Consider the following 54938-nt stretch of genomic DNA (forward strand, 5'->3'; position numbering starts at 1 on the left):
CTGACGGCGGAGCCGGCCCGCGGCTGACGCGGCCCTCCTCGCCGCGGGCCCGGCCGCACCCCCCGCCCCGGCCCCCGCCAGCCCCGCGCCCCCCCCCCCCACCGCGCCAACCCCCGCCCCCCCCCCCCCCGGCCGGCGGCATTCTCAGGGGATCGGATCCGTGGGCGCGAGCCGGCGGCCGAAGGCCCGCTCGAACCGCGACCATCCCTGGGCCCCGATGAACACCGTGGCCCAGGAACCGTCCACGAAGCCGATCTGATACGTCCCCGACTTCACATCGCGCCGGTTGCGTACCCAGGCGGTCTCCCGCAGGTCCGCGCTCCAGCCGACGGCGACATGGCGGCCCAGCCGCCGCCTGCCGAAGGTCGCCTGCTGCACGTGGACGATGAGCAACTGGCGCTCCGTCACCAGCATCACATGGGCCACACCGGTCTTCGTACGGGGAAAGAACTGACGCGCCATCTGGCCGGCGGCACTCTGCCACCCGCCGAAGAACGGCCGGTTCTTGAAGCTGTCCCGCAGCTCCCAACGGTCGTACAGGTCCTCGATGGGCCTCCAGTCGAACGTCACGATCCGGAACACCACCGCGAGGCAGGCCACCAGGCCGAACCCCGCCATCCGTTCCCCGGGGAAGACGACCGGCCGGTGTTTCCGGCGCGGCTGGGGCATGTCCTCGGCGGCGGCCATCAGATGGCTGTCCAGCACTCTTTCGCCGGGCGGCAGCACCTCGGCGGCCCGGTCCTTGAGCTGCTGGTCAAACTCTTCACGGCTGATCATGAATGTCGACCGGCCTGATTCACTCACCCGAACGCTTCCCTCATCGACTTCTTCGCGTGGTCCGGCGACCCCTCCATGCGCTCATCAAAACTCTTGGAGTCCGGCCGCGCCGCGTACTCGGCCGCCTCCTCGGCCACCTTCGGGCCGTTCTCGGTGAGCCCGCCCGTTATCGCGCCGCCGGGATCCACTCCGATCAGGCCCTTGGAAATGCCCTTGACCTGTTTCCAGGCCATGTACTTCGCCACATCGGTGATATCGGGCGCCTGCCCTCGGATGAGGTTGCCGGCGATTCTGCCTCTCGCTCCCTTGAGGTCCTTCTTGATGTCCTTTGCCTTCGTGGTGCGCAAGTACCGGCGGAGCTTGGCCAGTTTCCGCATCGCCTGCATGCGCTTGGCGAGATCGGAGAGCTTGTCGGCCAGCTTGGCGGTGATCCGTACGGCCTTCGCGGCCCGCATGGCGATACCGGCCCCGGCGACCAGCGGGCCGATCGCGGCCGCCGCTCCGGCCGTGAGTACGGCCAGGATCGCCGTGGTGGCCGCGGCGGCGATGATCGCTTCGACGATCTCGACGATGACCTCGAGCATCATCTCCTCGGCCATCGCACAGGCCTCGGCCGCCATCTCGAGGAGTTCCGCGATGGTGTCCATGTCGTCGGCTTCGCCGCGCAGGGCTTCCTCGAAGTCGGTCATGGTCTTGGTGAAGCCGTCCGCCGCGTCACCCGTCCAGGCCTGCTCGACCGTGCGGCGCTCGGCAACGAGGTCTTCCACGACGCCGCGCAGATCGCGGGCGGCGGTCCGCCATTCCTGCGCCACTTCGGTGAGGCGCTCATTGTCGCCGCTGACCTTTTCGAGCAGGTCGTCGATGCCGAATTGGTCGAGTGCGCCCTTGATGCATTCGTCGAGCACCTTGGCGAGCGGATTGCTCCAGTCCAGGGCGTAATTGACGCGCTCGAGCGCGCTGCCCGCCGCCTGTCCGACCCCCATCAGCGCCCCCCGCCGAAGCTCTGCGCGGTGGCCTCATCCGTGCCGTCGTAGGCGTCGGCGGATTCCTTCACGCCATCGGCAATGTGCTGCAGCATTTCTGCCGCCTGCTTCAGGTCGTCCAACGAATCGTTGCGCTGCTCGTCGTAGTCGGACTTCAGGCTGTCGGCTTCCGGAAGTTTGCCGAAGACGCCCTGGGACAGGTCAAGATCCTGGGTGCGGGACCGGATTTTTTCCATTCGGCCCATGCTCTCTTCGGCTGCCCTGGCGAAGCGTCTCAGCGCCTCGCTCTGTACATCGGTCATCTGACCGTTGTTTCCCATATTTCCTCCCGTTTGCGGCCTTCAGGGCGGATCTGGCCGCGAGCCCGGAACGACCCCCGGCAGCTGTGCCCAAGTAAAGCAAACCCAAAGGGGAAGTAAGTCTTGGTTATGTTGAATGCCATGCCCTCGTCAAGTATTCGGAGTGCGAGGGCAGGGGCGAGGTGCCTTACGGGGAGTCAGCGGGCTTGCGGCCCAACGTCCGCCGGCAGCGCTCGGCAGAGCGCTTCCAGTGCGCCCGGAAAGGCGTGGTCGGAGGGGGCGGCATATCCGACGACCAGGCCGTGCCGGGGTGGCATGGTGGCGGCCGGATGGCGGTAGTCGGAGAGGCCGTCCAGGGCCAGGCCCTGCCACTGGGCGGCGCGGAGAGCGGTGCTCTCGTCGGAGTGCGTTGCTCCGGCGGGGAGTTGGAGTACGGCGTGCAGTCCGGCGGCGATGCCGGTGATGCGCAGGTGCGGGGCGTGAGTGGTCACCGCGTCGATGAGCTGGTCGCGACGTCTGCGGTAGCACTGGCGCATCCGGCGGATGTGCCGGTCGTAGGAGCCGGCGGCGATGAACTCGGCGAGGGTCAGCTGGTCGGTGACGCCGGCCCAGGCCTCGCGTTCGCCCTTCGCCTCCAGTACGGGGCCGACCAGGCGGGCGGGGAGGACCAGCCATCCCAGACGGAGCGCCGGGGACAGGCTCTTGCTGACCGAACCGACGTGGATGACGTGCTCCGGGTCCAGCCCCTGGAGCGCACCCACCGGCTTGCGGTCGTAGCGGAACTCGCCGTCGTAGTCGTCCTCGAGGAGGTAACCCCCGGCCGTACGGGCCCAGTTGAGGGCATCGGCGCGGCGGTCGGGGTGGAGGGGGACGCCGGTGGGGAACTGGTGGGCGGGCGTGAGGAGGGCGGCGCGGAGGGCTTTCGATGCGGCCAGGTCGCCGACGTCCGCGCCGTCCTGGTCGAGAGGGAGCGGGTGGGTGCGTACCCCCGCCGCCGCCAGCAGGTCGCGGTGGAAGGGAAGGCCGTACGACTCGACGGCCAGGGGTCCGGACAGGACGGCGGGGAACAGGAGGCGCAGGGCGTGGGCGAAGCCGGAACAGATGACGATGCGGTCGGGGTCGGTACGGACGCTGCGGGTGCGGGCGAGGTAGTCGGTGAGGGCGCGGCGCAGTTCGGGGCGGCCACGGGGATCGCCGGGGCCGAAGGCGTCGTTGGGGGCGGCGGTCAGGGCGCGGCGGGCGGCGGCGAGCCAGGCGGTGCGGGGGAAGGACGCGGCGTCCGGCTGCCCCTGGAGCAGGTTGTGGGCGGGGCGGCTCGCCGGGGCACGGTGGGCGGCGGAGCGGGCGGGCCGGAGGGGCTCGGCGCGGTGGGCCACGCGGGTGCCGGAGCCCTGCCGGGCGCTGAGCCAGCCCTCGGCGACGAGTTCGGCGTAGGCGTCGGCGACGGTGTTCCGGGCGATCCCGAGGTCGGCGGCGAGCGAGCGGTAGGGCGGCAGGCGGGTGCCGGGCGCGAGCCGGCCGGTCCGTACGGCGTCCCGTAGCGCGCGGATGAGGACGGCGCGGCGGCTGCCGGGGCCGGTGAGCTCCAGATGGAGATCGGCCCCCAGGCTCTCCGAAAGATTGACCCATGAATCCGGCATGGAAATGCACCCTATCGGGGGTCACCTGTGCCCATAGATTCGAGGCATGACGCACCGCGAAGAGATCATCAGCGAAGAGAACACCAGCGCAGAGACCATCGGCGCAGGGAACACCACCACCAAGTCCGCCCGGCTCGACTTCGCCAAGGCGGCCCCCCGGGCCTTCAAGGCGCTCATAGGGTTCGACGCCGCGGCCCGTGAGGGGCTGGACCCGGACCTCGTCGAGCTGGTCCAGATCCGCGCCTCGCAGATCAACAAGTGCGCGTACTGCCTCCATATGCACACCACGGACGCCCGCAAGGCGGGGGCGAGCGAGGAGCGCCTGCACATGGTGGCCGTATGGGAGGAGGCGGCGCACTTCTTCACTGCGAAGGAGCGGGCGGCGCTGGCGCTCACCGAGGCCGTGACGCGGGTGGCGGACGGCGGGGTGCCGGACGCGGCGTACGAGCGGGCGGCGCGGCACTTCGAAGAGGGGGAGCTGGCGCGGCTGCTGGCGCTGATCTTCACGATCAACACCTGGAACCGGATCGCCATCAGTACGGGCAAGGTGCCGGGGAGCGACGAGCGGTGAGCCGGCGCCGGGGGCGTCCGAGGAGGCCCCCGCGGCCGGTCGGGCTCAGCTCTGCCCCCGCAACTCCTTCCGCAGGCCCTCGGCGATCCCCGCCACGGCCGCCATCGCCCGGTGCTGGAGGCCAGGACCGAAGGTGACCCTGGCGGCGCCCAGGGCGCCCAGTTCGCGGGGGGAGGGGCCGCCCGGGGTGACCACCGCGTTGACGGGGATGCCGATCGCGTCGGCCATTTCGGCCAGCAGCGAGGGCGGGGCGAGGATCGGGTAGACGCAGTCGGCACCTGCCTCGGCGTACAGCCGGCCGCGCACGATCGCCTCCTCCGCGCCCTCGATGCCCCGCAGGAACGTATCGATCCGGGCATTGATCACCAGCGCATCGCCCGCCTCGGCCCGCACCCGGGCCAGCCAGTCCGCCTGTGCCTCGGGCTCCCGGAGGTCGCCGGTGGCATGGTCGCTGTCCTCCAGGTTGCAGCCCACCGCCCCGGCGTCCGCCAGGCGGCCCACCAACTCCTTGGCGGACAGCCCGTATCCGGCCTCCACATCCGCCGATACGGGCACGTCCGCGGCCCGCACGATCCGCGCGATGGCCGCGAACATCTCCTCGGCCGGGGTGCTCCCGTCCTCGTAACCGAGGGAGGCCGCGATGCCCGCGCTGGGCGTGGCGAGCGCCGGGAACCCGGCGTCGGCGAACACCTTGGCGCTGCCCGCGTCCCAGGGTCCGGGGAGGACCAGGGGCAGGTCGGGGCCGTGGTGCAGGGCGCGGAGGGCGGCTGCGGTCATGTGGTGCCTCCAACTGGTGTGACGGGCGTGCGGCTAGGGGTGGGCGCCTACGGGCGTACGGACGGCGACATCGATGCGGTTCCAGATGGTGATCACGGTGATCAGGGCGATGAGCCGGGCGAGCCCGGCCTCGTCGAAGTGGGCGGCGGCGCGCCGGTAGACGGCGTCCGGCACAGCACCTCCCCCTGCCTCCGGCTGGGAGGTGCCGCCGGTCTTGTTGGCCGCGGCGGTCAGCTCCATCAGGGGGGTGAAGATGCCGGGCGCCGGTTTGCCAAGGGGGAGCCGGGGTGCCGTGGTGCTCACGGAGCTCATTGTGACCGGCCCGGTGCCATACGGGTCGACACACCGAAGCGGTTCCAGGCGTTGATGGTGGTGATCAGGGCGATCAGCTGGGCGAGCTCGGCCTCGTCGAAGAGCGCGGCGGCGCGGTTGTGGACGGCGTCCGGGACGAAGCCGTCGGTGAGGACGGTGATGGCTTCCGTCAGGGCGAGGGCGGCCTGTTCCCTGGGGGTGTAGAAGGAGGCGGCCTCCTCCCAGGCGTTGAGGAGGTAGATGCGCTCCTCGGTCTCGCCGGCCTTCCGCGCGTCCTTGGTGTGCATGTCGATGCAGAACGCGCAGTGGTTGATCTGCGAGGCACGGATCTTGACCAGCTCGACCAGCGTCGGGTCGAGCCCCTTCCTGGCCGCCGCGTCGAGGGCCACCATCGCCTGGAAAACCTCGGGGGCGAGCTTGGTCCAGTGGAGGCGGGGGCCGTGTGCGTGGGGGGTCTCGGGTGTCGCCTGAGGCGTCGTCTCTGTCGTCATGCCTATGACGCTACGAGCCCAATGGCACCCCTGTATGGTCCACTTCCATGGAGAATTCCTGGGCCACTTTCGGGCGCGATCTGCATCTGGACCTCACGGGGCCCGGCGGGGTGCGGGCCGCTCTGCTGCGGGCGCTGCGGGATGCCGTACGGTCCGGGCGGCTCAGCACCGGCACCCGGCTGCCGTCCTCCCGCTCGCTCGCCGCCGACCTCGGCATCGCCCGGAACACCGTCGCCGACTCCTACGCCGAACTCGTCGCCGAGGGCTGGCTCAGCGCCCGGCAGGGCTCCGGCACCCGCGTCGCCGAGCGGGCGCCGGCCCGCGACGCCACCGGCCCGGCCCGGCGCACCCCCGGCCCCGCCCGCCCCGACGACCGGCCGCGCTTCGACCTCACCCCCGGCCGGCCCGACGTCTCCTCCTTCCCCCGCACCGCCTGGCTCGCCGCCGCCCGCCGCGCCCTGACCGCCGCCCCCAGCGAGGCCTTCGGGTACGGCCTGCCCGCGGGCCGCCCCGAACTGCGTGCCGTCCTCGCCGACTACCTGGCGCGCGCCCGCGGGGTACGCGCCGACCCGGACCGCATCGTCGTCTGCGCCGGGTTCATGCAGGGCCTGGGCCTGCTGAGCCGGGCGCTGGGGGCGGCCGGCAGCGGCGGCGCCGGGCGGCTCGCCGTCGAGTCGTACGGGCTGTCCTTCCACCGCGACGTCATCACCCGCGCGGGACTGGGCACCGTACCGCTGACCGTCGACGACCACGGGGCGCGTACGGAGGAGCTGCCCGCCCTCGACGCCGCACGGGACATCCGGGCGGCGCTGCTCACCCCCGCCCACCAGTTCCCCACCGGCGTCCCGCTGCACCCCGACCGCCGCGCGGCCGCCGTCAACTGGGCCCGTTCCACCGGCGGTTACATCCTGGAGGACGACTACGACGGCGAGTTCCGCTACGACCGCCAGCCGGTGGGCGCGCTCCAGGGCCTGGACCCCGACCACGTCGTCTACCTGGGCACGGCCAGCAAGAGCCTCGCCCCGGCACTGCGGCTGGCCTGGATGGTGCTGCCGGACCGCCTCGTCGACCCGGTGCTGGCCCTCAAGCGCACCGGCGAATGGCAGTCCGGCTCCCTGGAGCAGCTCACCCTCGCCGAGTTCCTCGCCTCCGGCGCCTACGACCGCCATCTGCGCGGTATGCGCCTGCGCTACCGCCGCCGCCGCGACCAGCTGGTGCAGGCCCTGGCCGACCGCGCCCCCCACGTCCATGTCTCCGGCATCGCCGCCGGCCTGCACGCCGTCCTCGACCTCCCACCCGGCACCGAACGCTCCATCGTCCAGGCCGCCCGCTGGCAGGGCCTGGCCCTGGAGGGCCTCAGCACCTTCCGGGCCCCCGCGGCGCCGGGCCCTCCCCGCGACGGCCTGGTGGTGGCATACGGGACACCGCCGGACCACGCCTTCGCGGGTGGGCTGGAGGCGCTCGTGTCGGCGCTGCCGCCGGATCCGGGCCGGGGGGCCGCGACGGGCGCCCGTGCGTGATGGGATGACGTCATGGACCCAGAGGGCATACCGGCGGACAAGAGACAGGCGAGCCGAGAGCCGATTGGCGGAGAGCCGCACGATGGAGCAACCGGCCGATCGCGTCCGGCGGGTGTCGTCGCCCACCTCCTGATGGTGGGGTGCCTCGGCTGCGTCCTGACCGCCGTCCAGCTCGAGGCGGTGCTGACCGCACTCTTCATGGAGAAGACGGCGTTGATCGTGACCGCTCTCGTCGCGGCACCGTCCCTCACGGTGCCCCTCCTCGCGGGGTACGCCTTCTCCGCCCTTCCGATCGTGCCGTTCGTCCGCCGGACGCGCGGGCAGTGGGGATGGGCGGCCGGGGTGTACGCGTGCGGCACGGCCGGCACGCTCGCTGCCGCGGCGTTGAGCCTGTACGCCGGCACCTTCCGCGACAACGCCGAGCTGCTCTTCCCGTGCGGAGGCATCTGCTATGCGCTCGCCGCCGCCTTCTTCCTGCCGGGCAAGCGAGCGCGGCAGGCCACCCTCGCCGCCACGGCCCTGTTCGTCGTCACCAGCGCCTGTGTCACTTGGTCGATCGCCCAGCCGCCCACCCTCCGCGAATGGCTCACCGCCAACGGCGTCGACCGCACCCTGCTGCGCGTCGGCGAACCGCCGTCCGGCTACACCCTGGAGGTCAACGGAGCCGGCGAGGAAGGCTTCGGGGCCACCTACACACGGCCCGGCGCACCGGAACTGCACCTCGCCGTGGAACGGACCGGCCGGGACACCCGGCGCGCCGATGCGCGCGGCTGCCCCGTCCCGTTCGGTGAAACGCTGCGGTGCGCGGACGACGGCGAAGGCCGCCTGTTGATCACCCACGAGGGCGACTACCCCCAACGCGAACTACGGCTGCGCCGCAACGGCCTGGTCCACACGGTCACCGTCGACGGCAGCCGCACCGATCTGTCCGCGGCCCGGCACATCCTGACCACCCTCAGACCCGCCACCGACACCGAACTCGCCCCCCTCACCACCCGCCCGATGCGCCGCTGACCGGAACCGACGCGGTCATTTTCCGTGGGCCCGGCCGGCTACGGCGTCGCCAACTCCCGTACGAACGACACCCGGTCCAGCCCGGGGCCGTCGTCATCGCGGTGGACCGGGACGCCGTTCTCCAGCTGAGCGCTCAGTTCCAGCCGGAAGCCCATGCGGGTGTGGTAGGCGATCGAGTGGTGGTTCGTCGGGCTGGTGATGCAGCGGATCCGGGTGCGGCCGTGCTGATGGGCCAGGTCGAAGAAGCGGTGGTAGAGGGTGCTGCCGAGGCCGGTGCGCCGGGGTGTCGGGGTGGACGCCGACGAAGTGGATGTAGGCGGTCGCGGGGTCGGTCTGGGAGAGGAAGCCGATGAGGAAGGCCTGGAGGGCGGGGGCGCCGTCCCCGGTCGGGCGTTCCACGAGGTGGCTGGTGCCGGAGAAGTGCTGGAGGAACAGCCGGGGGACCAGCAGCTGACGTTGGAGGGCGCCCGCCTCGCCGCCCTGGCCGTCCCACCAGTCGGCCAGGGCCAGCTGGAGGCGGGGGTGGTCGGACGGCTCCGGGTGACGCAGGGTCAGGTCCGTGCCGGGGGAGCTGCTCCCGTATCGGAGAGGGGTGGTGTGGGGTCATGTCCGGTCCCTTGGGGGGTGGTTGAGGGGGGAGCCCGTGTCGTCGTCACCTTAGGGCGTGTGCGGTGCTCTGGTCCTGGGCCGGTGCCTCCCCGAACCGCGCCAGGGCCAGCGCCCCCGCCACCGCCAAAGCGAAGCCGGTCACCGCCAGGGGTGCCAGGCCCGCGCGGGTGCGGTCGCCGAGCCACACCACGCCGACCACGGCGGGGCCGATGGTCTCGCCGATCACCATGGCTGCCGTGGCGGTGGTGACCGAGCCGCACTGGAAGGCGGAGGTCAGCAGGAGGAAGGCGGCGCCGCCGCCGATCAGCAGGGCGTAGGTCGCGGGGTTGGTGAGGAGGGCGGCCGGTGCGAAGTCGTCGATGAGGCGGACGGCGACCTCCACCACGCCGAAGCCGAGGCCCGCGCCCAGCCCGAGTACCGCCGCGCGCGCCCGGTCCGGGAGGCGGCCGGCCAGGGCGCCGGAGGCGAGGACGGCGAGCGCGAAGAGCAGTGCCGCGGCGCGGAGTTCGGTGGTGCCCCGTAGGTGGCCCTCCGTGCCGGAGGCGAGGCCCAGCAGCGCGAGACCACCGCAGACCGTCCCCACCGCGGCCCACTCGGCGCGGCGGAGCCGGCTGTGCAGCACCGGGGCCGCGACCACCGCCGTCACCGCGAGCGTGGCCGCCAGCGCCGCCCCGACCACGTAGATCGGCAGCGCCCGCAGCGCCACCAGCTCCAGAAGGAAGCCGACGCCGTCCAGGGCGAGGCCGAGCAGATAGCGCCACTGGGTGAGCACCCGCAGCAGCAGGCGCGGGTCCACGCCGGATCCGGTGCCGGGCGTGGTGGTCCGGGCCGCGACGGCCTGGAAGACGGAGGCGGTACCGAAGCACACAGCGGAAGCCGGCGCACAGATCATCCCGAGGACCATGAACCGACTTTGACATCCTCCGCCCCGTAAAACGGGGCGGAATCCCATTCGAGCTACGGTGCGGCTCGGCGGGTGGTTGACGCTTCAGCGCCTGCCCAACGGCGGTCGCCGTCGACGCCGCCTACACCAGCAAGTGGGGCGCCCAGCACTGGACCCGTCCCCTGACCGGCACCAAGCGCGCGATGACCCGCCACGACGCGGCAAGCATCGCGATCGGAAGGCGCGCCCTGGGGCACCCCAGAGCGTGCGGGAAACCGCCCACGTGTCACCGGGTCACGGACACGATCCGTGCGCGCCGGACACGACGAGAACGTGGTGGACCAGAGCGCCCCACACCGTTCGGGGCGTTCGGCTGAGCATGAGCTCTGGCATCAGGACTCACTCCCGCTCAGTCTGTAGGAACGGTCGGAAAACCAGGGAGGAGTCGGAAACCGGGGGAGGGTCGCTTCTGGTGAGTGGGGGCGGCCCCCTACGCTGGCCCCATTCGGATTCCGGGCAGTGTCTGCGGACAAGCGTCTGGTTGACGACGAGAGTTGACGGCAAAAACGGGGGAAGGTGCGCAATGGCGGACAAGGCGCGTCGGCGACTGCGGTCGAGCACGGTGATCCTGGGCGGGATGGGCGCGCTGGCCGCCGCTCTCACCTCCTGCGGATCGGAGCCGGACAAGCGCTGCGTGGACCGCAACAGCTATGACGCGATCAACGGGTATCGCGTCGTCGATGCCAAGAACTGCTCCGGTGGCGGGTCGAGCAGTGGCAGCACCAGCAGTGGCGGCACCAGCAGCGGCTCGTACGGACAGAGCGGCCGCAACGGCGGGCTCGGTAAGCAGAAGCAGTCCACGGACGGTCAGTGGTACTACGGGCCGGACAAGACGAGCGGCCGGTTCGCCGACAACGGAACGTTCAGCAAGGCCCAGGCCGTCGACCGGGGCGGCTTCGGCTGCTCGGGTTCGGGCGGCTCGGGCGGCTCGCACGGCCGCATCGGCGGCTGAGCGGGCACGGTCGCAGACATGCAACGGCACACCATTGAGCCGCGCCCCGGCTGGCAGGAGACCGTCGAGGCTCAGGGGCTGATCTACCCGCTCACCCGCTATCCGGACGACTCGCTGCGCCCGTACTGGGACGAGAGCGCCTACTACGCGTTCTCGCTGCCCGAGGTGGAGGCGCTGGAGGACGTCGTCGAGGAGCTGCACGGGATGTGTCTGGCGGCCGCCGCGCACATCGTGGCGGAGAAGCGGTTCGGCGACCTGGGGATCGAGGATCCGCGGCTGGCCGCGCTGGTGGCCGAGTCGTGGCGGCGGCGGGACGAACTCCCCTCCGTATACGGGCGGTTCGACCTGCACTACGACGGCAGCGGCCCGGCCAAAATGCTGGAGTACAACGCCGATACGCCGACCTCGCTGGTCGAGGCGGCGAGCCCGCAGTGGTTCTGGATGGAGGAGCGCTTTCCCGGCGCCGACCAGTGGAACTCGCTGCACGAGCGGCTGGTGGCGGCCTGGAAGCGGCAGGCGGCCCTGCTGCCGCCGGGCGCGCCGCTGCACTTTGCGCACTCGGCGGGCGATGAGCTCGGCGAGGATCTGATGACCGTCGCCTATCTGGAGGAGACGGCGCAGCAGGCCGGCCTGGAGACCGTCGCGATCTCCATGGAGGACATCGGCTGGGACCGGCTCTCGGGCCGCTTCGTCGACCAGCGGCTGCGGTTCATCCGGTCCTGTTTCAAGCTCTACCCGTGGGAGTGGCTGGCCACCGACGCCTTCGGCCCGTATGTCCAGGACACCCTCGACAACGGCGGCGGCACCGGCTCCACCCTCTGGATCGAGCCGGCCTGGAAGATGCTGCTGTCCAACAAGGCGCTGCTGGCGGTGCTGTGGGAGCTGTTCCCCGGGCATCCGAATCTGCTGCCCGCGTATCTGGACGGGCCGCGCGAGCTGGCGCATACGAAGGGGTACGTGGCCAAGCCGCTGCTGGGGCGGGAGGGCGAGGGCGTCACGCTGCACGAGCCGGGCGCGGAGCCGGTGCTGCGCGGGCCCGAAGACCCCTGCTGCTACCAGGAGTTGGCGCCGCTGCCGGACTTCGACGGGAACCGGGTGGTGCTCGGGGCCTGGGTCGTCGAGGACGAGGCGGCGGGGCTGGGGATCCGGGAGTCGGCGGGGCCGGTGACGGATGAGTACGCGCGGTTCCTGCCGCATGTGATCCTCTGAGCCGGATGCCGGATGCCGGATGCCGGATGCCGGATGCCGGATGCCGGATGCCTGATGCCTGATCCGGCGCCCCGCGCCCGGGGCTACGCCTCCAGCGCGCCCCGCAGCTGGTCGAGTCCCCAGTCCAGGTCCTCCTTGCTGATCGTCAGCGGCGGCGCGATCCGGATCGTGGCGCCGTGGGTGTCCTTGACCAGCACCCCGCGCGCCATCATCCGCTCCGCGACCTCCCGCCCGGTGCCGCGCGACGGATTGATGTCCACGCCCGCCCACAGCCCGCGCCCGCGCACCGCGTCCACCGCGCCGCCGCCCACCAGCGGCGCCAGCTCGCCGTGCAGATGCTCACCCAACTCCGTTGCCCGCGCCTGGAGTTCACCGGTCCGCAGGATCGCGATGACCTCCAGCGCCACCGCGCACGCCAGCGGATTCCCGCCGAAGGTCGAGCCGTGCTCGCCCGGCGCGAAGACGCCCAGCACCTCGCGGGAGGACACCACGGCGGACACCGGCACCACACCTCCGCCCAGCGCCTTGCCGAGCACATACATGTCCGGCACCACGCCCTCGTGCTCGCACGCGAAGGTCCGCCCCGTACGGCCGAGCCCGGACTGGATCTCGTCGGCGATGAACAGCACGTCCCGGGCACGGGTCAGCTCCCGTACGCCCGCCAGATAGCCCGGCGGCGGCACCAGCACGCCCGCCTCGCCCTGGATCGGCTCCAGGAGGACGGCGACGGTGTTCTCGTCGACGGCCGCCTCCAGCGCGGCCGGATCGCCGTACGGAACGATCTCGAAGCCGGGGGTGTACGGGCCGAAGCCGGCGCGGGCCTCCTCGTCCGTGGAGAAGGAGACGATGGTCGTCGTCCGGCCGTGGAAGTTGTTGTCCGCGACGATGATCTTCGCCCGGCCGTCCGGGACGCCCTTGACCTGGTAGCCCCACTTACGGGCCGTCTTCAGCGCCGTCTCGACCGCCTCGGCGCCGGTGTTCATCGGCAGGACGAGTTCCATTCCGCACAGCTCGGCCAGCTGCGTACAGAAGTCGGCGAACCGGTCGTGGTGGAAGGCGCGCGAGGTCAGGGTGACCCGCTCCAGCTGCGCGGCGGCCGCACGGAGCAGCCGGCGGTTGCCATGGCCGAAATTCAGCGCCGAATACCCGGCGAGCAGATCCAGATAGCGCCGCCCCTCCACGTCCGTCATCCAGGCACCCTCGGCGCTGGCCACAACGACCGGCAGCGGGTGGTAGTTGTGCGCGCTGTGGGCATCGGCGGCGGCTATCGCGCGTGCCGTTTCCGTGGACGTCACCAAAGGCTCCGTTTCGGTAAGGCGGGTGCCGGTGCCGGTACGGCAGGGCACTCGGCGCCCCTTTCCATTGTCACGCTGGCTAGACTTTGCTCCGCACACCGTGACTGGCGTACGGGGAACCGACCCCGAGGGAGCGGTGTGCGGCCGCAGCAGCGGCCTTCACGAGGTGTCGCCCCGCCTGGGCACCCCGGGACCCGACCGGACCACCGATCGCACGCCCCGGAGGAATCACCTCATGACGCTTCCCCTTTCCCATCCGCACCTCGGTGCCGCCGATCCCGAACTGGCCGCGCTCGTCGGCGCCGAGGAACGGCTCCAGGCCGACACCCTGCGCCTGATCCCCAGCGAGAACTACGTATCGGCCGCCGTTCTCGAGGCCACCGGCACCGTCCTGCAGAACAAGTACAGCGAGGGGTACGCGGGCCGTCGCTACTACGAAGGCCAGCAGAACATCGACCGCGTCGAGACCCTGGCCGTCGAGCGCGCCAAGGCCGTCTTCGGCGTCGAGCACGCCAATGTCCAGCCGTACTCCGGCTCGCCCGCCAACCTCGCCGCCTACCTCGCCTTCGCCGAGCCCGGCGACACCGTGCTGGGCATGGCGCTGCCGATGGGCGGCCACCTCACCCACGGCTGGGGCGTCTCGGCGACCGGGAAATGGTTCAACGGCGTCCAGTACGGCGTCCGCGCGGACAGCGGCCTCATCGACTTCGACGAGGTGCGCGACCTCGCCCGCAAGGAACGCCCGAAGATCATCTTCTGTGGCGGTACGGCCGTGCCCCGCACCATCGACTTCGCCGCCTTCGGCGAGGTCGCCCGCGAGGTCGACGCCGTACTCGTCGCCGACATCGCGCACATCGCCGGCCTGATCGCGGGCGGCGCGCACCCGTCCCCGGTACCGCACGCGGACGTCATCTCCACGACCACCCACAAGACCCTGCGCGGGCCCCGCGGCGCCCTGCTGATGTCCCGCGCCTCGCACGCCAAGGCCATCGACAAGGCCGTCTTCCCCGGCCTCCAGGGCGGCCCGCACAACCACACCACCGCCGCCATCGCCGTCGCGCTGCACGAGGCGGCCGCCCCGTCCTTCCGCGACTACGCGCACGCCGTCGTCGCCAACGCCAAGGCGCTCGCCGAGGCGCTGCTGGCGCGCGGCTTCGACCTGGTCTCCGGCGGTACGGACAACCACCTGGTGCTGATCGACCTGACGTCCAAGGACGTCCCGGGCAAGGTCGCCGCCAAGGCCCTGGACCGCGCCGGGATCGTCGTCAACTACAACACCGTCCCCTTCGACCCCCGCAAGCCCTTCGACCCGTCCGGCATCCGGATCGGTACGCCGTCGCTCACCTCCCGCGGACTGGGTACGGACCTGATGCCGCAGGTCGCCGAGTGGATCGACCGCGGTGTGGCGGCCGCGGGGACAGGTGACGAGGCGGCGCTGGCGGCGGTCCGGGACGAGGTCGCGGAGCTGATGGCGGCCTATCCGGCACCGGGGCTGCCGGCGGCCGGCTGACGACCGGCCGGCCGCCGGATGACGGCCGGCCGACCATCCGTCGGGGAGCACACCCGGACCTGAGACAATCGGTGCCATGGCTTCCGAACGTCCGCGTGTGCTCTCCGGCATTCAGCCCACCGCCGGCTCCTTCCACCTCGGCAACTACCTCGGCGCAGTCCGCCAGTGGGTGGCGCTGCAGGAGTCCCACGACGCCTTCTACATGGTCGTCGACCTGCATGCGATCACCGTCCCGCAGGACCCGGCCGAGCTGCGCGCCAACACCCGGCTGGCCGTCGCCCAGCTGCTGGCGGCCGGCCTCGACCCGGAGCGCTGCACCCTCTTCGTCCAGAGCCATGTCCCCGAGCACGCCCAGCTGGCCTGGGTCATGAACTGCCTCACCGGCTTCGGCGAGGCGGGCCGGATGACGCAGTTCAAGGACAAGTCGGCCAAGCAGGGCGCCGACCGCGCCACCGTCGGCCTGTTCACGTACCCGATCCTGCAGGTCGCCGACATCCTCCTGTACCAGGCCAACGCGGTGCCGGTCGGTGAGGACCAGCGTCAGCACATCGAGCTCACCCGTGACCTCGCCGAGCGTTTCAACGGCCGTTACGGCGAGACCTTCACCCTGCCTGCGCCGTACATCCTCAAGGAGACGGCGAAGATCTACGACCTGCAGGACCCGTCGATCAAGATGAGCAAGTCGGCGTCCACCCCCAAGGGCCTGATCAACCTCCTCGACGAGCCCAAGGCGACCGCCAAGAAGATCAAGAGCGCGGTGACGGACACCGACACGGTGATCCGCTACGACACCGAGAACAAGCCGGGCGTCTCCAACCTCCTCACCATTTACTCCAGCCTCACCGGCACCTCCGTCGCGGAGCTGGAGCGGCAGTACGAGGGGAAGATGTACGGCGCCCTCAAGACCGACCTCGCCGAGGTGATGGTCGATTTCGTCACACCGTTCCGGGACCGTACGCAGGAATATCTGGACGACGCCGAGACGCTGGACGCGGTCCTGGCCAAGGGTGCGGAGAAGGCCCGTTCGGTGGCCGCCGAGACCCTCGCCACCACCTATGACCGGCTCGGATTCCTGCCGGCCAAGCACTGAGCGGACCGCCCGCGGGACCTGCCACGGCCGGTCCCGCGGGCGGTGCGGCGGGCGGTCCGTCACCGGGAGGGCCGCATTGTCCGCAAGTAACAGGACCGAGGTCGCGCCCCGCGGCGGGCGCGCACCCGGCACACTGATAGCCGGTGCGTGCGAGCGCGCCGCAGTCGGACTGCCGCTGTGGACGTCAGAGAGCTTGTGGACTTCAGGAGGGAGAACGCCGTGGGGCCCGTAACGCTGGGCGTTTCTATCGCGGTCCCGGAGCCTTACGGGACCTTCCTGCAGAGGAAGCGCGAGAGCTTCGGCGACCCCGCCGCGCACGGCATCCCCACCCACATCACCCTGCTGCCCCCGACAGAGGTCGGCGCCGAGGCGCTGCCCGCCATCGACGCCCATCTGGCTGAGGTCGCCGCCTCGTTCCGGCCCTTTCCGCTCCGACTGGAGGGCACGGACACCTTCCGCCCGCTCTCCCCGGTGGTCTTTGTGAAGGTCGCCGAGGGCGAGGCGGGCTGCACGGCCCTCCAGGCCCGGGTCCGCGCCGCCTCCGGCCCGTGCGCCCGCGAGCTGGCCTTCCCCTACCACCCGCATGTCACGGTCGCGCACGGCATCGCCGAGGAGGCGATGGACCGCGCACACGCCGACCTGAAGGACTTCTCCGCCACCTGGACGATCGGCGGCTTCGCGCTCTACCAGCAGGGCGCGGACGCGGTGTGGCGGCTGGAGCGGGAGTATCCGTTCGGCCCGCAGACGGCCGGGGTGCCGCGGCAGGCGGACCTTTCGCGGCCGCCGGCGCCCGCCCAGTAGCCCCGGCCTCCAAGCGCTACAGCGGCAGACTGCGCAACGCCGCACGCTGCACATACCGTAATGCCGCCGTCGCATAGCGCAGCGTGCCCGGTATCCGGACGATCTCGGCGCGGCGGCGCAGCCCGTCGTCGATGGCCGTCGCGGACGTATGAGCCGCCACCGCTCCGGGGTATGCGGAGGCTAATGTTCCGGATGGCTCCGGGTGGCGGGGCGAGTTAGGGGGGACCCATGGACCGGCTGACCAGACTGCCGGTGATCGGACCGGCGATCCGACCCACCGTGACCTGGCTGATGACCACTCATCTCTGGCGGGCATGGACGCGCATGGTGCGGGTCCACTGGACCAGGCTCGCCGCCGCGATCACCTTCACCAGCTTTATCGCGCTCTTCCCGCTGCTGACCGTCGGCGCCGCGATCGGCGCCGCCGTGCTGAGCGACAGCCAGCTGCACCAGCTCCAGGCCAAGCTCGCCGAGCAGGTCCCCGGTATCTCGGGACAACTCGATCTGGTGGGTCTGGTCAACAACGCCACCACGATCGGCCTGATCGCCGGCGCGCTGCTGCTGTTCACCGGCATCGGCTGGGTCGCCTCGCTGCGCGACTGCCTGCGCGCGGTGTGGGAGAAGGACGACGAGGACATCAACTTCTTCGTCGGCAAGCTCCGCGACGGCGCCCTGCTGCTCGGCTTCGGCGGCGTGGCGCTGCTCTCCGTCACCTGCTCGGTCTTCGCGGCCGCCGCGGTGGGAAAGGTGGCCGACGCGATCGGTCTGCCGGAGGGCGGCATCGGCGCCGTACTGCTCTCCGTCGCCGGCTTCTGCATCGCCGTGCTCGCCGCCTTCCTGCTGCTGCTCTACGTCCTGACCAAGCTGCCCGGCGCCCATCCTTCCCCGGTCTCGGCTTCGCTCGACCGGGGGCACCCCCATCGGCGCGCGGTCGTGGTCGCGAGCCTCATCGGCGCGATCGGCTTCGAACTGCTGAAGCTGCTGCTCAGCGGCTATCTCCGGGGCGTCGCCGCACGGAGCGTCTACGGGGCCTTCGGCACCCCGATCGCGCTGCTGCTGTGGATCAACTTCACGGCGAAGCTGCTGGTGTTCTGCGCGGCGTGGACGGCCACGCAGGGGGACGGGGCCGATCAGGCGGCGGCGGACAGGGCGGAGCCGGACCCTGCCGGGCCCCGCCCCTGACACGTACCGGCCCGCTTTTCCGCTACGAGCGCGTCCGCCGAGCGCGCAGCACCAGCGCCGCACCGAGCCCCAGCAGTGCCAGCGCGCCCCCGCCGATCCCCACCGCCGTCAGGAGCTTGTCCGAACCGTCGGCGGGACGCGCCATCGCGGGGTCGATGTTCTTGGCCTCGGAGTGCCGCTGCGCCTGGTCCGCCCGGTGCTCCTCGCTCTTGGGGCCGACCAGCCGCCCGACCGGCTCCACCTTCCCGGACGCCGCGAAAGCCCAGTCCAGGAGCCGGGCGGCCTCCTTGTAGGCCTCGTTGTGCTCCTTCTTCTGCGGGTTCATGACCGTGACGAGGAGCTTGCGGCCATTGCGCTCGGCGACCCCGGTGAACGTCGATCCGGCGTTCGTGGTGGAGCCGTTCTTCACCCCCGCGATACCCGGGTACGGCTTGATGTCGTAGTCGCCGCTGAGCAGCCGGTTGGTGTTCTGGATCCCGAACGTCTTCCGCTTGCCGTGCTTCGCCTCCTCGCCCGGGAACTGCGCGCTCGCCGTCGAGCAGTACTCGCGGAAGTCGGCGTTGCGCAGCCCGGCGCGCGCGAACAGGCTCAGGTCGTACGCGCTGGAGACCTGTCCCGGCGCGTCATAGCCGTCCGGCGTGACGACGTGCGTGTCGGTGGCGTTCAGTTCCTTCGCGCGCTTGCGCATCTCGCCGACGGTGGCCTCCGTGCCGCCGTTCATCGCCGACAGCGCGTGCACCGCGTCGTTGCCGGACCGCAGGAACACCCCGAGCCACAGGTCGTGCACCGTGTAGGTCAGGTTCTCCTTTATCCCCACGAGGCTGCTGCCCGCGCCCATCCCCGCCAGGTCGGCCGCCTTGACCTTGCGCTTCTGGTCCTTGGGGAACTTCGGCAGCACGGTGTCGGCGAACAGCATCTTCAGCGTGCTGGCCGGCGCGAGCTGCCAGTGCGGGTTCTTGGCGGCCAGCACCTTGCCGGACGCCGCGTCCGCGACGATCCACGACCGCGCGGTGAGCGCATCCGGCCCCGGCAGCTGCGGCGCCCCCGCCTGCAGCTGTCCCACCTGGACGCCGGGCAGACCCAGCCGGTCCCCGCCGACCTGCGACATCTTGGCGGGGGGCGCCGGGGCCTTGGGCTGCTTGCCGTCTCCGGGGGCAGCGTACGAGGTGCCGGTCAGCAGCGGGGACGCCAGCAGCGTGGCGGCCAGCGCGGCCACGGCGCGCAGGGGCCGGCGCCGGGGCCCGGTGCCGCTGGGGGCGGTCGAAGGGGTGGAGGCCGTGGAATCAGCGAAGGTCATCGGCACGTCGCAGAACGTACCCGGCTCGTCGCCCGCCCCAGACATCACCCCACGGAAGAGTGCCCCACCCGACCGCCGGATGGAGCCCCTGCCCATACTGGAACCCATGAAGCTCTCCCGCCCCGTGTCCTGGTTCCTGCTCGCCTTCGGGGTGTGGAGCTGGTTCATCTGGATCACTTTCGTCAAGAATCTGGTGAAGGACGGCAGCGGCCTCGCCTTCAACGACGCAGGCGACCCGACCGCCTACTTCTGGGTGCACCTGCTGCTGGCGGTGACGTCCTTTCTCTTGGGGACGGCGATCGGCATCATCGGGTTCCGCGGAGTGCGCGCGTTGCGGCGGGAGGCGGCGCAGGCCGCGTCGTCGACGACCCCGGACGAGTGACCGGCGTCACGCCATCGTGCAGTTCTCGCACGGGTCCCAGGTGACCTCGTGCTCCCAGAGCGGGGACGCACCCGTCGCCCCGAGCTGTTGCCCGGGTTCTTCGTCCGCTTCGTAGCAGCGGACATCGGCGCCCGGGAACGCCGTGGCCAGCAGGTCGGCCGCGTCCTGCCTGCCGTCCTCGCTGACGAACAGACAGCCGCAGTTCTCCGCCAGCAGATCGATGTCCTCGAGGCCGGCCAACGAGCGCCGCGCGTCGGCTCCGGTGAGCCATCGTCCCTCGGCGGTCCGCCCCCAGACCGCGAGGGTGAGACCGTGCGTGCCGTCCGCACCCCACTCTTCCTGGCAGAACTCGACCCGGGCACCGTCAAACCTCGTCATGGCACGCCATTATGCAGGCGCCGCAACCGCCCGGTGCGCCAACTCCCCGGCCGCACCGTGCGGTTGGACCGCCCGCTGCCGACGGCTCATGCGCGTGCCAGCCACCGCCGCCGCTCCGCATCGGTGACCGTCCGCCGGTGATGGCCGATCTCGATCCGGGCCAGGTGGGCATAGTGCTCCACCACCCCCGCGCCGAGCGCCTCCCGGGCAAGGGCGCTGTCCCGGAAGGCCGCCTGCGCCTGCTCCAAGGTGGCCGGTACGGGGGTGCCGTCGGCGTCGTAGGCGTTCGCGGTCTGGGCCGGTACGGGTGGCAGGCGCCGGTCGAGGCCGTGGCCGATGGCGGTGACCGCGGCGGTCAGGGCCAGATACGGGTTGGCGTCGGCGCCCGGTACGCGGATCTCCAGGTGGCGGCCCGCGCCGTGGCCCACGACGCGGACGGCGCAGGTGCGGTTGTCGTCACCCCAGGTGAAGGTGACGGGCGCGAACGAGCCGGGGGCGAAGCGCTTGTAGGAGTTGGTGTTCGGGGCGTAGAGCGGGGCCAGCTGAGGGAGGGCGTCGAGCAGGCCGGCGATGGCGTGTTCGGCCACAGGGGTCAGTCCGCCGCCGTCGTCGGCGACCGCGTTGCCGCCGCCGTCCTGCCACAGCGACACATGGAGGTGCAGGCCGCTGGCCACGCCGGTCTCCGGGGCCGCCATGAAGGTGGGGGCCAGACCGGCCCGCGTGCCCAGGGTCCGTACGGCGTGCTTGAAGACCAGGTGTCCGTCGCAGGCGGCGAGCGGGTCCCCGTAGGGGAAGGTCACCTCCACCTGGCCGCCGGCCGACTCGGTCTTGACGGCCTCCACCGGGAGCCCGGCGCCGGCGAGCAGGGACTGGAGGCGGCCGAAGAACCGCTCCGCGGCCGGGGAGTGGTCCAGCGCGTAGTCCAGGTTCTCCGTGGTCAGCGGCCGCAGCCCCTGGTGGCCGCGCTCGGCCGCCGCCTCGTAGGTGCCCTGGTAGAGGACGAATTCGGTCTCCACGCCGGCCTTGAGGTGCAGTCCGTGCCGCTCGGCCAGGCGGTCCAGCTGCCGGCGCAGCATCTGCCGCGGTGCCACGGCGACGGCCTCGCCACCGGGCCCGTAGGCATCGGCGAGGACGAGAGCCGTGCGCGGTATCCACGGCACGGTGCGCAGCGTCGCCAGGTCCGGGCGCACCTCCAGATCCTGGTAGCCGGTCTCCCACGACGCCAGCGCGAAGCCGTCCACGGGGTTCATGTCGACGTCCGTGGCCAGCACATACGCACACATCTCGGCGCCGCCGCGGGCGATGCGCCCGAGGAAGTGCCGGACGTCGTAGCGCTTGCCCTTCAGCCGTCCCTGGAGGTCGGGGAGGGCCAGCAGCACCGTGTCGATGCGGCCGGCGTCGGCCAGCGCCCGGAGCCGGGAGAGGGTGAGGCGGCCGGCGGGGCCGGGGTCCTCGGGGGCGTCGGGAGCATCGGCGTCGTCGGTCATACGACTTCCTCCTCGAAGCGGTCCGCCGAGCGGTCGAAGTCATGGGCGGGCACCTCATAGGAGCGCCGTCCGGCGACCCGCCACCAGATCCAGGCCAGCAGGAGGACGCACAGCAGCGCGACCGGCGCGTAGTTGAAGGTCTCGACGGAGAACAGCGCGCCGTTGTCCGGGCGGCTCTGCGGCAGACAGAACAGCACGGTCACGAACACCACCCAGGTCACCGCGACACAGCCGACCGGCACTCCCCACCGGCCCAGATTCCACGGGCCGGGGCGGAACTTGTTGCGGTTCCGCACGCGGAGATAGATCGGGATGGCGTAGGCGGGGGTGATGCCGATGACGTTGATGCTGGTGATCGCCGCGTAGGCGGTCGGGCTGTAGAGGCTCGGCAGGGCGAGTACGGCGGCGACGCAGACGGCCAGCCATACGGCGTTGCGCGGGGTGCCGGTGCGCGAGTGCACCCGCCGCCACAGCCGCGAGCCCGGCAGCGCGCCGTCCCGGCTGAAGGCGAACACCATCCGGGAGGCCGCGGCCGTCTCGGCGTTGCCGCAGAACAGCTGGGCGGCGATCACGATCAGCAGCAGCGCCTTGGCGCCGCCCGCCCCGAGCGCGTCCAGGAAGATCTGGGCGGGCGGAACCGCCGTCGCCGTGCCCACCGTTCCCGCGTAATCCTGGATGGCGAAGGTGAGCCCGCCCAGCAGGATGAAGCCGGCCACCCACGACCAGCCGATCGCCCGCATGATGCCGCGGGCCGCGGACACCTGCGCATTGGTGGTCTCTTCGGACAGATGCGCCGAGGCGTCGTAGCCGCAGAAGGTGTACTGCGCGAGCAGCAGGCCGAGCAGGGTGACGTAGAGCGGGCTGGACCAGCCGGTGTCATTGACGAAGTGGCCGAAGACAAAGCCCGGGGACTGGTGGTGCGCGGGCACCAGGGCCAGTACGCCGACGATCACGGTGACGCCGGCGAGATGCCACCAGACGCTGATGCTGTTGAGAATGCTGACCAGCCGGACCCCGAACAGGTTCAGGGTCGCATGCAGGGCGAGGATGATCAGGTAGATCACCAAGGTCTTGCCCTCGGTCGGCGTGAACCCGAACTGCAGGTTCAGGAAGGCGCCGGTGAACAGCGCGGCCCCGTAGTCGATACCGGCGATCGCACCGAGCAGCCCGAGGAGATTGAGCCAGCCGGTGTACCAGCCGAACTTGCGGCCGCCGAGCTGTTCCGCCTGGAAGTACAGCGCGCCGGAGGTCGGATAGGCGGAGGTCACCTCGGCCAGTCCGGCGCCGACGAACATCACCATGAAGCCGACCGCGACCCAGCCCCACATCATCACGGCCGGCCCGCCCGTGTTCAGCCCGAAGCCGTACAGGGTCATGCACCCGGACAGGACGCTGATGACGGAGAAACTGATGGCGAAGTTGCCGAACGGACCCATACGGCGGGTCAGCACCGGCTCGTAACCGAGCTCGCGCAGGTACACATCATCCGCCGCAGTGCCGTGGGGACGGCGCGGCGGGTTTTTGCGGAACACTGAACAACCTCCAGGGGATGGGAGGGGGTGTGGGGGGATGGGGGGTGAGGTTGGGGGTCGGGCTATGAACTTGGCTTGGCAGAGGTGGAGTTGAGGTCAGAGGCTAAGGATGGGCAGGTGGGGGGCGGTTCGCCTGCGTGGGGTATGCGTGCGTGGGGTGGGCGTACGTGTGGTCCGCGTGGGTGCGGTCCGCGTGCGTGCGGTCCGCGTGTGTGCGCGCGAAGGACATCGACTCTCTCTGGGACCGTAGAAACAACGCCTCACCGCCGTCCGGCCCTGTCGGCTCCCCGCTGACGGAGAGCCAGGGTTCGCGCGCCGCGTAGGGGCCCATCGCCTCGAACACCTCGGCCGCCTCCAGGAACTGGTGGCTCACCCACAGCGCAAAGGCCAGATGATGGAGGTCGGTCAGCGAACGCAGTGCCGGATCCGCCGTCCGGAACCACCCGTGGAAGGCCTTGAGCGTGTACGTAAAGGTGGGCTCGTCCGTCCACGTACGCCGCCACAGGGGGTCGGCCCGGCCCGCGGCCCGCTGCTGACGGGCCTGCTCGATCTGCGCATACGCCGGCAACAGCAGCAGCGGCGAGTCGTATGGCGACCACGACGCCACCCATCGCCCGAAGTCGAAGACCGCGGCGAGGGACGCGGACCGCGGCACATCGCGCGAGAGGAGGAACTGCAGGACCCGGTGGTAGGCCTCGCGGTTGCAGGGGTCGCGCTGGTGGATCTGGTGCAGCAGCCCCCAGGGGCCACTCGGCAGCATCGGCTCGGCCGACCACTCGCGGTGCTCGGGCCGCTGCTGGCGCCCGTCGGTCTGCGCCAGGGCGAGCAGGCATATCCACGGCACGGGGTCCCGCGACGACCAGCGCGCGGCCCGCAGCGCCGCCTGCCGCGCCTTGTCGTCGAACCCCGCGGCGCCGGCGGCGTGCTGCCGGCGGTGCGCACGCAGGGCACGTTCGGCGGAAACCCGCGCATGCATCACCAGCGCGTCATAGCTTTCCGGCTCCTCGGCGAGCCAGACATCGACCACATCGGAGCGGGCGGCGGCAACGGCGAGCATCTGTGTGCGGGAGGTCCGCAGCGCCCATTGCGCGCCCGTATCGCGTAACAGATTCTGTGCGGCCTTCCAACGGCCCGCTTGCAGCTCGACCAGCGCTACTCGCAGGTCGTCGTCGAGGCCGGCCGGGTTATACAGGGGGCGCATGGGCGGGCTCGCGGCACGGGCGAAGGCAAAGGTACTGGCAATGGCACTGGCAATGGCACTGGCAATGGCACTGGCAATGGCACAGGCAATGGGCCCATAACGCGGATCCGGCGCGGTCGGGTAAGCGGGACGGCGTCATGGTGTGACGCCGTATTCCGGCGGAGTCCAGCTCCGCCGCATGGGGATGCAACGACATTGAATTCCTAGACAGGAACCGGGAGTTGGCGACCCGGTGTGGGGGGTTCAGGGTTGCGCCGCTGGAATGTAGCAGATGGCGGACGGATTCCCAGAGCCCGGATTTCGGATGGCTGCCATTGCCCGGGTGCCTCTTGGTGACGCTTACCCGGCCGACCATTCCTCACAGGGGCGTCTCCCTGTCAACTGTTTAATATTCCACTGCTTGGTGGAGGTGCCGCCGTGTCCGACGTGAAAGCTCTCCTCCGCCGGGCCGGCCGGAATTTCCGCCGCCGGCCCCCTTTGCGTCCCTGCGATTCCCTTCGTTTCCCCGGTGGCTTCCCGCGGCTCGCTTACCGTTGGGCGCTACAGCGTGCCGGGTCGGCAGGCGCGCACCAGCCTGGGAGTTGGCGTGATCTTCGCCTTGATCTTGGTCCCGGTCCTTGGGGTGTTCGGCGGGGTGCACCGCTATCTGTGGTGCCGCCTGGTCCGCGACACGACCGCGCCGGGCAGCCGGGTCCGCCGTACGGGCACCGTCGCCGCCTTCGCCCTCCCGGTCATTGCCCTCGCCGCACTGCTCGCCGGGCGCCTTGGCGCACCGTTCGCCCTCCAGCAGGTGCTGGCCTGGCCCGGTTATCTGTGGCTGGCGCTGGTGCTCTATCTGGTGCTGGCGTTGCTGGTGGGAGAGGTTGTACGGGGGGTGTGGCTGCGGGCGGTCCGGGAGCGGGGGGCCGGGGCGCGGACCGCGCCGGCCGTGGCTCCTGTCACGGCGCCCGCGTCCGAGCCCTCCCCGTCGTCCGCGCCCTCGCCCGCCACGCTCCTCCCGCCCGATACCCCCGCCACGCAGCCGCTCCCCGCCCCGCCCCGCCGGCTCTTCGTCGCGCGGGCGGTCGCGGCCGGTGCGTCCCTCGCCGCCGTGGCCACCGTCGGCTACGGCGCCGCGACAACCCTCCGCGGGCCCCGCGTCAAACGGGTCACCGTCCCGCTCGCCAAACTGCCGCGCGCCGCGCACGGCTTCCGTATCGCCGTCGTCAGTGACATCCACCTGAGCCCGGTCCTGGGCCGCGCCCACACCCGGCGCATCGTCGACACGATCAACCGGACCAGCCCCGATCTGGTGGCCATCGTCGGCGACCTGGTGGACGGCAGCGTCCCCGACCTCGGCCCGGCCGCCGAGCCGCTGCGCGAACTGCAATCCCGGCAGGGGGCGTACTTCGTCACCGGAAATCACGAGTATTACTCGGGGGCGGCCCAATGGGTCGATTACGTACGGGAATTGGGTGTGCACCCACTGGAAAATGCGCGCACCGAACTCCCCGGTTTCGACCTCGCGGGGATCAACGACCTGGCGGGCGAGAGCGAGCATGCGGGCCCGGACTACAGGCGGGCTCTCGGCGGACGGGACACGACCCGCGCCGTCGTCCTGCTGGCGCACCAGCCCGTCACCATCCACGACACCGTCCGACACGGCGTCGATCTGCAGCTCTCCGGCCACACCCACGGCGGCCAGATGTGGCCCGTCACCTACCTCGCCGCGGCCACCAATCCCACCGTCGCGGGCCTGGCGCGCTACGGCGACACCCAGCTGTATGTCACGCGAGGGGCGGGTGCCTGGGGGCCGCCGGTGCGAGTGGGGGCGCCGCCGGACGTCACCATCGTCGAACTTGCCTCGATGCGGGCGTAGTTCGTGGGCCCCGGAAGGGGTAATGACGTATCGCGCGGGTACTTGGTAACGGACTGTCTACAAAGTGCGGTCGCATTGTGCCCTGAATCGGACAGATCACGACTTACGATCTTGCTGTTTCGGCCATCAACTTCGTATTCTTGATTGTCTTTACGTTGTGTGCTGCCCCTACCGTGACAGTGGGACGGGTTGGCGTGGCAGGTGATGCGACGGGGGCCCGGCACGGCGTGCGGTTACGGGGAGAGTGGTCATGGGCAAGCATTTCAAGGTTGATCTCGATGAGCTGGACGGTGTGGTGCGTCAGCTCAGGCACCTTCAGGGCGATATGGATGAAACCAGCCAGAAGGTGGAGTACGGCACGAACATCCCGAAGTCGGCATTCGGTGTCGATTTCGGTGAGGCCGAGGAACTCTCCCATGCGCATGACCGCATGCAGACGTACCTGACGGACGTCATCAAGGCGCTCAACCACCTCACCCACCAGTTCAGCGGGAAGACGGAGGCGAGCCGCGGCGCCTACGAGGACCAGGATCACCAGACCAAGGCCTCGATGAACGGCTGACCTGCCACGGCGCCGCAGGGACGAGATCGTGAGGGACGAGGATGAAGGGGGGCCGACGTGGTTAGCGCGGCGGAGGAGTACCACAATGCTCAGGCGATGCAGAAGCATCGCGAGGAGGAGGACCAGCACAAGCGAGAAGAACGGCTGAAGTCGTTCAAGGGCCAGCGCCTCACTCCGCACTCTCCTTCCGACTTTCACCACCACGGCATCAACGCGCTCCGGAAGATGATCGCGAACGCCAACCCCGAGACGCTCGAGACCGCCGGCGATCACTGGCGTAAGTCCGCCGATCTGCTCGGGGGGCCGGACGGGCACAGTGGCATCCGTAAGAAGTTCATGGATGCCGTCGATCACGCGTCGGCGCACTGGGAAGGCTCGGCGGCCGATGCGTTCCGCAGGGAAGCCCTCAAGGTGCTCGGCAAGATCGACAGGACCTACCGGCATGCTCGGAGAACCGAGACGTCGCTGATCGGTTCGCGCGATTCGGGTCCGGAGATCGGCCTCGCGCACAACCTTCGCCAGTCCCAGAAGGCCATGTCCAAGATCCATGACCCGGGCAACTGGGACAAGTTCAAGGACAAGGAAGGCGACGACGCCCAGTTCCACCGGGACATGGCGAACCCGAACATGGACGCCCGCCAGGCGCTCGACCTCAACCGGGACAAACTGTCCCTGAGCAAGGAGCGCCAGGTCGAGGCGGTCATCGTGATGGATGAGCTGGCCCATCACTACAGCCAGCACACCGGTGGCTTCGTCGAGAGCGGCGACGACGGCCTCCACGGCGACTGGCCGAAGGAGCCCGCCGGCCCCCCGAATCCGCACCCGGTGCGCATGCCCGATACGAACGACAGGGCCCACCCGGACCCGTCCGCGGTCACACCGCACGCGCCCAATGGCGTGGGTGGCGGAGCCGTCCCTCCCGGTTTCGACGGCCCCAAGGTCAACCGGCCGGACCTGCCGGTGCACACCGGGCTCGACGGCCTGCAGGGCAACACCATGGCCCCGCCGCCGGTTTCCGGTGGATACCAGGGCGGCCCGCCCCGTGGCGGACATGGTCCGGGCGACGGCCTGGGCGTTCCCGTGATGCCGCCGGGTCCCCTGGGCGTGCCGGGAGGCGGCCTGCGGCCCGGTGGCGGGCGTGGTGCGCCCGGTGCCGGCGGTATGCGTGGCGGCATGCCGGGCTCCGGCGCCGCGAGCGGTGCCAAGGGCGGCGCGGCGGGCACGGCAGGACGCAGCGGTGCGCAGGCGCGTACCCGTGGCGGCATGGCCGGCAAGCCCGGTGGCCCCGCCGGCGGCGCCAAGCAGGGCGGCTCGGGTCTGCACCGCAGCCGTGGCGGCAAGCAGGCGGGCATGGGCGCCCCTGGAGCAAAGGGCAAGGACAACCAGAAGGAGCGCGGCGGCCAGCAGCGTCCCGACTACCTGGTGGAGGACGAAGAGACGTGGACTCCGCAGCGGAATGTGGTGCCACGCGTCATCGAGTAGACGGATGACATCGTCGTACGGCGGCTTGTAGGGACTGGCCCCGCACCCGAGGGTGCGGGGCCAGTCTGCGAATGGAACACTGCCGTCCGGACAGCACAGCGACAAGGAGCCAAGGATGAGGGTCACCCGAACACTGGGCGCGACGGTGGGTGCTGCGCTGACCGGAGCGCTGCTGTTCACCGCAAGCGGCACTGCCTCCGCAGACCAAGCGCGTAAGAGTCAGTGGCCGTTGGAGGCGTTCGGGGCCGAGCAGCTGTGGAAGGAGGCCACCGGGAAGGGCGTGACGGTGGCCGTGATCGACAGTGGCTTCCGGGAGACCCACCAGGACCTGAAGGGGCAGCTCCTGCCGGAACCGGAATTCGGCAAGGAAGCCGAGGCCGAGGGTGCGAAACACCTCGAGGAGCACGAGAAGGACATTCGTGACCACGGCACCGCCATGGCCTCGATCATCGCGGGACACGGGCACGGTCCGGGCGGCTCTGAAGGCGTCAAGGGGCTGGCGCCCGGCGCCAAGATCCTCCCCATCCCGTCCTTCGGCAAGAGCGCCCAGGCCACCCGCTGGGCCGTGGACCATGGCGCCAATGTCCTGAACATGTCCTACGCCGGGATTGAGGGCGGCGACCAGTGCGACTCCATCAACTACGCCCTCTCGAAGGGCGCAGTGGTGGTGTCCGGCGTGGGTAACGACGCCGTGACCGACAAGCAATATCCGGTGGGCTGCCCCGGGGTGATCGGCGTGGGTGCGGTCGACGAGTTCGGCAAGGCGGCCGAGTTCAACAACTACAACTCCGACACGGATCTGCTCGCGCCCGGGGTGAAGATCCCGGTTGCCGACGGCAAGAGCGACTCGGGTTACCGGACCACGCAGGGCAGCTCGCAGGCCACCGCCTACGTCTCCGGCCTGGTGGCCCTCCTCAAGGAGAAGTTCCCCGACCTCACGCCCGGCCAGCTCGCCAACCGTCTGGTGAAGACGGCCGGCCTGGCGCAGGACGAGAAGGACAAGCACCTCAAGCTGCCGGACGAGCACTACGGCTACGGCTACATCCAGCCCGGCCCGGCGCTGCGGAAGGACATCGCGCCGGGCTCGAAGGAGGGCCCGCTGCCGATGCCCAAGGACAAGGCGTCATCGAAGCTGGACGCCGGCGCGTCCGACGCCGACCCGCCGGCGGGCGCCAAGAAGACGGCCAAGACGGCCATGCTCTACGGCGGCATCGGCGTAGGTGCGCTGGTCGTCATCGGAATCGTCGTTGCCGTCATCGTCGTCCGCCGCCGTAAGGGCGCAAACGGCCAGGCCTGGGGCTGAGCCCGGTCCGAAGCCGTTGACGGGGCGCAGACGCTGAAGCGCAAGCCCTCACGCTGCCGCCCGTGTCGGACACGGGCGGCAGTGGTGTTCTCAGGGTGAGTTGAAGATGACCTCCGGGTTCCCGGCCGTCGGCCCGTCCAGCAACGGCCGGTGCACACCCCGCAGCTGCTGGTCGAAGAAAGCACCCACATAGTCCCGGGTGATCTCGCCGGACCGCTTGCCGGAGAGCGGGGCCGAGGGATCCGACACCCCGACCTGCGCCCCGAGGACGGGCAGGTCGATGAAGGTGAAGTGGCCGGCGTCTGCCACGGTCAGCCAGCGCTTCCAGCCGTCCAGCTTCTGCCAGTCCTCCGGCCAGCTGGTGTCCTCGGAATCGGGGGAGTGGCCGGCCTTGCTGCCGAGCATCAGGAACGGGCGTCCGTCGAGGCCGCCGCGGGGGACGGGGGAGAAGAAGGTGCCGTCCATGTTCACCCCGGCGCGGATGCGCCGATCGCCCGCCATGGCGGCGGCCGCGCTGTTGCCGCCGATGGAATGCCCGGCCGCTCCGATGCGACGGGGGTCGATTATGCGCGCGTACTTCCCGGCGGGGGAGTGCGCGGCGCCGTGGCGTCGGCCGGTCAGTTCATCGATCGCGAAGGAGATATCGGCCGCGCGGCCATCGGCGACCTTGGCCATCAGCTTCTTCGCGGCCTCCTGCCTCGGGGCGTTCTCCACCGCGTCGCAGGCGACGCAGGTGAGGGTGCGGCCGCAGGGGAACGCCGTACCGAAGGATTCATAGGCGTGGTCGAGAAGGGCCACGACATAGCCGCGGGACGCCAGTTCCTCCGAGAGGAGGGTCAGCGTGGCGCGGTTGAGGGTGAAGCCCGGGGAGAGGACCACCAGGGGGTGTTTGCCGACCAGGGGGCGGGCGGAGGTGTGGGCGTGCGTACGGGTGCCGGAGAGCAGCTCGGGCGGGAATTCCTTGCCCAACTTCTGTTTCTCCAGGAGGAGTTGGGCCTCCTTGGTGGTCATGTAGGGTGCGGTGGCGCCACCGCTGCCATGGCGCGCCGGGTAGTACATCGACACCATCAGCTCGCGTGCGCCGGCGGACGGCACCCACGGATCCCGGCGCGAGGCGTCGACGAGATGCAGGGTGTCGCGCCCGATCGCGTACGGACCGGTGGGGCGCGGGAGCTCGAGCTGGACGGAGGGGGAAACGGGGGCCGAAGCGGTGGCGGGGGACGGCGGTGCGGCGACGGCAGCGCCGGCCGCGGCGATCGGCAGCGGGAGCGTCACGGCCAGCGTCAGAGCGGCCAAAACGGTTGCACTACGGCGGAATCGGTTCATGATCCAAGCGTAGGTACGGGCCGGTCACGCCCGGTACCGACGAAAGTCATGAGTTGTCGGTGACGTTCTCAGGGTTCGCCGGTCGGGCGCGGCGCCCCGAGGAGGCGGCGCGCTGCCCGGCCGGAAGCAGGAACTCGCTCAACACGTCCGTCACTTCACGCACCAGAGGGCGCAGTACGCGGAAGCGCGAGGCCGCGATGGCGCGGGCGACCAGGGGTGACGTGCGTTCCACCAGGGCGCGGCTGCGGGTGCAGTTCTCGGAGCGGTCGTGGACCCAGTAGAGAACCAGGCCCATTTGCTGAAGCCAGAGCAACCGGGGGAGCTGGGCGGCGAGTTCGGGGTCCGCCTTGATGTCGGCGCCGGCCAGAAGGCGGCGGTGCAGGTCGATCACGGCCTCCCGGGGGCCCTCGGACGCGTCGGAGAAGGGGCTGAGCGGGCTGGCCGGGTCGGCGGCGTTCTTGAAGAACTGGGCGGCGAATTCGTGGTACGGCTCGGCGATGTCCAGCCAGGCCAGCAGCACCCCGCGCAGCCGCCGCGCCAGTCCGGTCTCCCGGGCGAGGACGTCCTGCACGGCAGCCGTGTGCTCCTCGGCCATCTGGTCGTAGAAGCCCTGGACCAGGTGCTCCTTGGACGCGAAGTAGTAGTACGCGTTGCCGACGGAGACCCCGGCCTCCTGGGCGATGGCCCGCATGGTGGTCTTGTCGTAGCCCCGCTCCCGGAAGAGGCGCAGTGCGGTCTCCAGGATCAGCCGCCGGGTCTGCTCGCTCTTGGTGGCGGGGTTGCCACCCAGCTTGCCCAGCCCGGCACCGGACTTGCGCGGGTTTTCCGCCGTCGGCACCTCGTCACTGCTGCTCATTGTGTCGTCGTCCCGTCCACGCCGATGACCCTATTGACGATCCTCCCCACGGCTAAAGCCGGGGGATTCCAACCTCAACGGCTGGAGCGTTAATACCTTGCGGGTTCACGCTGGTTGACGCTTCACGGACCGGGCAGCCCCGAGGTCTCCACGCCCTGTGACCCGAATGTCCCCGGGCCAGTGTGTTCTTCGCACCCACGGTGTCGGCGTGCTCGCGGCGTCCGCAGGCGGTGCACACGAACTTCGCTTGGCTCTCGCGAGAGTCCGCGTCCACCATCTCGCACGCGGGGCACGTCTGACTGGTGTAGGCGGGGTTGACGGTACGTACGGTCACGCCCATACGGCGGGCAACGTTCCGTACAGCAAGTTCGAGACTGTGCCAGCCCTTGTCCAGGATGGCTCTGTTCAGGCCGGCCTTCTGCGCAACGTTCGTGCCGGGCTCCGCGACGGTGCCCTTCGCACTGGCGGTCATACCCCTCGCGTTCAGGGCTTCCAGCACGACCAGGCCGTTACCGTGCACCACAGCGGCGGCGGTCTGCGCGTGGAAGGCCGCACGGCGGTCACGCTCCCTGCGCCGGATGACACGGATCTTCGCCTTCACGGCCTCCCGACGCTTGGAGCGCTGCTGGCACCGGTTGCGCTGGCGTTCCAGGCGGAGGAGCCGCTGGCGCTCGCCAGGAGTCAGGAACTCCCGGTCGAAGAACCTGCCGTCCGACGTAGCTACTGCCACCGCCACGCCACGGTCGATACCCACCCGACCCCGCGCAAGGGACACGGTCGGCTCGGGCTTGCCGGTCTCCACGAGGAAGGACAGGTACCAGTGCCTCCCGTCGCGCTTCAGCGTCGCGCTGCGCACGGCGCCACCGAGCGGGCGGGACCAGCGGAATTTCACCCAGCCGATCTTCGGAAGTTTCGCCCGCCCCCACTTCCGCCCGATCCGCTCCACGCGGATCTTGTTGCCCTCGGGGAACCGGAAGGCCGGGGACCAGAAGTGCTTGCCGCCCTTGCCACGCCAGTTGACCTTCCACGTACCGTGGGTGCGGCACGCCTTGTCCAGGTCCATGAGGGTCTGCTGGAGACAGTGGCCCGGAACCAGCTTGAGCCAAGTGTGCTCTCTCTTGGCCTCCGCGAGTTCCCGGGCCTGCTCGCGGTAGTTGATCCACGCGCCACGCCTCCGGTAGCCGCGGCGCTGTTCGAGTCCGGTGTTCCATACCGACCGGCAGGCGCCGCCGATGGTCTCGGCGTACTCGGCCTGATTCTGCTCCAAGTAGGCGCGGTACTTGCGTCCGGTCAGCATGGTTCCCTCCCCTCAGCGGTTCTTCTGGTCTTCGACGTACTTCTTCACGACGTCCAGCGGTGCTTCGCCGACGGTGGCGACGAAGTAGGAGTTGGTCCACAGCGTGGGCAGGCGGGACTTCAGCGCCGGGTATTCCTCACGCAGCACGCGGGAGGAGCGGCCCTTGATGGCCTTCACGAGGCGGTGGATTCCGTACTGCGGGTCTACTTCGACCAGCAGGTGGACGTGGTCGGGCATGACCTCCAACTGAATCAGCCACGCGCCCTTCTCGTCGATCACCTCGCGGATGATCTGTTTCAGCCGTGCGTCGATCCGTCCGCCGAGGACGCGTCGCCGGTACTTCGGGCACCACACCACGTGAAAGGCGCACCGGAACGCGATGGTGCTGTTCGTGCGCAAGGTGGCGACCATAACGATCAGTATACAGCGCATCGCTATCTAATGGATGGGCTGCGAGAGCACGGCTTCCCCCACGACTGAAACCGAGGGGCCGTGCCCGAGAAGTCCGATCGGGGACACGTCGCGCGGCTCAGACGGGCGTCGCGGTCGGTGCCGGTGAGGAATTCCTCGATCAGGGCCTGCCCCTCCTTGGGGCGCTCCAGCATCGGCAGATGGGTGGTGGCGATTTCGGCGTATTCGGCGCCGGGAATGTGGTCGGCCAAATAGCGGGAGTTGGACGGGTGAACGAGCGGTGCCTGTGCCGCGGTGATCACCAGGGCCGGGGCTGCGTGCCCAGCAGGTCGGCGGTGGTGTCCGGGGAATGTGCGAGCGCCGCCTGGGCCGGCAAATGGCCCAACTCGACGCAGAAATAGCCGAGTTGGAGCGGCGCCGGGCCATGCTCGGGGCGTATGTGCAGGTCATGCGGGAGCGGTCGGCCCAGGACGAGGCGCTGGCCATGATGGCGCTGCGGTCGGCCTGACCGGTCACCCGCACCACTCGGTCAACTTTCAACCACCCCGCCCGCGTGTCTCGCTTGCGGCAAGCCACCGGCGGACGGATCCTCGTGTGCACGCCGCTCGGGGGGAGCGGCGGGCCCCGGACACCGGGGATCCCGAACACCGGGGGATGACGTGCTCCGAGTGCACTTCACCACGCAGGACCTGGCCCGTACGAGAGTGGCAGAGGGGGCCGACCCGCTGTGGGAGACCGTCCTGAGCCTGCACGCCCTGCGCGAGAGCCGGGCCGAGCCCGCGCTGGCCGCCTGGCGCCGGCATGCGGTGCGCCATGGCCCGGGACCGCTGCGCACCCTGTTCCCGCTGGTCCCGCAGCACGGCTACTTCCCGGATTTCCTCACCCCGCCCGCCGCCTCGGACGGCGTCGAGCCGGGCCTGGAGGCCGTGATGAGCACCCCGCGCGCGCGGCTGCGCGTCGAGCTGACCGTACTGGCCGGACAGCGGGCGCTGCCGGGCTGGACGCGCGACATCGCGGCGGGCGAACCGGCCGCGCTGCGCCATCTCGCCCGCAGCCTGCGCACCTACCACCACCACGCCATCGCACCGGGCTGGCCGCGGATCGCCGAACGGGTCGGCAGGGACCGGGCGCTGCGCCGGCATGCCCTGGGCGAGGCCGGGGCGGAGGCGATGCTGCGGACGTTCGGGCCGGTGATGCGGTGGCGGCCACCGGTGCTGGAGGTCGGCTACCCGGTGGAGCGGGACCTGCATCTGGAGGGCCGGGGGCTGGTCTTCGTCCCCTCGTACTTCTGCCGGGACGACCCGGTGGCGCTGGCGGACGACGAACTGCCGCCGGTGCTGGTCTATCCGGCGGCGGGAACGGAGACGCCGTTACCCGGGAACGCCGAAGGGCCCCGCCTCCGTTCGTACGGAAGCGAGGCCCTCAGGGACGTACCGGCCCTCATAGGGGCGAGGCTCAGAAGCGGCGCGTGATCAGCGCTCGCTTCACCTCCTGAATCGCCTTGGTGACCTCGATACCGCGCGGGCAGGCGTCCGTGCAGTTGAAGGTCGTCCGGCAGCGCCAGACGCCGTCCTTGTCGTTGAGGATCTCGAGCCGCTGCTCGCCACCCTCGTCACGGCTGTCGAAGATGAAGCGGTGCGCGTTGACGATCGCCGCCGGGCCGAAGTACTGGCCGTCGTTCCAGAACACCGGGCACGAGGACGTGCAGGCGGCGCACAGGATGCACTTGGTGGTGTCGTCGAAGCGCTCGCGGTCCTCGGCGGACTGCCGGCGCTCGCGGGTCGGCTCGTTTCCGGTGGTGATCAGGAACGGCATCACGTCCCGGTACGCCTGGAAGAAGGGCTCCATGTCGACGACAAGGTCCTTCAGCACCGTCAGGCCCTTGATGGCCTCGACGGTGATCGGCTTCTCGGGGTTGATGTCCTTGATCAGCGTCTTGCAGGCCAGGCGGTTACGGCCGTTGATGCGCATGGCGTCGGAGCCGCAGATGCCGTGGGCGCAGGAACGCCGGAAGGTCAGCGAACCGTCCTGGTCCCACTTGATCTTGTGGAGGGCGTCCAGGACGCGCTCCTTGGGGTCGATCTCCAGCTGGAAGTCCTCCCAGCCGGCGTCCTCCGAGACCTCCGGGTTGAACCGGCGGATCCGGAAGGTGACCGTGATCATGTGGGATGCGCCGTCCTCGGCCGCATCCAGCGCCGCGGAGTGCTTGTCCACAGTCGGGGTGCTCATCAGTACTTACGCTCCATCGGCTGGTAGCGGGTCTGCACGACCGGCTTGTAGTCGAGGCGGATCGACTCGGCGCCGTCTGCGCCCACCTCGCGGTACGCCATGGTGTGCCGCATGAAGTTGACGTCGTCGCGGTTGGGGTAGTCCTCGCGGTAGTGACCGCCGCGGGACTCCTTGCGGGCCAGTGCGGACACCGCCATGACCTCGGCCAGGTCGAGCAGGTTGCCCAGCTCGACGGCCTCCAGCAGGTCGGTGTTGAACCGCTTGCCCTTGTCCTGGATGGACACGTTCAGGTACCGCTCGCGCAGCTCGGCGATCTTCTCGACGGCCGTCTTGATCGTCTGCTCGGTGCGGAACACCATCACATTGGCGTCCATGCACTCCTGGAGCTCCTTGCGCAGCTCCGCCACCCGCTCGGTGCCGGTGGAGGTACGCAGCCGCTCCACCTGGTCGGCGACGAGCTGCGCCGGGTCCTCGGGCAGCTCGACGTAGTCGGCCGTGGCCGAGTACTCCGCGGCCGCGATGCCGGCCCGGCGGCCGAAGACATTGATGTCCAGGAGGGAGTTGGTACCCAGGCGGTTGGCGCCGTGGACGGAGACACAGGCGACCTCGCCGGCGGCGTACAGGCCCGGCACGACGGTGGTGTTGTCGGACAGCACCTCGCCCTCGACGTTGGTCGGGATGCCGCCCATGGCGTAGTGCGCGGTCGGCTGGATCGGGATCGGGTCCGTGTACGGCTCGATACCGAGGTAGGTCCGCGCGAACTCGGTGATGTCGGGCAGCTTGGCGTCCAGCTGCTCCGGCGGGAGGTGCGTCAGGTCCAGGTAGACGTGGTCGCCCTCCGGACCGCAGCCGCGGCCTTCCCGGATCTCCGTGTAGATGGAGCGGGAGACGACGTCACGCGAGGCAAGGTCCTTCATGACCGGCGCGTACTTCTCCATGAAGCGCTCGCCGTCCTTGTTACGGAGGATGCCGCCCTCACCACGGGCGCCCTCCGTCAGCAGGATGCCCATGCGCCAGATGCCCGTCGGGTGGAACTGGAAGAACTCCATGTCCTCCAGCGGCAGCCCGCGGCGGTAGGCGGCGGCCTGGCCGTCACCGGTCAGGGTGTGCGCGTTGGAGGTCACCTTGAAGAACTTGCCGGTGCCGCCGGACGCGAAGATGATCGCCTTCGCCTGGAAGACGTGGATCTCGCCGGTCGCCAGCTCGTACGCGACGACGCCCGCGGACTTCTTGACGCCGTCGACGTCCTGGAGCAGCAGGTCGAGCACGTAGAACTCGTTGAAGAACTCCACGCCCTCCTTGACGCAGTTCTGGTACAGCGTCTGGAGGATCATGTGGCCGGTGCGGTCCGAGGCGTAGCAGGACCGGCGGACCGGGGCCTCACCGTGGTTACGGGAGTGACCGCCGAAGCGGCGCTGGTCGATCGTGCCGTCCGGGGTGCGGTTGAACGGCAGGCCCATCTTCTCGAGGTCGAGGACCGAGTCGATGGCCTCCTTCGCGAGGATCTCGGCGGCGTCCTGGTCGACCAGGTAGTCGCCGCCCTTGATCGTGTCGAAGGTGTGCCACTCCCAGTTGTCCTCCTCGACGTTCGCGAGGGCGGCGGCCATGCCGCCCTGTGCGGCGCCGGTGTGGGAGCGGGTCGGGTAGAGCTTCGTCAGGACCGCGGTGCGGCTGCGCTTGGTCGACTCGATGGCCGCACGCATGCCCGCGCCGCCGGCGCCGACGATGACGGTGTCGTACTTGTGGATCTGCATTGGTCGTTACCTCAGCCCCGGGGCCTAGCGGATGTTCGGGTCGAAGGTGAAGATCACCAGCGTGCCCAGAAGGACGGTGAACACCGTGGCGGTGTAGAGCAGCATCTTCAGCCAGAAGCGGGTGTTGTCCCGCTGCGCGTAGTCGTTGATGACGGTGCGCAGGCCGTTGGCGCCGTGCAGCATGGCGAGCCACAGCATGACCAGGTCCCATGCCTGCCAGAACGGCGAGGCCCAGCGGCCGGCCACGAACGCGAAGCCGATCTTGGAGACGCCGCCGTCCAGCATCAGCTGGATCAGCAGGTGGCCCAGGACCAGGACGACCAGGACGATGCCGGACAGCCGCATGAACAGCCAGCCGTACAGCTCGAAGTTGGTCCGGGTCGACTTCGGGGTCTTGCCGGTGCGCTTGCGCGGCGGCTCGATCACCGGAGCCGGGTGGTCCACGTCGTAAAGGGACGCGTCGTTCACAGGAGTCGTTTCAGCAGACATCTCGCGTCATCAGCTCCCGAACAGCGTGCGCAGGGTGTGCTGCAGCACGGGGTAGAAGGCACCGGCCATCAGCACGACCCAGACACCCATGACGGTCCACAGCATCTGCTTCTGGTACTTCGGGCCCTTGGCCCAGAAGTCGACCGCGATGACCCGCAGGCCATTGAGTGCGTGGAAGAGGATGGCGGCCACCAGGCCGTACTCCATCACGTTGACGAGAGGTGTCTTGTAAGTCGCAACGACGTCGTCGTAGGCCTCGGGAGAGACCCTGACGAGAGCGGTGTCGAGGACGTGTACGAACAGGAAGAAGAAGATGAGGACGCCAGTGACTCGATGAGCCACCCAGGACCACATGCCTTCCCGGCCGCGGTACAGCGTTCCAGCCGGCACGGAAAAACCCTCCGGGAGCGGGGATTGGGGCCGCGCCGGCTTCTCTGTCGGTTCGGCCCGGCCGGGTACGGTCCACCGGCCTTCGACATCGTAGCGACGCATTGTCGGTTCCTTGCGCGGGGGTCCTTAGGTGTGATCAAACAGCCACCAACGGGCTATCACACAAGTACCAACCGGGACGTTACGGGAAAGAAGCCGCACTTCGCCTGTGGGGCGCCGCGGCTCACGGGTGAGATGCGGCGAGTCGCGCCAGCCTGCCGCGGGTGAGCCGGCGCAGTTCGTCGGCGGTGACGGCCCGCTCCTCGTCCGGTTCGTTGCCCAGCCGGGTGCGGATGGCGCAGAGCACCTGGTCCAGCTGCTCGTCCTCGCGGTAGCCGTCCAGGCAGATGACGAAGACATGCCGAAAGCGCCGCTCGTACTCGGCGTGCGCGGCCCGCAGGGCGGTGTGCGCGGCGAGCGTGCCGGGCCCGCGGGCACCGGCCAGCGGGTGCGGGGAGACCGACTCCCGGGCGAGCGCCTCGTCCACCTCGGCCGGGGTGAGGTCGTAACAGGCCTCGTCGGAGGCGGCCAGCAGCGAATCCAGATCGGGGTACGGGCGGTGCGCGGCGATCCGCTCGGCCCAGCGGCTGCAGCCGCAGCAGGTCAGCAGCGCGGCCACCACATCGTCGAGCGGCACGGTGTTGAACCGGTCGAGCCCGACGCCGGCCGTCCGGCCCTGCGGCAGCCCGGCCCGGCCGTGCGGACGTATGCCGCACGGGGCGGTCAACGGGGGCAGCGTCGTCGGCCGGGCGGCCGATGTGTCACCGGACAGCGGGGGCTCCTCGGGCGGATGGGCGGCTGGAGGGATACGGGCGGGGTCTGGACGGCGGCGGGACCGGGCGGCGATGGTTCGGATGGATCTTTCGGCGGGTGCGGGACGGACGGCTGACGGAAGCTGGAGGGGAAACCGGACGGACGCCGGACGCGTACGGAAGTGGAGGTGGGCGTGGTGGCGGCGCTGCATGCGACACGGCACCCCGGCGAAAAGCCTGCAATCCGGGACCCCTGGGACGGGGGTGACGGTGGGAAACGCCACGCTAACGACGCTTGTCGACCGCTGTCCGATGGATGCGCGAATTTCACCCGGATGAGAGAGATTTCGCGCACTTAGTGGACGGTGACCCCGCACACCTGGCAATGCCTTCGCCCAGAAAAGTGAGGATTGCACGATGTCGAACCCGACCCACCCGAGGTCACGCAGGGCCCCGGCGGCCTGGTCGGCCGGGCTGCTCGCCCCGGCGCTCGTCTCGGCACTGGCGCTCACCGGCTGCTCCGGCGCCGCGGACTCCCAGCCACCGGGCAGTACGGGCACCCAGGAACGCCCGGCACCCACGCCCACCTGGGCCGCGGTCACCGGCACGCCACGCGTGATCCCGGCCGTACGCGACTTCTCCCCGGCGGACGGACGCGGCTGGCGCCCGGCCAAGGGAGCCCGGATCGTCGTGCCCGCGGGGAAAGAAAGCACCATCGCCGACGAGGCGCAACTCATGGCCCAAGATCTGGGCGGGCTGCGGGTGGTGTGGGGTGACCAGACCGTACGGCCAGGTGATATCGAGGTGAAGCTGACGGGGAAGAACGGGGGGAGCCGGCCGGACAACGCGGCCGCCCGCAGCACCGCCGACGAGGCCTACACCCTCACCGCCCGCGGCACCCGGCTCACTCTGACGGCCCCGACCGACGCCGGAATCTTCTACGGCACCCGCACCGTCAAGCAGGCCGTACGTGCCGCCGGCGGCCTGCCCGAGGGCACCATCAAGGACCGCCCGGACCGCCCGCAGCGCGGTATGTCGCTGGACAACGCCCGCAAGCCGTTCAGCGCCGACTGGATCGAGGCCCGCATCAAGGAGATCGGCGACCTCAAGCTGAACCAGTTCCAACTGCACTTCTCCGACGACCAGGGATTCCGTATCCAAAGCGATACCCACCCCGAGATCGTCTCCGAGGACCATCTGACCAAGGACCAGGTGCGGCATCTGATCAAGGTCGCGCAGAGCCGGCACATCTCGGTCGTCCCGGAGCTCGACTCGCCCGGCCACCTGGGCGCCGTCCTCGAGCACTATCCGGACCTCGTGCTGCGCAATGCCGAGGGCCGTACGGTCGAGGGCGCGATCGACATCTCCAAGCCCAAGTCCGCCCGGCTCATCGACTCGCTGCTGCGCGAGTACGCGGCACTGTTCACCAACCCCAAGGGCGCCGATGCGTACTGGCACCTGGGCGGCGACGAGTACCAGGCGCTGATGTCCCGCGACCCGGAGGTCACCTACCCGCAGCTGGCGCAGGCCGCGCGCGAGAAGTACGGGTCCGGCGGCACCATCGAGGACCTGGCGACCGGCTGGCTCAACGACCGGCAGAAGACCGTGAAGGCGGCGGGCAAGAACCGCATCGAGGCCTGGAACGACGGCTTCTTCTCCGACGGGAAGGTCACCGCCGACAAGGACCGGACGGTCGACTACTGGACCGGCAAGGAGATCGGCAAGCGCGACCCGGCGGCGTTCCTGCGCGAGGGCCGCACCGTCATGAACTTCAACGACGAGTACCTCTACTACGTGCTCGGCGAGCCGAACCAGTTCACCTACCCGACCGGCGAGCGGATCTACCGCAGCTGGACCCCGCGGGTGCTGCGCGGCACCTCCCCGGTGGCGGTGCCCACCAGCCAGACGGGTCCCGACCGGATTCCCGGCGCCCGCTTCGCGATCTGGTGCGATCTCGCCCATGCCCAGACGGCGCAGCAGGTCGCGGCCGGGATCCGGCTGCCGCTGGCGGCGCTGGCGCAGAAGACCTGGAACCCGGGGACACCGGCGATGTCCTGGCAGAGCTTCACGGCGCTCGCCGACCAGGTGTGATCCGGCGCATAAGGGCCGGCAGGAAGGAACCGGGTGAGATTCCGGTGTGAATCGAGGGACGGCCGGGGCCGCCACCCCCCACAGGAGAGGCCCCGGCCGTCGTTCTCGAGAAGCCCGTAGCGGACCTCTAATCGATACAGCGCCAGGCGGCGTGAAAGCGTCACACAGGCATCACGCGGGGTGCGGGCCGTGGGGCGGCAAGTGGTCTGGACGCGGGCCGGGGCAGGCCCGTAACGTGCGGGTTCGCGCCGGAAGGCGCACTGGTCAGACCTGCGGGCGCGGCCAGGAACCGGCTGTGTTCCCGAGGAGTTCCCGATGGATCGGTGCGCGCATCACACGGCGGCCGCAACGGCGGACGCGGGCCACTCCGGGCGGCGCGATGTCCGTCCGGGCACCCCCGCTGTCGTCGCTCCATGCGGTGGCCCGGGTTCGGAGCGTGTGGTCACACGCGTTACGGTCTCCTGGAACAGCCGGGTTACCCGGGGTCAGCGAAGCGGCTGATCGGACCGAGAAAGCAGCAAGGACCGGGCGGCGGACATTCCGCGTGCGACAGGATGGACCCGTGCGAGGGGACGACATTCAGCCGGACGACAGTCGGCTGACGGTTGCCGTACAGGCGGCACAGGACGGTGACGAGACGGCGTTCCGTACCGTCTACCGGGCCGTACATCCCCGACTTCTGGGATATGTACGGACCTTGGTGGGCGAACCGGACGCCGAGGACGTCGCCTCGGAGGCCTGGCTCCAGATCACCCGCGACCTCGCCCGCTTCAGCGGCGACGCGGACCGCTTCCGCGGCTGGGCCGCCCGGATCGCCCGCAACCGCGCCCTGGACCACATACGGATGCGCGGCCGCCGCCCGGTCATCGGCGGCGACGAGAGCGAACTGGCCGACACCCCCGCGCCGTCCGACACCGTGGGCGAGGCGCTCGAGGCCCTGGGCACCGGCCGCACCCTGCGGCTGATAGCCAGGCTGCCCCAGGACCAGGCCGAGGCCGTGGTGCTGCGGGTGGTGGTCGGACTCGACGCCAAGAGCGCCGCCCAGGTGCTCGGCAAGCGCCCCGGAGCGGTGCGCACCGCGGCCCACCGGGGGCTCCGCAAGCTCGCCGAACTGATCGGGGACGAGCCGGACGACGGCGAAGGCGCCGCACGAGATGTAGCTCAGGACGCCCGGCAGGAAGCCCCCCAGGACGCCGTACGAGATACTGCTCGGGACGCCGCTCAGGACGCCGCGGACCAGGGCGAAGACGGCTCCGCCGGCCCGTCCGCCCGCGGCCCGCGCACGGGTGGCGGCACGGTGGACGGGGTGCCCGTCCAGGGCCGCAGACGCCGCAAAGGCGTGGCGGAATCGTATGTACCGGGTGTGACGGAAACGGCCGCACGAACGCAGAAGGACATGTGATGGCCGACGAACCGTACGAGTGGCTCGACAAGGACGCCGCGGAGCGATTGCTGCGTGGCGACCCGGTCGGTGCCCCGGACGGCGACGGCGCACGCGAACTCCAGCAGCTCCTCGACGCCGCCGCGGCGGTCGGTGCGGGCCCGGCCCCGAGTGCCGAGCTGCCCGGCGAGGCGGCCGCGGTGGCCGCGTTCCGCCGGGCCCAGCACGGCTCCGGCGCGCGGCCGCGCCGCCGCATCGGAGCCGGCCGGGTTTCCCCGGTCCACACCACCCGCCCCGGCGGCGTCGCCGAACGCACCCGCCTCGCGCGCCCCTTCCGGCGCGGCTTCGCCGTGGCCCTCGCGGTCTGCGCGATCAGCGGCGTCGCGGTCGCGGCCGGTACGGGCGTTCTGCCGAGCCCTTTCCAGGGCGGTGCCCCCGAGCCCGGCGCCAGCGTCTCCGCCGCCGAGAGCCCCGGCACCTTCGCCTCCCGGGAACCCGGCATCGAGACCGACGGCGCCACCACCCGGTCCCCCGGCGCCAGTCGCGGCCCCGGCACGACCCGCCCCACCGAAAAACCGACCGGGGGCGGCAACCCCCACGGCACCAAGTCGCCCGGCACCGGCGGCAAGAACGGCAACGGCAAGGGCGACACCGGTCAAACCCGGCCGGACAAAGCCGGCCGCAAGAAGCTCGTCCTGGCACTGTGCCGCGGGTACGTCTCCGGCACGCTGGACGCCGACACCCGGCGCCGCCTGGAGCGCGCGGCCGGCGGCGCGGAAAAGGTGCAGAGCTTCTGCCGTAAATACCTGGTCGGCCAGGGCGGCAGCAAGGGTGACAACGATGGCGCCGTCGGCAGCGCGCCGGGCGACACCCAGAGCGGCGGCGGCCAGGGCAGCGACGAGGACGACGACGAGCACCCCTCGACCTCCCCGAGCCCCACCGCCTCCCCCACCTCCTCCTCCACCCCCGCACCCACGCCCTCCGCCGGCACGGCCACCCCCACCGCCGGCACCCCGAGCACGGCGGCTACCGGCCAGGTGTGACGTTTTTTGCGCCACCGGCGCAGTAGTGAGTGAAGCCGACTGGTCATCGGCTGCGCGAGAGCCGGGGGTCCCCCCCGTACCTACGGCTTTCGCGCCCACGGCGCGGGCGGGGCACGTTCCCCCGGCCCTGCCCGCGCCCCCCTCTCTTTGCGCCTAAGCCGGCGCCGCTCTCGCGGATGTGGTTGCGGTGGGTGGGGGTTGCTCAATTTTCGCTTCGGTCAGAGATTTGGGTTCGCCGGGGGAATGGGTGCGGGCTAGTGGTGAACGACCACTCTCGTGCCCTTGCCCACTGCACCGAAAAGTGCTGCGATCCTCGCCTTGTCCCGGACATTGACGCAGCCGTGGGAGGCGCCGCGGTATCCGCGGGCGGCGAAATCGGCCGAATAGTGCACCGCCTGGCCGCCGCTGAAGAACATCGCATACGGCATCGCCGTGTGATAGATCGTCGAGACATGGCGCCGGCTCTTGAACGTGATGCGGAACGTGCCCTCGCGGGTCGGCGTGAACTGCGATCCGAAGCGGACGTCCATCGCCGAGACCACCGTGCCGTTCACCATCCACGCCAGCGTGCCGCTCTTCTTGCTGATGCAGATCACCCGGCCCTTCAGACAGCGCCGGTCGGGCGCGACGATCGGCCTGCTGGTCGGCGGGCGGAGCTCATCGCGTGACGGCTGGTGGGTACGCGACCGGAGTGCGTTCCAGGTGGCGGGCTGCACCGTTCCCGTACGGGGCAGCCGCTGCCGCCTCTGGAACGCGCGGACCGCGGCGGTGGTGACCGAGCCGTAGTAGCCCGTCGGGGACCGGCCGAAAACGCCCAGCTGGGTCAGCCGCGCCTGCAGTTCCCGGACGCGGCCGCCGTACGCGCCGGGTGCCATCACCGGCCGGTGGGTGCGGCCGTGATGGGTGGGGGAGGGGGGCTTGGCGTGGCTGCGGGGCGGGGTGACGGGAGCCGTGGGCAGCTGCCGTCCGCCGGTGGCCGAAGCGCCCGTTCCCGCGCCGGTGACCGTCACCGGCCGGCAGCCCGTCCCGGCCGCCACCACCAGGGCCACCAGCAGCGCCGCAGCCGCCGCAGGTCTTCCGCGCTTCGTCTTCCGTCGCATGCCCACTCCCGGATGCCACCGGCCGCACCGACCACCGTTCATGTTCCCCAAGCTGCAGCGCGGCGAACCTGGGGCATGCTGTGCAGAAGGCGTAAAACGGATGCCGATCACCCAGTGGGAGGCGTACAGCCATGGCGCGCGAGTCGGGCAGTGTCCGATACAACGAGAGCGGCCTGCCCATCGAGCCCGTCTACGGGCCGCAGGCGCTCACCGGCTGGGACCCGGAACGGCAGCTGGGCGCGCCCGGCGAGTATCCGTACACCCGTGGTGTCTACCCGTCGATGTACACCGGCCGCCCCTGGACGATGCGTCAGTACGCCGGCTTCGGCACCGCCCGCGAGTCCAATGCCCGCTACCGGCAGCTGATCGCCCACGGCACCACCGGTCTCTCGGTCGCCTTCGATCTGCCGACCCAGATGGGCCACGACTCCGACACGCCGATTGCCTCCGGCGAGGTCGGCAAGGTCGGGGTGGCCATCGACTCCGTCGACGACATGCGGGTGCTGTTCGGCGGCATTCCGCTCGACAAGGTCTCGACATCGATGACCATCAACGCCCCGGCCGCGCTCCTGCTCCTCCTTTACCAACTGGTCGGCGAGGAAGAGGGCGTGGCGGGACGTCACCTCACGGGCACGATCCAGAACGACATCCTGAAGGAATACATCGCCCGGGGAACGTACATCTTCCCGCCGAAGCCCTCCCTCCGCCTGGTCGCGGACACCTTCCGGTACTGCCGGGCCGAGATCCCCAAGTGGAACACCATCTCCATCTCCGGCTACCACATGGCCGAGGCCGGCGCCTCGCCCGCGCAGGAGATCGCCTTCACCCTCGCCAACGGCATCGCCTACGTCCGTACCGCGCTCGCCGCCGGCATGGACATCGACGACTTCGCTCCGCGCCTGTCCTTCTTCTTCGTCTCCCGTACGACGCTCCTTGAGGAAGTCGCCAAGTTCCGTGCCGCGCGCCGGATCTGGGCCCGCGTCATGCGTGATGAATTCGGCGCGCGGAATCCCAAATCCCTCATGCTGCGCTTCCACACCCAGACCGCCGGGGTGCAGCTCACCGCCCAGCAGCCGGAGGTCAACCTCGCCCGGGTCACCATCCAGGGCCTGGCCGCGGTACTCGGCGGCACCCAGTCCCTCCACACCAACTCCTTCGACGAGGCCATCGCCCTGCCCACCGACAAGGCGGCCCGGCTCGCCCTGCGCACGCAGCAGGTGCTGGCGTACGAGACCGACGTCACGGCCACCGTCGACCCGTTCGCCGGCTCCTATGTCGTCGAGTCGATGACCGACGATGTGGAGGCCGCGGCCGTGGAACTCATGCGACGGGTCGAGGACTTGGGCGGTGCGGTGACCGCCATCGAGCAGGGCTTCCAGAAGGGCGAGATCGAGCGGAACGCGTATCGCATCGCGCGCGAGACCGATGACGGTGAGCGGGTCGTGGTCGGCGTCAACCGTTTCCGGCTCGACGAGGAGGAGCCGTACGAGCCCCTGCGGGTCGACCCGGCGATCGAGGCCCAGCAGGTGGAACGACTGGCGACGCTGCGGGCGCGCCGTAACGCTCGTGTGGTGTCGACGGCCCTCGACGACCTGCGGAAGGCGGCCGAGGGGACGGAGAATGTGCTGTATCCGATGCGCGATGCCCTCCGGGCCAAGGCCACGGTGGGGGAAGTGTGCGAGGCGTTGCGGGGGGTGTGGGGGACGTACGTGCCCACCGACGCGTTCTGAAGTTGCCCCCCGCTGACCGGTGAGCGCGCCGGCGAATGCGGTGGGCGCGGTCGGGCGGTAGGGGGAGCCAGTGAGGTGATCTTTCCGCGAGCATCGCTGCGCAGGGGCGGTCACGGGAAGTACAGAGGCTGATCACTGTCTCTCGGCTTTCAGGAGTATTCATGCGTATCCGTACAGCGCTCTGTGCAGTGACCCTGGCCTCTGCTGCCCTGCTCGGCAGCGTCGGCGCCGCCGTCGCCGACGACGGCCAGGGCTCCGCCAACTCCGGTTCGGGCCTCGGCTCGGACGTCTCCGGTTCCCCCATGGGGGGAAGTTCGCCAGGGGCGGGCCGCGATTTCTCCGGCATGTCCGGCGGCGCGAACAGCAACGGCATGAACGGCAACGGCATGAGCGGCGCCAGCGGCATGAGCGACAGCGGGATGGGCGGCGCCAACGGCATGAGCGGCAGCGGAACGGACGGCGCCAGCAGGATGGGCGCCAACGGGATGGGCGGCAGCGGAACGGGCAGCGACGCTGCCGGCGGGATCGGCGGCCTCTTCGGCGGCAGCTGAGCTGCGCCTCCCCGCAGATGATGCGGGCTGTCGGCGCACTGGGCCGAGGGCGTCCGAAGACGATGCCGACGCCCTGGTCGAAGTGCTCGGCGAGATCGATGACGCTCACCTCCTCGCCGTGCGCGCAGGTGGTGAGCGTCGGCGCGCCGCCCAGCCCGCATCCGTCGGTGGTCCCGAACCATTGATCGCAGGCCCAGCGCACCAGCGCCTCGTCGTCGATGGTCATGAGCGGCGGGCTGGCAAAGGGCACTGACAGCGGGTCCGTCACACTGGTGCCATGTCGTCACCCCGCCGTGCGTGCCCCATCTGCACCCGAGAGATCGCCGTTGTCGGCGGCCGCTTCGCCCGTCATGACCCGCCGGGGCGCCGTACGGGCATCGAGCTGATCTCGTGTCCGGGGTCGCGGCGGATGGCGCCGATGATGGCGCCGGCGGAGAAGCTGTTCGACCCGGAGGAGCCGCCGATGCCGGGTCAGCAGCCGTTGTTCTGAGGGCCCGAAGAGCCCCGAAGCACGTCCATGGCCCCGACTACGGTGCCAGGACGTCCAGTTCGGCCATCGCGCCGGTCGTGATCTCCCGCGTCAGCGACTCGGCCCGCGCCGCGTCGCCGGTGCGTACCGCCTCCGCCACCTGGACGTGCAGGGTCACCGCGGCCGGGTCGGGGTCGGTGAACATGACGTGGTGCTGGGTGCGGCCGGTCAGGACCGCGGCGACGACATCGGCGAGGCGGGCGAACATCTCGTTGCCGGAGGCGGTCAGGATCACCCGGTGGAAGGCCATGTCGTGGACGAGGTAGGCGTCGAGCTGCTGGCCGCGTGAGGTGGCCACCATGCCCATGGCGTGTTCGGTGAGCTCGGCGCACTGCCCGGGGGTGGCGTGGGTGGCGGCCAGGCCCGCGGCGACCGGTTCGACGGCGGAGCGCAGTACGGTCAGCGAGCGCAGCTGCCGGGGCCGGTCGCGGCCGGCCAGCCGCCAGCCGATCACCCGCGGATCGTAGACGTTCCACTCCTCCATCGGGCGCACGGTCACCCCGACCCGCCGCCGGGAGGCGACCAGCTGCATGGACTCCAGTACGCGGATCGCCTCGCGGATCACCGTCCGCGAGACATCGAAGCGCCGCTCCAGCTCATCGGTGCGCAGGACCGTGCCCGGGGGGTAGTCGCCCGCGGTGATCGCGGGCCCAAGGGACTCCAGTACGCGGGCGTGCAGCCCCTTCCCCAGCCCCTCGTTTTCCATGGGCCAAGCCTACGTTCCCGGGTCCCGGCCAATTAAGTATGACTTTTAGATCACAACCTCTTGAATACGTCGTACTCAATGCGTTTCAGTGGGGGCTGGCTTCAGGCCACGTACACAGTGGGTTTTGCGCCACGTGCGAGGTCTGCGGCGGTCAATGAGGACAGCGCGGACAGCGAGGTAAGCGGCATGAGCACCCCCCACGTGATCGTCGTGATGGGCGTGGCCGGCACCGGCAAGACGACGATCGGGCCGCTGGTGGCCGCCGCACTGGGCGTCCCGTACGCCGAGGGCGACGACTTCCACCCGCCGGCCAGCATCGCCAAGATGTCGGCCGGGATCCCGCTGGATGACGACGACCGCCGGCCGTGGCTGGATGCCATCGGCGCCTGGGCCCATGGCCGGGCCGGGCGCGGCGGCGTCGTCAGCAGCTCCGCCCTCAAGCGCGCCTACCGCGACCGGCTGCGCGCCGCCGCCCCTGAGGTCGTCTTTCTGCACCTCACCGGGGACCGAGCGCTGATCGAGTCGCGGATGGCCGACCGCCAGGGCCACTTCATGCCGACCGCGCTGCTGGACTCGCAGTTCGCCACGCTCGAACCGCTCGGCGCGGACGAGGCCGGCGTCGCGGTCGACGTCTCCGGTACGCCCGAGCAGATCGCCGACCGCGCCGTGGCCGCCCTGCACCACCTCGAACCGGCCGCCTGACGGGGGCGGCCGCCCCCGTCCCCCATCAAGGGAATCCCCCGAACCGTAGGGAATCGCCGTGACACATCTCAGCGCCGAGATGCTCGCAGCGGACGTGACCGAGCCCATCACCTCGGCCGGTCACGCACAGCTGGGCATCGCCGTCCTGGCCGGCATAGCCGTCATCGTCCTGCTCATCACCAAGTTCAAGCTGCACGCCTTCCTGTCGCTGATCGTCGGCTCGCTGGTGCTCGGCGCGGTGGCGGGGGCGCCGCTCGACAAGGCCATAGCCAGCTTCTCGACGGGGCTGGGCACGACGGTCGCGGGCACGGGAGTCCTCATCGCCCTCGGCGCCATCCTCGGCAAACTGCTCGCCGACTCCGGCGGCGCGGACCAGATCGTCGACACGATCCTGGCGAAGGCGAGCAGGCGGTCCATGCCCTGGGCGATGGTGCTGATCGCCGGCATCATCGGCCTGCCGATCTTCTTCGAGGTCGGCATCGTGCTTCTGATCCCCGTGGTGCTCCTGGTCGCGAAGCGCGGCAACTTCTCCCTGATGCGGATCGGCATCCCGGCGCTGGCCGGCCTGTCCGTCATGCACGGCCTGATCCCGCCGCACCCCGGCCCTCTGGCCGCCATCGACGCGGTCCACGCGAACCTCGGCGTCACGCTGGCGCTCGGCGTCGTCGTCGCCGTCCCCACCGCGATCATCGCGGGCCCGGTCTTCTCGCGGTATGCGGCCCGGTGGGTGGACATCCGCCCGCCGGAGACGATGGTCCCCGAGCGGACGTCCGATGACCTGGAGAAGCGTCCCGGCTTCGCCGTCACCGTCGCCACCGTCCTGCTCCCCGTCGTCATGATGCTGGCCAAGGCCCTGGTCGACATCGTCGTCGACGACCCGGAGCACACCGTCCAGCGCATCTTCGACGTCGTCGGCTCCCCGCTGATCGCCCTCCTCACCGCCGTCATCGTCGCGATGTTCACGCTCGGCCGCGCGGCCGGATTCACCAAGGGCCGGATCGCCACCACCGTTGAGAAGTCGCTCGCCCCGATCGCCGGCGTGCTGCTGATCGTCGGCGCGGGCGGCGGCTTCAAGCAGACGCTGATCGACGCGGGCGTCGGCCAGATGATCCTCGAAATCTCCAAGGGCTGGCATATCTCGGCCCTGCTGCTGGCCTGGCTGATCGCCGTCATCATCCGCCTCGCGACCGGCTCCGCCACGGTGGCCACCATCTCCGCCGCCGGCCTCGTGGCCCCGCTGGCCGCGGACATGTCCACCACCCACGGCGCCCTGCTGGTCCTGGCCATCGGCTGTGGCTCGCTGTTCTTCAGCCATGTCAATGACGCCGGGTTCTGGATGGTCAAGGAGTACTTCGGGATGAGCGTCGGCCAGACCCTGAAGACCTGGTCGGTGATGGAGACGCTGATCTCGGTCGTCGGGATCGGGTGCGTGTTGCTGTTGTCGTTGGTTGTCTAGCCCCGGGCTGAGCCTGAGGGCGCGGTGAGCCCGAAGCCCCGTCGCCTTGCGCCCGCTGGGAGGCGACGGGGCCGGCTCGCGCCGGATCACCCGCCCGGACGGGACTCCGGGACCTGGGCAGGGGTGAAGCGGCGGACCAGCCGCTCCAGGCCCACCCGGCAGTTGGTGGCCATGGCCAGGGCATGGGAGCAGGAGTCGGTCGTCGGCTCGCGCAGCCGCTGCAGCGTTGCGCGGATGCGACGGACGGTTACGCCCTCGCCCGCCGAGTGGTGGCCGGGGCGGACCTTCTCCAGTCGCTCCGACGCCTCCGCGCGTGAGACGCCCTCCGGCATCTCGGCCATCAGCAGCGCGATGACGTCCACCGCAGCGAACTCCCGCGCCGCCTCGGCGTCCTTGAGCAGGAGGTCCACCGCCACACCCACATGGACGAAGCGGCTGAGCAGCCTGACCAGTTCGTTCAGGTTCACGCCCGCGCGCAGCCTTGCGCGCTCGCGGTCGCACCAGGCACGCAGCTCTTCGTGACCGATCGGGTTGTCGAACAGCTGCGGGATCTGCTGCCAGCCATTGGTCCCGTGCGGCTGATACCAGCAGTTGGTCCCTGCGAAGTCCTTGCTGCGCATGTCCAGGTTGGCGCGCAGCCGAGCGCGCAGCTCGCGGGCGAAGCGCTCGTCGGCCCGCAGATGTTCCAGCTTCGGCCGGCGCTCGAGACGGAGATCCTCCAGAGGGGACGGCCCGAGGAACTCCGGCGGGTCCGCCACCGGAACGCCGTGCTCCAGCAGCAGGTCGATCAGATCGAGCGGCGTCGTTCCGGCATTCCGTCTGCCCGACCGGCAGTAGCGGAACTCCACGGGGACGCCGTCGGCGGCCAGCCGGGGTGCGATCTTTTCGGCCAGCTCGTACAGGGCGGGCCAGAGTCCGTCGCTCCGGAGGCTGTTGCTCCCTACGCAGCCGGTCAGCCAGGCGGCGGCCGCGCCGTCGGGCAAGCCAGGGGTCTCGCCGGTGAGCTGGGCCAGCGCGCCGGTGCGTGCCAGCAGCTGCGGCCACACCTCGAGGCCGTCGGTGAACTGGCGAGGACGCAGCTCCAGCACCTGGCGGGCCGCCTGGGCGCCGTGGTCGCCCAGCAGGTCCATGGCCCGGCCCTTGAGGCAGTTGATCCAGAACTTCTCGTCGTCCAGCGACACCCACCGTTCGGCCGCGAAGATGCCCTTCAGCAGTGTGGCCAGTTCCTCCTCCGGATCCAGGCCGGCGGCTCTGGCGATCTTGCGGACGTCGGCGGCAAGCTGCGGATACACGCCGACGGGCACCTGGAGGCGGTACGCCGACGACTTCCCGGAGGCCGCCACGCGGCGCAGCGCCACCGTGCGGAAGCGGACGAGGTCCGCCTCCGTCGCCACCCCCTTGACGGCCAGCTCGCGTGCCCAGTCCCTCAGGGCCGTGGCGGAGAGGGCGTCCTCCCCGGCATACGTGAGGTAGCGGCCGTACAGCCACTCCTTGTCGACCATGCGCGCTCCCAGGCGCCCGGCCTTACGGGCGCGCCCGAACCAGGCGGCGGCCGTGTCCTCGTCCTTCTCCTGCAGGGCGAGGTCGGCCATCTCGTCGAGGAGAGTGCTCAGCAGCGCGGGATCGGCCTGCTCCACTTCCTTGAGAACGGCATCGATGTCCTTCTTGGAGTAGACGTCATCCCAGCCGAACGTCTCCTCCTCCAGGGCGAGGATCTTCCGGACGGACAGCTCCTCACTGCCGGGATGAGCGGCAATGACCCTTTCCGGAAAGGGAAGTTCATCGCCGGACGGGTCCGGTATACCGGTGGAGAAGAGACCGTCCGGCTCCCAGTGCTCCGCGCGCATCAGCAGGTCGCGGTAGGGAATCAGCGCCTCGGGGAGCAGCTGGGTCAGCGTGTGCCCGTCGAACCCGACGTAGGTACGGGCGAACAGCCCGCCTTCCCCCAGCTCATCGGTGAGCGCGACACCTTCGTCCGCCAGCGCCTTCCGCCACAGGGGATCGGCCTCGGCCAGGGCACGGGGGACGCTCGCTCCCGCCGACGCCCACTCCCGGCCCTGGTCGCGGCATGCCGTGCGCTGCCTTCGCAGATGCTCACACGCGCCGGACAGGGCCTCGAGCCCCGGCGCTCCGGCAATCCGGTGGGGGAACTGCTTGAGCTTCCGTCCCTGCGGATTGCGGTAGACGATCGCCAGATCATCCGTCAGCTCCGCGCTGTACCCGTCTTTTTTGACGCGCAGTCCCATGCGTCGTCCTCCCCGTTCGCCCCGCTGCGATGTGCGTGGTCACCACGCTACGTGCGGCCACTGACAGTGCCGGGTGCCGGCGTTCGCACGGCGGGAACGGCAGGCACGGCGGGCGCGGCGGGCGCGGCGCGTTTACGCGGCCAGCGAGGGTGGCGGCGCGGGGTGCACCGCCAGCTCGAACCAGACGGTCTTGCCGCCCGGCCCCAGCAGCGAGTCGCCGAGCGCACAGCCGCCCCACTCGTCGGAGACCAGATCGAGGATGAACAGCCCCCGCCCGTCCTCCGCTTCCGGCGTGGGCGGCGCCAGAAAGAGCGGCAGGTACGGGGACGTGTCCGTCACGCTGACCCGCAGCACGGGGTGCGTCCAGCGGAGGCGGACGGAGGCGGGGCCCTTGGCATGCCGGATTGAGTTGGTGGCCAGCTCGGAGGTCAACAGTTCGGCCCGGTCGGCGAGTTCGTCCAAGCGGTGCGCGGTCAGTACCGCCCGCAGGGTCGTCCGGGCAATGCCGGGCCCGCGGGGATCCCGGGGGAAGGCGAGTTCGTACTCCCACGGTTCGGCGAAGGCGAGGGGGATGGGGGCGAAGTCGGGGTCCTGGGCGTACGGGTGGGAATTCACGCGGCACCTCCATGTGTGGCGCGAAGGATGTACGGACCGGCGGGTCAGTCGCTCTCCGATGCCGTGGCGGTGGCATTGCCGCGGTGACGCGCGGTGCGCTTCCGGCGTGTGGCATCGATGAGTGAGTGACGTGAGCCACACCGTAACGCCGTGAATACAACACGTGCTACCTAACTCACTCAAACGGGTATTACTCACCTCTCTGATGGACATGCAACGGCCGGCATCGACAAACTGTGTGCGCGAGCGAGGAGTTGAGCCCATGGCACCGCGTCAAGCCCCCACGATCCGTCAGCGCCGCTTCGGTGCGGAGCTTCGTCGACTGCGCGAGGCCGTCGGCATGTCAGCCCCTATAGCGGGAGAGCGACTCGGGGCTGACCGCACGATGATCTCCAACATCGAGTCGGGCCGGTTCGGCATCAGTGAGGAGCGCTTGCGTCGCCTGACGAGCATCTACGAATGCAATGACCCTGGGCTGATTGATGCTCTTGCTTCGATGACTGGAGGCCGGGCGAGAGGCTGGTGGGAGGAGTACCGCGGCAAAATTCCGCCGGACTTCCTGGACGTGGCGGAGCTGGAGCACTACGCCACGAGCCTGCGGACACTCCAAACGGCCCATATTCCTGGCCTTTTTCAGACGGAGGACCACGCTCGGGCGCTGTTCGATCTCTTCGTTCCGGTCCTGCCCAGGCTGGAGGTCGAATTGCGGGTTGCCCAGCGGCTTGCCCGCCACGTCGTGGTCGCTCACGACCCACACGTGCCGTACATGGGGTTGGTCCATGAAGCGGCCCTCCGGATCCAGATCGGGGGATGCAAGGTTGCCAGGGCCCAGCTGAACCGCCTTCTCGAAGAGAGTGAGCGGCCTAACGTACGGCTGCTCGTGATCCCCTTTGCGGCCGGCGGATTTCCCATGGCCGGAGACACGGTGATGTACGCCACGGCAGCCAACCCGCACCTGGATACCGTGGAAGTGGATGCGCCGATCGGCGCGGTGTTCTTCGACTCGCCAACTCAGCTGGCCAACTTTCGGCGACGGCTGGACTTGACCGAACGGGTGGCGTTGAATCCAACGCAGTCCAGGGACCACATCCTCGACATCGTCAAACATCTGTGAGGGGGCCGCCTTGGCCGAGGGAATATGGCTCAAGTCCTCGTTCTCCGAGGCTGCCGGCAACGCCTGTGTCGAGATCGCCGCAACCGACAACGCCATCGCCCTCCGGGAAAGTGACGCCCCGGCCGAGGTCATCATGACCGGCCGGGGCGCGCTGCGCGGGCTGATCCTCGGCGTGAAGGCCGGAGCGGCGGTAGGGGACGCGGCCGGCTGAGGGGCCGCATCCTCATCGTTGCCCGTCATGTCCGCCGTCAGCGGGCGGCGCGTTCGAGGAAGAGGGTGCGGAGGTGGGCCAGGCTCCGCTCGGCCAAAGGGCGCAGGGCCGGGGCCATGGCGCGGGCGTCGGCGCGCAGCATGGCCGTCGCGTCGGGGCCGAGGGCCTTCCCGGCCTCGGCGACGAAGGGCGGCTCGGCGAGCCAGTCGTCCAGCAGGGCCGGGGTGACCTCCAGGTGGAACTGCAGACCCCAGGCGGCCGGGCCGACGCGGAACGCCTGGCACTCGGTCGTGTCGGTGCGGGCCAGCACCTGGGCGCCGGGAGCCGGGATGATGCGGTCGCCGTGCCAGTGGAGCACGCCGGGGGCGTCGGCCAGCGGGCCGACGACCGGGTCGGTGCGCTCCACATCATGCAGCGGCGACCAGCCGATCTCGAGCGGCCGTCCGAGCTCGGCCCCCGGCCG

Annotated in this window: 55 protein-coding genes, 2 pseudogenes and 1 riboswitch (1 of these 58 running past the window's edge); of the genes and pseudogenes, 27 read left to right on the forward strand and 30 right to left on the reverse strand. The window is 70.5% G+C overall.

Features of this window, described 5'->3' with window-relative positions:
* Positions 1–144: 144 nt before the first annotated feature.
* The 4 genes from AB0D04_RS08250 to AB0D04_RS08265 all read right to left on the reverse strand — a co-directional run bounded on the left by AB0D04_RS08250 (position 145) and on the right by AB0D04_RS08265 (position 3699).
* Positions 145–777: a hypothetical protein gene (locus AB0D04_RS08250; RefSeq protein ID WP_362700644.1), complete on the reverse strand. Its 633-nt coding sequence runs from the start codon at positions 775–777 to the stop codon at positions 145–147.
* Positions 778–800: 23 nt separating this feature from the next.
* Complete coding sequence (locus tag AB0D04_RS08255; protein WP_362700646.1) at positions 801–1760, reverse strand: WXG100 family type VII secretion target; 960 nt, start codon at positions 1758–1760, stop codon at positions 801–803.
* The gene (locus AB0D04_RS08260) at positions 1760–2062 is read right to left on the reverse strand and encodes a hypothetical protein (protein ID WP_362700648.1); all 303 of its coding nucleotides are present in this window, start codon (positions 2060–2062) and stop codon (positions 1760–1762) included. Before AB0D04_RS08260 ends, AB0D04_RS08255 begins: the two co-directional genes overlap by 1 nt.
* Positions 2063–2256: 194 nt before the next feature.
* The gene (locus tag AB0D04_RS08265; protein WP_362700650.1) at positions 2257–3699 is read right to left on the reverse strand and encodes a PLP-dependent aminotransferase family protein; all 1443 of its coding nucleotides are present in this window, start codon (positions 3697–3699) and stop codon (positions 2257–2259) included.
* Positions 3700–3745: 46 nt separating this feature from the next.
* On the opposite strand from AB0D04_RS08265, the gene AB0D04_RS08270 reads away from it, so the two are divergent.
* Entirely contained in the window at positions 3746–4270 is a 525-nt protein-coding gene (locus tag AB0D04_RS08270) for a carboxymuconolactone decarboxylase family protein (protein WP_362700652.1), read from the forward strand.
* A 45-nt stretch (positions 4271–4315) separates the two neighbouring features.
* Here the strand turns inward: AB0D04_RS08270 and AB0D04_RS08275 are convergent, their stop codons facing one another.
* From AB0D04_RS08275 to AB0D04_RS08285, 3 genes and pseudogenes are all read right to left on the reverse strand, one after another.
* Positions 4316–5047, reverse strand: coding sequence for an isocitrate lyase/phosphoenolpyruvate mutase family protein (locus AB0D04_RS08275; RefSeq protein ID WP_362700653.1), 732 nt, complete (start codon positions 5045–5047; stop codon positions 4316–4318).
* A 33-nt stretch (positions 5048–5080) separates the two neighbouring features.
* A pseudogene (locus tag AB0D04_RS08280) lies at positions 5081–5227 on the reverse strand (carboxymuconolactone decarboxylase family protein); the annotation flags it as partial.
* 128 nt (positions 5228–5355) lie between these two features.
* On the reverse strand, positions 5356–5850 hold the full coding sequence (locus tag AB0D04_RS08285) for a carboxymuconolactone decarboxylase family protein (RefSeq protein ID WP_362700655.1): 495 nt from the start codon (positions 5848–5850) through the stop codon (positions 5356–5358).
* 47 nt (positions 5851–5897) lie between these two features.
* On the opposite strand from AB0D04_RS08285, the gene AB0D04_RS08290 reads away from it, so the two are divergent.
* Both AB0D04_RS08290 and AB0D04_RS08295 read left to right on the forward strand, forming a co-directional pair.
* The gene (locus AB0D04_RS08290) at positions 5898–7370 is read left to right on the forward strand and encodes a PLP-dependent aminotransferase family protein (protein ID WP_362700657.1); all 1473 of its coding nucleotides are present in this window, start codon (positions 5898–5900) and stop codon (positions 7368–7370) included.
* Positions 7371–7502: 132 nt separating this feature from the next.
* Positions 7503–8384, forward strand: a complete 882-nt coding sequence (locus AB0D04_RS08295) for a hypothetical protein (RefSeq protein WP_362700659.1) — start codon at positions 7503–7505, stop codon at positions 8382–8384.
* A gap of 652 nt (positions 8385–9036) precedes the next feature.
* On the opposite strand, the gene AB0D04_RS08300 is transcribed toward AB0D04_RS08295, so the two are convergent.
* Complete coding sequence (locus AB0D04_RS08300; protein ID WP_362700661.1) at positions 9037–9897, reverse strand: hypothetical protein; 861 nt, start codon at positions 9895–9897, stop codon at positions 9037–9039.
* Between the two features lie 104 nt (positions 9898–10001).
* On the opposite strand from AB0D04_RS08300, the pseudogene AB0D04_RS08305 reads away from it, so the two are divergent.
* From AB0D04_RS08305 to AB0D04_RS08315, 3 genes and pseudogenes are all read left to right on the forward strand, one after another.
* Positions 10002–10296, forward strand: a pseudogene (locus AB0D04_RS08305) (hypothetical protein); the annotation flags it as partial.
* Positions 10297–10459: 163 nt separating this feature from the next.
* A complete protein-coding gene (locus AB0D04_RS08310; RefSeq protein WP_362700663.1) occupies positions 10460–10888 on the forward strand; it encodes a hypothetical protein in 429 nt (142 codons plus the stop codon).
* Between the two features lie 18 nt (positions 10889–10906).
* Positions 10907–12097: a glutathionylspermidine synthase family protein gene (locus AB0D04_RS08315; protein ID WP_362700665.1), complete on the forward strand. Its 1191-nt coding sequence runs from the start codon at positions 10907–10909 to the stop codon at positions 12095–12097.
* 83 nt (positions 12098–12180) lie between these two features.
* Here the strand turns inward: AB0D04_RS08315 and rocD are convergent, their stop codons facing one another.
* The gene (gene rocD, locus AB0D04_RS08320) at positions 12181–13392 is read right to left on the reverse strand and encodes an ornithine--oxo-acid transaminase (protein WP_362700667.1); all 1212 of its coding nucleotides are present in this window, start codon (positions 13390–13392) and stop codon (positions 12181–12183) included.
* Positions 13393–13482: 90 nt separating this feature from the next.
* Positions 13483–13583, forward strand: a riboswitch (ZMP/ZTP riboswitch).
* 44 nt (positions 13584–13627) lie between these two features.
* Here rocD and glyA point away from each other — a divergent pair.
* The 3 genes from glyA (at position 13628) to AB0D04_RS08335 (ending at position 16793) form a co-directional block, all read left to right on the forward strand.
* Positions 13628–14902, forward strand: coding sequence for a serine hydroxymethyltransferase (gene glyA / locus AB0D04_RS08325; protein ID WP_362700669.1), 1275 nt, complete (start codon positions 13628–13630; stop codon positions 14900–14902).
* A 76-nt stretch (positions 14903–14978) separates the two neighbouring features.
* The gene (gene trpS, locus AB0D04_RS08330) at positions 14979–15992 is read left to right on the forward strand and encodes a tryptophan--tRNA ligase (protein WP_362700670.1); all 1014 of its coding nucleotides are present in this window, start codon (positions 14979–14981) and stop codon (positions 15990–15992) included.
* Between the two features lie 219 nt (positions 15993–16211).
* Positions 16212–16793: a 2'-5' RNA ligase family protein gene (locus AB0D04_RS08335; protein ID WP_362700672.1), complete on the forward strand. Its 582-nt coding sequence runs from the start codon at positions 16212–16214 to the stop codon at positions 16791–16793.
* A 16-nt stretch (positions 16794–16809) separates the two neighbouring features.
* Here AB0D04_RS08335 and AB0D04_RS08340 read toward each other — a convergent pair whose 3' ends face one another.
* Positions 16810–16953, reverse strand: a complete 144-nt coding sequence (locus AB0D04_RS08340) for a hypothetical protein (protein ID WP_362700674.1) — start codon at positions 16951–16953, stop codon at positions 16810–16812.
* Positions 16954–17021: 68 nt separating this feature from the next.
* Between AB0D04_RS08340 and AB0D04_RS08345 the strand changes: the two genes are divergently transcribed.
* Complete coding sequence (locus AB0D04_RS08345) at positions 17022–17975, forward strand: YihY/virulence factor BrkB family protein (RefSeq protein ID WP_362700676.1); 954 nt, start codon at positions 17022–17024, stop codon at positions 17973–17975.
* Positions 17976–17997: 22 nt separating this feature from the next.
* Here the strand turns inward: AB0D04_RS08345 and AB0D04_RS08350 are convergent, their stop codons facing one another.
* Positions 17998–19272: a D-alanyl-D-alanine carboxypeptidase gene (locus tag AB0D04_RS08350; RefSeq protein ID WP_362700678.1), complete on the reverse strand. Its 1275-nt coding sequence runs from the start codon at positions 19270–19272 to the stop codon at positions 17998–18000.
* A 106-nt stretch (positions 19273–19378) separates the two neighbouring features.
* Here AB0D04_RS08350 and AB0D04_RS08355 point away from each other — a divergent pair, with 106 nt between their 5' ends.
* Complete coding sequence (locus tag AB0D04_RS08355; RefSeq protein ID WP_362700680.1) at positions 19379–19654, forward strand: hypothetical protein; 276 nt, start codon at positions 19379–19381, stop codon at positions 19652–19654.
* A 6-nt stretch (positions 19655–19660) separates the two neighbouring features.
* On the opposite strand, the gene AB0D04_RS08360 is transcribed toward AB0D04_RS08355, so the two are convergent.
* The 4 genes from AB0D04_RS08360 to AB0D04_RS08375 form a co-directional block, all read right to left on the reverse strand.
* Positions 19661–20032 (reverse strand): hypothetical protein, encoded by a 372-nt coding sequence (locus AB0D04_RS08360; RefSeq protein ID WP_362700682.1) that lies wholly within the window; start codon positions 20030–20032, stop codon positions 19661–19663.
* A gap of 86 nt (positions 20033–20118) precedes the next feature.
* A complete protein-coding gene (locus AB0D04_RS08365) occupies positions 20119–21519 on the reverse strand; it encodes a glutamine synthetase family protein (RefSeq protein WP_362700683.1) in 1401 nt (466 codons plus the stop codon).
* Entirely contained in the window at positions 21516–23051 is a 1536-nt protein-coding gene (locus AB0D04_RS08370; protein WP_362700685.1) for an amino acid permease, read from the reverse strand. The genes AB0D04_RS08365 and AB0D04_RS08370 overlap by 4 nt, the downstream gene beginning before the upstream one ends.
* Positions 23052–23154: 103 nt before the next feature.
* On the reverse strand, positions 23155–24252 hold the full coding sequence (locus AB0D04_RS08375) for a hypothetical protein (protein ID WP_362700687.1): 1098 nt from the start codon (positions 24250–24252) through the stop codon (positions 23155–23157).
* Between the two features lie 586 nt (positions 24253–24838).
* Between AB0D04_RS08375 and AB0D04_RS08380 the strand changes: the two genes are divergently transcribed.
* The 4 genes from AB0D04_RS08380 to AB0D04_RS08395 all read left to right on the forward strand — a co-directional run bounded on the left by AB0D04_RS08380 (position 24839) and on the right by AB0D04_RS08395 (position 29457).
* Complete coding sequence (locus AB0D04_RS08380) at positions 24839–26110, forward strand: metallophosphoesterase (protein ID WP_362700689.1); 1272 nt, start codon at positions 24839–24841, stop codon at positions 26108–26110.
* A gap of 250 nt (positions 26111–26360) precedes the next feature.
* Complete coding sequence (locus tag AB0D04_RS08385; protein WP_362700691.1) at positions 26361–26672, forward strand: hypothetical protein; 312 nt, start codon at positions 26361–26363, stop codon at positions 26670–26672.
* A 96-nt stretch (positions 26673–26768) separates the two neighbouring features.
* Positions 26769–28154: a hypothetical protein gene (locus AB0D04_RS08390; RefSeq protein WP_362700693.1), complete on the forward strand. Its 1386-nt coding sequence runs from the start codon at positions 26769–26771 to the stop codon at positions 28152–28154.
* Between the two features lie 115 nt (positions 28155–28269).
* Positions 28270–29457: a S8 family serine peptidase gene (locus tag AB0D04_RS08395; protein ID WP_362700695.1), complete on the forward strand. Its 1188-nt coding sequence runs from the start codon at positions 28270–28272 to the stop codon at positions 29455–29457.
* Positions 29458–29547: 90 nt separating this feature from the next.
* Here the strand turns inward: AB0D04_RS08395 and AB0D04_RS08400 are convergent, their stop codons facing one another.
* The 5 genes from AB0D04_RS08400 to AB0D04_RS08420 are packed head-to-tail and all read right to left on the reverse strand — an operon-like array spanning position 29548 to position 33649.
* Positions 29548–30783 carry an alpha/beta hydrolase gene (locus AB0D04_RS08400; protein WP_362700697.1) on the reverse strand — a complete coding sequence of 412 codons (1236 nt, stop codon included), beginning with the start codon at positions 30781–30783 and terminating at the stop codon, positions 29548–29550.
* Positions 30784–30829: 46 nt separating this feature from the next.
* The gene (locus tag AB0D04_RS08405) at positions 30830–31639 is read right to left on the reverse strand and encodes a TetR family transcriptional regulator (protein ID WP_362700699.1); all 810 of its coding nucleotides are present in this window, start codon (positions 31637–31639) and stop codon (positions 30830–30832) included.
* A gap of 52 nt (positions 31640–31691) precedes the next feature.
* Complete coding sequence (locus AB0D04_RS08410) at positions 31692–32936, reverse strand: transposase (protein WP_362700701.1); 1245 nt, start codon at positions 32934–32936, stop codon at positions 31692–31694.
* Between the two features lie 12 nt (positions 32937–32948).
* Complete coding sequence (tnpA, locus tag AB0D04_RS08415; RefSeq protein ID WP_362700703.1) at positions 32949–33347, reverse strand: IS200/IS605 family transposase; 399 nt, start codon at positions 33345–33347, stop codon at positions 32949–32951.
* Between the two features lie 23 nt (positions 33348–33370).
* Entirely contained in the window at positions 33371–33649 is a 279-nt protein-coding gene (locus AB0D04_RS08420; protein ID WP_362700704.1) for a hypothetical protein, read from the reverse strand.
* Between the two features lie 47 nt (positions 33650–33696).
* Here AB0D04_RS08420 and AB0D04_RS08425 point away from each other — a divergent pair, with 47 nt between their 5' ends.
* Both AB0D04_RS08425 and AB0D04_RS08430 read left to right on the forward strand, forming a co-directional pair.
* On the forward strand, positions 33697–33855 hold the full coding sequence (locus tag AB0D04_RS08425; protein WP_362700706.1) for a hypothetical protein: 159 nt from the start codon (positions 33697–33699) through the stop codon (positions 33853–33855).
* A gap of 160 nt (positions 33856–34015) precedes the next feature.
* Positions 34016–34819, forward strand: a complete 804-nt coding sequence (locus tag AB0D04_RS08430) for a hypothetical protein (RefSeq protein ID WP_362700708.1) — start codon at positions 34016–34018, stop codon at positions 34817–34819.
* Here the strand turns inward: AB0D04_RS08430 and AB0D04_RS08435 are convergent.
* From AB0D04_RS08435 to AB0D04_RS08455, 5 genes are all read right to left on the reverse strand, one after another.
* Positions 34803–35576: a succinate dehydrogenase iron-sulfur subunit gene (locus AB0D04_RS08435; protein ID WP_362700709.1), complete on the reverse strand. Its 774-nt coding sequence runs from the start codon at positions 35574–35576 to the stop codon at positions 34803–34805. The genes AB0D04_RS08430 and AB0D04_RS08435 overlap by 17 nt on opposite strands.
* A complete protein-coding gene (gene sdhA / locus AB0D04_RS08440; RefSeq protein WP_362700711.1) occupies positions 35576–37330 on the reverse strand; it encodes a succinate dehydrogenase flavoprotein subunit in 1755 nt (584 codons plus the stop codon). The genes AB0D04_RS08435 and sdhA overlap by 1 nt, the downstream gene beginning before the upstream one ends.
* 24 nt (positions 37331–37354) lie before the next feature.
* Positions 37355–37819, reverse strand: coding sequence for a succinate dehydrogenase hydrophobic membrane anchor subunit (locus tag AB0D04_RS08445; protein WP_362700713.1), 465 nt, complete (start codon positions 37817–37819; stop codon positions 37355–37357).
* Positions 37820–37828: 9 nt separating this feature from the next.
* A complete protein-coding gene (gene sdhC, locus AB0D04_RS08450; RefSeq protein ID WP_362700714.1) occupies positions 37829–38209 on the reverse strand; it encodes a succinate dehydrogenase, cytochrome b556 subunit in 381 nt (126 codons plus the stop codon).
* 223 nt (positions 38210–38432) lie between these two features.
* Positions 38433–38957: a 2-oxo-4-hydroxy-4-carboxy-5-ureidoimidazoline decarboxylase gene (locus AB0D04_RS08455; protein ID WP_362700865.1), complete on the reverse strand. Its 525-nt coding sequence runs from the start codon at positions 38955–38957 to the stop codon at positions 38433–38435.
* Between the two features lie 460 nt (positions 38958–39417).
* On the opposite strand from AB0D04_RS08455, the gene AB0D04_RS08460 reads away from it, so the two are divergent.
* From AB0D04_RS08460 to AB0D04_RS08470, 3 genes are all read left to right on the forward strand, one after another.
* Entirely contained in the window at positions 39418–41091 is a 1674-nt protein-coding gene (locus tag AB0D04_RS08460; protein WP_362700716.1) for a glycoside hydrolase family 20 protein, read from the forward strand.
* A gap of 562 nt (positions 41092–41653) precedes the next feature.
* The gene (locus AB0D04_RS08465; protein WP_362700718.1) at positions 41654–42493 is read left to right on the forward strand and encodes an RNA polymerase sigma factor; all 840 of its coding nucleotides are present in this window, start codon (positions 41654–41656) and stop codon (positions 42491–42493) included.
* Positions 42493–43515 carry a hypothetical protein gene (locus AB0D04_RS08470; RefSeq protein WP_362700720.1) on the forward strand — a complete coding sequence of 341 codons (1023 nt, stop codon included), beginning with the start codon at positions 42493–42495 and terminating at the stop codon, positions 43513–43515. Before AB0D04_RS08465 ends, AB0D04_RS08470 begins: the two co-directional genes overlap by 1 nt.
* A 254-nt stretch (positions 43516–43769) precedes the next feature.
* Here AB0D04_RS08470 and AB0D04_RS08475 read toward each other — a convergent pair whose 3' ends face one another.
* The gene (locus AB0D04_RS08475) at positions 43770–44615 is read right to left on the reverse strand and encodes a L,D-transpeptidase family protein (RefSeq protein ID WP_362700722.1); all 846 of its coding nucleotides are present in this window, start codon (positions 44613–44615) and stop codon (positions 43770–43772) included.
* Positions 44616–44746: 131 nt separating this feature from the next.
* On the opposite strand from AB0D04_RS08475, the gene AB0D04_RS08480 reads away from it, so the two are divergent.
* The 3 genes from AB0D04_RS08480 (at position 44747) to AB0D04_RS08490 (ending at position 47386) form a co-directional block, all read left to right on the forward strand.
* Entirely contained in the window at positions 44747–46345 is a 1599-nt protein-coding gene (locus tag AB0D04_RS08480; protein ID WP_362700724.1) for a methylmalonyl-CoA mutase family protein, read from the forward strand.
* Positions 46346–46506: 161 nt separating this feature from the next.
* A complete protein-coding gene (locus AB0D04_RS08485) occupies positions 46507–46896 on the forward strand; it encodes a hypothetical protein (protein WP_362700726.1) in 390 nt (129 codons plus the stop codon).
* Between the two features lie 277 nt (positions 46897–47173).
* Positions 47174–47386: a hypothetical protein gene (locus tag AB0D04_RS08490; protein ID WP_362700728.1), complete on the forward strand. Its 213-nt coding sequence runs from the start codon at positions 47174–47176 to the stop codon at positions 47384–47386.
* A gap of 37 nt (positions 47387–47423) precedes the next feature.
* Here the strand turns inward: AB0D04_RS08490 and AB0D04_RS08495 are convergent, their stop codons facing one another.
* Positions 47424–48131, reverse strand: a complete 708-nt coding sequence (locus AB0D04_RS08495; RefSeq protein WP_362700730.1) for a FadR/GntR family transcriptional regulator — start codon at positions 48129–48131, stop codon at positions 47424–47426.
* Between the two features lie 186 nt (positions 48132–48317).
* Between AB0D04_RS08495 and AB0D04_RS08500 the strand changes: the two genes are divergently transcribed.
* Together AB0D04_RS08500 and AB0D04_RS08505 are read left to right on the forward strand one after the other, a co-directional pair.
* Positions 48318–48833 carry a gluconokinase gene (locus AB0D04_RS08500; RefSeq protein ID WP_362700732.1) on the forward strand — a complete coding sequence of 172 codons (516 nt, stop codon included), beginning with the start codon at positions 48318–48320 and terminating at the stop codon, positions 48831–48833.
* A 58-nt stretch (positions 48834–48891) separates the two neighbouring features.
* Positions 48892–50289, forward strand: a complete 1398-nt coding sequence (locus AB0D04_RS08505) for a gluconate:H+ symporter (RefSeq protein WP_362700734.1) — start codon at positions 48892–48894, stop codon at positions 50287–50289.
* 86 nt (positions 50290–50375) lie between these two features.
* On the opposite strand, the gene AB0D04_RS08510 is transcribed toward AB0D04_RS08505, so the two are convergent.
* Positions 50376–52535 (reverse strand): hypothetical protein, encoded by a 2160-nt coding sequence (locus AB0D04_RS08510; RefSeq protein WP_362700736.1) that lies wholly within the window; start codon positions 52533–52535, stop codon positions 50376–50378.
* 132 nt (positions 52536–52667) lie between these two features.
* Positions 52668–53150: an ATP-binding protein gene (locus AB0D04_RS08515; protein ID WP_362700738.1), complete on the reverse strand. Its 483-nt coding sequence runs from the start codon at positions 53148–53150 to the stop codon at positions 52668–52670.
* 262 nt (positions 53151–53412) lie between these two features.
* Between AB0D04_RS08515 and AB0D04_RS08520 the strand changes: the two genes are divergently transcribed.
* Both AB0D04_RS08520 and AB0D04_RS08525 read left to right on the forward strand, forming a co-directional pair.
* On the forward strand, positions 53413–54264 hold the full coding sequence (locus tag AB0D04_RS08520) for a helix-turn-helix transcriptional regulator (protein WP_362700740.1): 852 nt from the start codon (positions 53413–53415) through the stop codon (positions 54262–54264).
* Between the two features lie 10 nt (positions 54265–54274).
* Complete coding sequence (locus tag AB0D04_RS08525; RefSeq protein ID WP_362700741.1) at positions 54275–54475, forward strand: DUF397 domain-containing protein; 201 nt, start codon at positions 54275–54277, stop codon at positions 54473–54475.
* A gap of 37 nt (positions 54476–54512) precedes the next feature.
* Here the strand turns inward: AB0D04_RS08525 and AB0D04_RS08530 are convergent, their stop codons facing one another.
* Positions 54513–54938: the 3' portion of a type 1 glutamine amidotransferase gene (locus tag AB0D04_RS08530; protein ID WP_362700743.1), read on the reverse strand. It continues 327 nt past the right edge of the window; the window shows 426 of its 753 coding nt (coding positions 328–753); its start codon lies off the right edge, out of view; its stop codon occupies positions 54513–54515.

The organism is Streptomyces sp. NPDC048483 (assembly GCF_040651455.1).
Taxonomy (GTDB): Bacteria; Actinomycetota; Actinomycetes; order Streptomycetales; family Streptomycetaceae; genus Streptomyces.

Excerpts from the sequence above, each read along its gene's own strand:
- AB0D04_RS08395 (WP_362700695.1), top strand. The coding sequence starts at position 28,270 with ATGAGGGTCACCCGAACACTGGGCGCGACGGTGGGTGCTGCGCTGACC.
- AB0D04_RS08350 (WP_362700678.1), bottom strand. The coding sequence starts at position 19,272 with ATGACCTTCGCTGATTCCACGGCCTCCACCCCTTCGACCGCCCCCAGC.
- glyA (WP_362700669.1), top strand. The coding sequence starts at position 13,628 with ATGACGCTTCCCCTTTCCCATCCGCACCTCGGTGCCGCCGATCCCGAA.
- trpS (WP_362700670.1), top strand. The coding sequence starts at position 14,979 with ATGGCTTCCGAACGTCCGCGTGTGCTCTCCGGCATTCAGCCCACCGCC.
- AB0D04_RS08510 (WP_362700736.1), bottom strand. The coding sequence starts at position 52,535 with ATGGGACTGCGCGTCAAAAAAGACGGGTACAGCGCGGAGCTGACGGAT.
- AB0D04_RS08385 (WP_362700691.1), top strand. The coding sequence starts at position 26,361 with ATGGGCAAGCATTTCAAGGTTGATCTCGATGAGCTGGACGGTGTGGTG.
- AB0D04_RS08400 (WP_362700697.1), bottom strand. The coding sequence starts at position 30,783 with ATGAACCGATTCCGCCGTAGTGCAACCGTTTTGGCCGCTCTGACGCTG.
- AB0D04_RS08355 (WP_362700680.1), top strand. The coding sequence starts at position 19,379 with ATGAAGCTCTCCCGCCCCGTGTCCTGGTTCCTGCTCGCCTTCGGGGTG.
- AB0D04_RS08300 (WP_362700661.1), bottom strand. The coding sequence starts at position 9,897 with ATGGTCCTCGGGATGATCTGTGCGCCGGCTTCCGCTGTGTGCTTCGGT.
- AB0D04_RS08485 (WP_362700726.1), top strand. The coding sequence starts at position 46,507 with ATGCGTATCCGTACAGCGCTCTGTGCAGTGACCCTGGCCTCTGCTGCC.
- AB0D04_RS08425 (WP_362700706.1), top strand. The coding sequence starts at position 33,697 with ATGTGCGAGCGCCGCCTGGGCCGGCAAATGGCCCAACTCGACGCAGAA.
- AB0D04_RS08265 (WP_362700650.1), bottom strand. The coding sequence starts at position 3,699 with ATGCCGGATTCATGGGTCAATCTTTCGGAGAGCCTGGGGGCCGATCTC.
- AB0D04_RS08255 (WP_362700646.1), bottom strand. The coding sequence starts at position 1,760 with ATGGGGGTCGGACAGGCGGCGGGCAGCGCGCTCGAGCGCGTCAATTAC.
- sdhA (WP_362700711.1), bottom strand. The coding sequence starts at position 37,330 with ATGCAGATCCACAAGTACGACACCGTCATCGTCGGCGCCGGCGGCGCG.
- AB0D04_RS08315 (WP_362700665.1), top strand. The coding sequence starts at position 10,907 with ATGCAACGGCACACCATTGAGCCGCGCCCCGGCTGGCAGGAGACCGTC.
- AB0D04_RS08475 (WP_362700722.1), bottom strand. The coding sequence starts at position 44,615 with ATGCGACGGAAGACGAAGCGCGGAAGACCTGCGGCGGCTGCGGCGCTG.
- tnpA (WP_362700703.1), bottom strand. The coding sequence starts at position 33,347 with ATGGTCGCCACCTTGCGCACGAACAGCACCATCGCGTTCCGGTGCGCC.
- AB0D04_RS08290 (WP_362700657.1), top strand. The coding sequence starts at position 5,898 with ATGGAGAATTCCTGGGCCACTTTCGGGCGCGATCTGCATCTGGACCTC.
- AB0D04_RS08445 (WP_362700713.1), bottom strand. The coding sequence starts at position 37,819 with ATGTCTGCTGAAACGACTCCTGTGAACGACGCGTCCCTTTACGACGTG.
- AB0D04_RS08270 (WP_362700652.1), top strand. The coding sequence starts at position 3,746 with ATGACGCACCGCGAAGAGATCATCAGCGAAGAGAACACCAGCGCAGAG.
- AB0D04_RS08460 (WP_362700716.1), top strand. The coding sequence starts at position 39,418 with ATGTCGAACCCGACCCACCCGAGGTCACGCAGGGCCCCGGCGGCCTGG.
- AB0D04_RS08285 (WP_362700655.1), bottom strand. The coding sequence starts at position 5,850 with ATGACGACAGAGACGACGCCTCAGGCGACACCCGAGACCCCCCACGCA.
- AB0D04_RS08480 (WP_362700724.1), top strand. The coding sequence starts at position 44,747 with ATGGCGCGCGAGTCGGGCAGTGTCCGATACAACGAGAGCGGCCTGCCC.
- AB0D04_RS08250 (WP_362700644.1), bottom strand. The coding sequence starts at position 777 with ATGATCAGCCGTGAAGAGTTTGACCAGCAGCTCAAGGACCGGGCCGCC.
- AB0D04_RS08275 (WP_362700653.1), bottom strand. The coding sequence starts at position 5,047 with ATGACCGCAGCCGCCCTCCGCGCCCTGCACCACGGCCCCGACCTGCCC.
- AB0D04_RS08345 (WP_362700676.1), top strand. The coding sequence starts at position 17,022 with ATGGACCGGCTGACCAGACTGCCGGTGATCGGACCGGCGATCCGACCC.
- AB0D04_RS08375 (WP_362700687.1), bottom strand. The coding sequence starts at position 24,252 with ATGCGCCCCCTGTATAACCCGGCCGGCCTCGACGACGACCTGCGAGTA.
- AB0D04_RS08470 (WP_362700720.1), top strand. The coding sequence starts at position 42,493 with ATGGCCGACGAACCGTACGAGTGGCTCGACAAGGACGCCGCGGAGCGA.
- AB0D04_RS08500 (WP_362700732.1), top strand. The coding sequence starts at position 48,318 with ATGAGCACCCCCCACGTGATCGTCGTGATGGGCGTGGCCGGCACCGGC.
- AB0D04_RS08260 (WP_362700648.1), bottom strand. The coding sequence starts at position 2,062 with ATGACCGATGTACAGAGCGAGGCGCTGAGACGCTTCGCCAGGGCAGCC.
- AB0D04_RS08520 (WP_362700740.1), top strand. The coding sequence starts at position 53,413 with ATGGCACCGCGTCAAGCCCCCACGATCCGTCAGCGCCGCTTCGGTGCG.
- AB0D04_RS08365 (WP_362700683.1), bottom strand. The coding sequence starts at position 21,519 with ATGACCGACGACGCCGATGCTCCCGACGCCCCCGAGGACCCCGGCCCC.
- AB0D04_RS08310 (WP_362700663.1), top strand. The coding sequence starts at position 10,460 with ATGGCGGACAAGGCGCGTCGGCGACTGCGGTCGAGCACGGTGATCCTG.
- AB0D04_RS08405 (WP_362700699.1), bottom strand. The coding sequence starts at position 31,639 with ATGAGCAGCAGTGACGAGGTGCCGACGGCGGAAAACCCGCGCAAGTCC.
- AB0D04_RS08435 (WP_362700709.1), bottom strand. The coding sequence starts at position 35,576 with ATGAGCACCCCGACTGTGGACAAGCACTCCGCGGCGCTGGATGCGGCC.
- AB0D04_RS08360 (WP_362700682.1), bottom strand. The coding sequence starts at position 20,032 with ATGACGAGGTTTGACGGTGCCCGGGTCGAGTTCTGCCAGGAAGAGTGG.
- AB0D04_RS08295 (WP_362700659.1), top strand. The coding sequence starts at position 7,503 with ATGGTGGGGTGCCTCGGCTGCGTCCTGACCGCCGTCCAGCTCGAGGCG.
- AB0D04_RS08390 (WP_362700693.1), top strand. The coding sequence starts at position 26,769 with ATGCAGAAGCATCGCGAGGAGGAGGACCAGCACAAGCGAGAAGAACGG.
- AB0D04_RS08495 (WP_362700730.1), bottom strand. The coding sequence starts at position 48,131 with ATGGAAAACGAGGGGCTGGGGAAGGGGCTGCACGCCCGCGTACTGGAG.
- AB0D04_RS08490 (WP_362700728.1), top strand. The coding sequence starts at position 47,174 with ATGTCGTCACCCCGCCGTGCGTGCCCCATCTGCACCCGAGAGATCGCC.
- AB0D04_RS08410 (WP_362700701.1), bottom strand. The coding sequence starts at position 32,936 with ATGCTGACCGGACGCAAGTACCGCGCCTACTTGGAGCAGAATCAGGCC.